Origin of the sequence: Streptomyces sp. NPDC085944, from assembly GCF_040686295.1 — a bacterium.
In the GTDB taxonomy this organism is placed as follows: Bacteria; Actinomycetota; Actinomycetes; order Streptomycetales; family Streptomycetaceae; genus Streptomyces; species Streptomyces salinarius.
Genome location: NZ_JBFBJX010000005.1, coordinates 207,160 through 258,666, shown reverse-complemented (window position 1 = coordinate 258,666; position 51,507 = coordinate 207,160). Strand labels below are relative to the sequence as shown.

The following is a 51,507-nucleotide window of genomic DNA, read 5'->3' as shown; positions in this document are numbered from 1 at the left end:
AAAGTGGGAACACCCCCAGGCGGTCCGTCATCGGGCAACTGGTCGTACGGCCCCGGTCAGGGCCAGGGCGACGGCTCGGCGAACGGGTACGGCTACCCCTCCGTGCCGAACCACCGGCAGCCGTACGCGCCGCAGGGCCCCGGCCCTTCGCCGTACGACCAGCCGCAGTCTCCGCGCATCCAGCCCGTGCAGCCGCAGCGCCGCACCCCTGAGCCGGCGCCCACCGGGGCGTCGAACAATCCCCTGGTGCGCCCGTACGCCATGACGGGCGGCCGCACCAGGCCCCGGTACCAGCTCGCCATCGAGGCGCTGGTGCACACCACCGCGCAGCCGCACCAGATGCAGGGCCAGCTGCCCGAGCATCAGCGGATCTGCAACCTCTGCCGGGAGATCAAGTCGGTGGCCGAGGTCTCGGCCCTCCTGACGATCCCTCTCGGCGTGGCCAGGATCCTCGTCGCCGACTTGGCGGAGGCAGGACTGGTCGCCATCCATCAGCCCGGCGGCGACGAGAGCGCCGGCGGCCAGCCAGACGTGACACTGCTCGAAAGGGTGCTCAGTGGACTTCGCAAGCTCTAGCGGCGGTCCTTCCCGCTCCACCACTTCCGCGAAGATCGTGGTGGCGGGCGGCTTCGGCGTGGGCAAGACCACGTTCGTCGGCGCTGTCTCGGAGATCAATCCGCTGCGCACCGAGGCCGTGATGACATCCGCTTCGGCGGGCATCGACGACCTCACCCACACGGGGGACAAGACGACCACGACGGTCGCCATGGACTTCGGACGCATCACGCTCGACCAGGACCTGATCCTGTACCTCTTCGGTACGCCGGGCCAGGACCGGTTCTGGTTCATGTGGGACGACCTGGTGCGCGGTGCCATCGGGGCGATCGTCCTGGTCGACACGAGGCGTCTGGCCGACTGCTTCCCGGCCGTCGACTACTTCGAGAACAGCGGCCTGCCGTTCGTGATCGCGCTCAACGGCTTCGACGGGCAGCAGCCGTACCAGCCGGACGAGGTCCGCGAGGCCCTGCAGATCGGCCCGGACACGCCGATCATCACGACGGACGCGCGGCATCGGGCCGACGCGAAGTCGGCCCTGATCACGCTCGTGGAGCACGCGCTGATGGCCCGGTTGCGTTAAGTCAGCACGCCGCTAGCCTGCGGGCAGTCGTGCCGCTGGGGCGGCACGGGTGGGCGCAGGCGGCACCCCGCTGCGCCGGGCTGCGACATGTCCCCTGCGGCCACCGGGCTGCCGGGGGCGGTTCGTTGCCGGGTGCGCGTAGTACGTGGCTGGTCGCGCAGTTCCCCGCGCCCCTGGGTGAGCTGCCCAGCCCCCTGTCACAACCAGAGGCCCCTCTCCAAGCAGGAGAGGGGCCTCTGATGGTGCTGAGGTCAGCGCCAGCTGTGCGGCGCCCTGAAGCCCGGCTCGCGTTCCAGGCGGCGCCAGCCCGCGCGGGCGCGGCCGCCGCCGTGGGTCGGGGCGATCTCGGCGGGGCGGGCGGCGGCGCGGGCCAGGAGGAGGGCCGTGATGGCGGCGACTTCCTCGGGTTCGGCGTGGCCCTTCTCAACGCGGATGTCGGAAGTGGACATGGAAGTGGCTCCTCGGGTCACTGCGGCGGGTTGCCGTGCTTGCGGGAGGGCAGGTCGGCGTGCTTGGTGTGGAGCATCGCCAGGGACTTGATCAGCACCTCACGGGTCTCCGCGGGGTCGATGACGTCGTCGACCAGCCCGCGTTCGGCCGCGTAGTAGGGGTGCATCAGCTCGGACTTGTACTCCTTGACCATGTGCGCCCGCATGGCCTCGGGGTCCTCGGCGTCGGCGATCTGCCGGCGGAAGATGACGCCCGCGGCACCCTCCGCGCCCATGACGGCGATCTCGTTGGTCGGCCAGGCGTAGGTGAGGTCGGCGCCGATGGACTGGCTGTCCATGACGATGTAAGCACCTCCGTACGCCTTGCGCAGGATGAGCGAGATCCGGGGCACGGTCGCGTTGCAGTACGCGTAGAGGAGCTTGGCGCCGTGACGGATGATGCCGCCGTGCTCCTGGTCGACGCCGGGCAGGAAGCCGGGTACGTCCAGAAGGGTGACGATCGGGATGTTGAAGGCGTCGCACATCTGGACGAAGCGCGCGGCCTTCTCCGACGCCTCGATGTCCAGGACACCGGCCAGCGCCTGCGGCTGGTTGGCGACGATGCCGACGACCTGACCGTCGAGGCGGGCCAGGGCGCAGATGATGTTGCGGGCCCAGCGCTCGTGGACCTCGAGGTACTCGCCCTCGTCGACGATCTCCTCGATCACCTTGGCCATGTCGTACGGGCGGTTGCCGTCCGCGGGGACCATGTCGAGGAGCACGTCCGAGCGCCGGTCCACGGGGTCCGAGGACTCGTGGCGGGGCGGGTTCTCCCGGTTGTTCTGCGGCAGCAGGGAGAGGAGGTAGCGGACCTCGGCGAGGCAGGTCTCCTCGTCGTCGTAGGCGAAGTGGCACACGCCGGACGTCTCGGCGTGCACGTCGGCGCCGCCCAGGCCGTTCTGCGTGATCTCCTCGCCGGTGACGGCCTTGACCACGTCCGGGCCCGTGATGAACATCTGCGAGGTGTCGCGGACCATGAAGACGAAGTCGGTGAGGGCGGGGCTGTAGGCCGCGCCGCCCGCGCACGGGCCGAGCATCACGCTGATCTGCGGGATCACGCCGGACGCCTTGGTGTTGCGCTGGAAGATGCCGCCGTAACCGGCGAGGGCGCTGACGCCCTCCTGGATGCGGGCGCCGGCACCGTCGTTGAGCGAGACCAACGGGGCACCGGCCGCGATGGCCATGTCCATGATCTTGTGGATCTTCGTGGCGTGTGCCTCGCCCAGCGCGCCGCCGAAGATCCGGAAGTCGTGGGCGTAGACGAAGACCGTGCGGCCCTCGACCGTGCCCCAACCGGTGATGACACCGTCGGTGTACGGCTTCTTGGCCTCCAGGCCGAACCCGGTCGCCCGGTGCCGGCGCAGCTGCTCGACCTCGCGGAAGGAGTCCGGGTCCAGGAGCAGCTCGATCCGCTCGCGCGCCGTCAGCTTGCCCTTGGCGTGCTGCGCCGCCGTCGCCTTCTCGCTCGGTCCGGCCAGCGCCTGCGCACGAATCTCGTGCAGCTCGGCCACTCGCCCGCGCGCGTCCGTCGGCTCACCCGGCGCCTCATCCAAAACGGTCATGTAGCGACTCTACGAAGCCGACCAAGGATTGCGAGCCGTCGACTCCGTACAGTCTCCGGCCCGTTTTCCTGGTAGCACTGAACAGAACCCCCACCCCGTGCAGCCTTTCCGACTGTTCAGAGGCCCCTTGGCTTGTAGGGGTCTCACAAACCTGTCAGCTGAGAGTCACCTCACATTCATGGGTGGTACATGCCATCCCTGGAGTGACGCGGAGGTGCAGTCGGCGGCCCGTCGCGAGGATCTCGACCGTCTCGTCGGCCCGCAGCACCGCTCCCACCGGGTGGTCCCAGACGATCTCCAGGGGCTGTCCGGTGCGCGGCGGTTCGCTCACGCAGAGAGTAGCGGTACGGCCGCTGCGGCGGACCAGCACGCTCGCCCCGGCGGACGCGGTGAGCGGGCCCGCCGTGCCGGCCTGCCAGAAGCTGGCGGCGGTGAGGCCGAGGGAGGGGACGGTGACCGCTTGGCGGCGGGCGTCGTTGGCGAGGACCGTGAGCCAGTGGCGGTCCGCGGCGCGGCGGGCGAGGGCCGCTCGGGAGGCGCCCGGCATGACGGTGTAGACGTAGTCGGCGTCGGCCGGGTCGGTGCCGTGGTCGAGCCAGAGGGTCTGCCAGCGCCGGGTGCGGCGCTCGGTCGTGCTGGTGGTGTTGATGTCGGACCAGGCGCCGGTGCGGTCCTCGCGCAGGGTCCGCAGGTCGCCCTCGGGCACGATCCAGCCGCCGTGGCCCTCCAGGTGGGCCCAGTGCCGGCCGCGTACGAGGGCCTGGGTGCCGCCCTCGCCCAGGTTGCGGTTGTCCACGACCGTCTCGACCGGGACGCCGTCCGCGCACGTGATGCCGGCGCCCAGGCAGACCACCGCGTCGTCGAGGAAGAACCAGGACTTGCGCGCCTGAAGGGTGGAGCCGAGGCCCTTGAGATGCTGGCCGACGGCCGCGTACTCGCCGTCGGTCGTGCCGCCGACCCAGCGCACGTCGGGTTTGGGCTCGCCCCATTCGCCGCCCGCGCGGTCGGGCAGGCACTTGGTGGAGACGGTGGTGCCGGGCAGCCGGTACCAGTCGACGGTGGGCCAGAACCAGTCCGTGTACTGATCGGACCGAGCGGGCCGGTCCGCACCGCTCCCGTTCGCCCACCAGGTGAGCATGCCCGCGCCGGTGTGCCAGCCACGCGGGTTCTCGCCGTTGCCGCACTCGTAGTGGGCGATGCGGTCACTGGCCATGGCGAGGCCGGCGGTGAAGGCGGGGCGGCGGTGGACTGCGCGGTCCATGGCCGCGAAGAGGTGGTGCCCGACGGGCTCGGGGGCGGCCGTGCCGGGGGCGTCGGCGATCGCGTGCAGCCGGGCCAGGTCGGCGACCGGGAACTGGGGCGCGCTCAGGACAGGGGTGACGGTGTCCCGTTCGATCCAGCCCTTGATCCGGGCGTGCCAGCGCTCGCGCTCGGCGTCGCTCGCCCCGCCCGCGAGGACCGCCGTGGCGGCGATGATCTGCTGGCCGTGGAAGTGGTCGCTGCGCATGACGTGCAGGTCGTCGCTCTTGAGGTAACCCCGGCTGATGGCCCGCCCGTTGACGATGTCCATGACGAGGCCGTCGTGGATCAGCGGTGCGTAGGCGCGCTCGACGCCGTCGAGGACGATCTGCTTGCCCGGATCGGTCACCTCCCACTCCGAGCCGGCCAGCAGGGTGAACAGCCGGCCGAGGCCGTCCAGCATGACCTGGCCGTACGTCCCCGAGTAGGCGACCCAGGTGTGCTGGACGAACGAGCCGTCGGCGTAGAGCCCGTCGCCCTTCGTGACGTACGGGAAGACGGGCGAGAGGGCGTCGCGGGCCAGGGCGAGCTTGGCGGGGGCCCGGCCCAGGACGCCGCGCAGGGCGACGGAGCGGCACAGGTCGACGCGGTTGGCCCCGGTGGAGGTGCCGGAGTAGTCGCCGAGCATCGCGTCGGGGACGAAGTGGTCGACGGCGGCACAGGCGGCGGCCACGCGGTCGGTGCCGAGGTGGTCGTACAGGGCGGCCGTGATGTCCATCAGGAGGCGGGGGCTGCCGATCTGCCACTCCCACCAGTTGCCGTAGCGGGTGGTGGCCGGGTTGTAGACGGTGGCCGACAGGTGGTCGAGGCCGCGCAGGATGTCGGCGAGGAGGGCGGGATCGCCGGTGGAGCCGGTGCCCTCCTGGACGTACGCCTCGGTCATCGTCCACAGGCGGCCGTAGGCGAAGGTGATGCCGGCGGGCGGGTCGAAGGGGTGGCCGGGCCACAGGGAGGTGGGGGCGGGGGCCATGGTGGCGCGGTACTCGCGGGCGCGCTCGCCGGTCTCGGCGAGGCGGGAGGCGTACGGCTCGGCGGCCGGGTCGTAGCCGGCGCCGAGGACGATCTCGAGCCAGCGCCGGCGGAGGGTGTCGTAGGGGTCGGCCGCCGCTGCCACGGGGCGGGGGACGGCCGCGAGGGCGGCGGTCGCGGCCGCCGTGAGCAGGATCGCGCGGCGGGTGGGTGCGGTGGGGCGCTGTGGGGTCATGCTCATGCCGTCTATCACGCCGGGGACGGGAGGGGAACGGCGCCGCGACACGTCCTGCGAAGCGGTTGAAGGCGGCGTGGAATAGGTCTAGAGTCGACTTCGTTGAACTGGTTGAACATTCAACTTCAAGCCTGGAGGACACCATGACCACCACCCCCGACCTCTCCACGCTCACCGGCGACTACACCGTCGACCCCGCCCACACGACGATCGGCTTCACGGCGCGGCACGCCATGGTCACCAACGTCAAGGGCAAGTTCCTCGACTTCACCGGCACGCTGCACCTGGACGGCACCGACCCGTCCCGGTCCACGGCGTCGCTCGACATCACCATGGACAGCATCGACACGGGCTCCCCCGACCGGGACGGCCACCTGAAGAGCTCCGACTTCTTCAACACGGACGAGTACCCGACGATGACCTTCCGCTCCACCAAGGCGGAGTCCCTGGGCGGCGACGACTACCGCATCACCGGCGACCTGTCGATCCTCGGCACGACCAAGCCGCTCACCATCGACCTGGAGTTCAACGGCGCCGCCAAGGACCCGTTCGGCAACGAGCGCGTCGGCTTCGAGGGCAAGGCGGAGATCAAGCGCTCGGAGTGGGGGCTCACCTGGAACGCGGCCCTGGAGACGGGTGGCGTACTGGTCTCCGACAAGATCAAGCTGAACTTCGACGTCTCGGCGATCAGGCAGGCCTGACGCCCGGCGCCCCCTCGGGGGCGGCGAAGTCCACGTCGGCGGCGGCCCGGACCCGGATACGGCGGCCGGGCCAGCCGATCATGCGGTAGACGGCGTTGCTCTGCGCGATCGAGCGGCCCGCCGGGACGAGGTCGACGTCCTCCTCGGTCCGCACCGACGTGGTGTGCCCGTCGGCGACGACGACCAGGTCGTAGCCCCGGCTCAGCGCCTGCCGCGCCGTGGTGTCCACGCAGACCTCCGTGGCGAACCCGGTGACGATCACCTCGGTGACGCCCAGCGCCCGCAGGGTCTCGTCGAGGCCGGTGCCGAGGAAGCTGTCCGGGGTCGTCTTGTCGACGACCGGTTCACCCTCCCGCGGGGCCAGCTCGGGCACGACCTGCCGGCCCTCGGTGCCGGGCACCATGCCCTCGTCCCGCTGCCGCACGGTCACCACCGGCACTCCGGCCGCGCGGGCCCGCTCGCTCAGCCCCGCGATCGCGGCGACCGTCTCGGCGGCCCGGTGCGCCATGGCGACCGTGGTGTTCTGCATGTCGATGACGAGTAGCGCGGCAGTCGGCGGCATGCCCTCACTTCAGGGGTGCGCCCCGCCCGGGCGCCGCCGCGTTCTCCAGCAACTCCCACGCCTGACCGAGGGCCTGGCCGAACGGGTCGGGCAGGACCCCCACTCCGTACGAGACCAGGGCACCCTCGTGCAGCAGCATCAGCGAGCGCCCGAGGCGCTCCGCGCCGGCCGCGTCGACCTCCCCGGCCAGACCGGTGAACAGGCCGAGCATCCACCGCTTCTGCCCCGTGATGACCGGGTACGCCGGGTGGGCCGGGTCGCTGATCTCGGCGTGCGCGTTGATCATGCTGCATCCCTTCCGCCCGTACTCCCCGGCCCACGTGCGCGAGGCCTGGAACACCTCCAGGATCCGGGCGGCCGGCCCCTGCTCCGCGACCGCCTCCAGCCGGCCGGCGAGCAGTTCGCGCCAGCGCTCGTCGCGTCCGGCCAGGTACTCCACGACGATCTGCTCCTTGGAGCCGAACCGGTCGTACAGCGTCTTCTTCGTCACCCCCGCCTCGGCCGCGACGAGGTCGACACCCACGGCGTGGATGCCGTGCTCGTAGAACAGCCGCTCGGCGGCCTCCAGCACACGCCGGGCGCCGGGCGTCATCCGGACGCGGTGCGGTTTGTCTTCTGGACCCATGCCGCAAGTATACCGGTCTGTATAGTGGGCACCCAAGACGAGTAAACCGATCTGTCTACTACGGACTCTGGATGTGGTCCACGTGAACGCCCTGCTCTCGGTCGCCTTCGTCCTGTGCTGGAGCTCCGGCTTCATCGGCGCCAAGCTCGGCGCGGGAACCGCCGACGCGAGCACGCTCCTGATGTGGCGCTTCCTGCCGCTCGCCGTACTCCTGCTGGCCGCCGCGGCCTTCTCCCGCCCGGCGTGGCGCGGCCTGACGCTCCGCGACACCGGCCGCCAGATCGCCGTCGGCGCCCTCTCCCAGAGCGGCTACATGCTCGGCGTGTTCTACGCCGTCCAGCTCGGCGTCTCCAGCGGCACCACCGCCCTGATCGACGGCGTCCAGCCGCTCGTGGCCGGCGCGCTCGCGGGGCCTCTGCTGCGGCAGTACGTCTCGCGCCGGCAGTGGCTCGGCCTCTGGCTGGGCCTGGCCGGCGTCGCCACGGTCACCCTGGCCGACGCCGGGGCTGCGGGGGCGGACGTGCCGTGGTGGGCGTACTTCGTACCCTTCCTCGGCATGCTGTCGCTGGTGGCGGCCACCTTCCTGGAGCGCCGCTCGTGCGCGCCGGTGCCGCCCCGGGTGTCGATGACGATCCACTGCACGACCAGCGCCGTCCTCTTCGCGGTCCTGGCGGCCTCGCTCGGGACCGCGGTCCCGCCCGCCGACTCCTCGTTCTGGCTGGCGACCGGCTGGCTCGTGGTGCTGCCCACCTTCGGCGGCTACGGCCTCTACTGGCTGATCCTGCGCCGGTCCGGCATCACCGAGGTCAACACCCTCATGTTCCTCATGGCCCCGGTCACGGCCGTGTGGGGTGCCCTCATGTTCGGCGAGCCCTTCGGGGTGCAGACCGCCCTCGGCCTGGCGGTCGGCCTCGCCGCCGTGGTCGTCGTCCGGCGCGGGAACGGCGCGGACCGTACGCGGCGGCCTTCGCGGCTCGCGCGGTCCCGCACGGACCGTCCGACGGTCGCGAGGCCGCCGGCGGACAGGCGCTGACGCCCACCGGGCGCCTCAGAAGCCGCCGCCGAAGTCCCCGCCTCCCCCGCCGAAGCCGCCGCCGCCGAAGTCGCCGCCGCCGAAACCGCCCCCGAAGTCACCGGGGTCGAAGTCGCCGCCCGAGACGTCACCGCCCTCGTAGCCGCCGAAGTCGCCGTACCCGGTGCCGTAGCCGGCTCCGTAGGCCGGACCGGCCATCATGCCGCCCAGCATGGTGCCGACGAGCAGGCCGGGCAGGATGCCGGCGCCGAAGTAGCCGCCCGCCCAGGGGCCGTAGGCCGGGCCCGCGTCCCAGTAGGGGCGGCGGCCGTACTCGGTGTCCACCTCGCGGATCATCGGGTCCCGTCCGTCGGTCAGCCGCGCCTGGTCGGCCGCGCAGACCGGGACCTGGCGGGCGGCGCCGCCCGGCGGGGTCCAGGTGGCGTCGGCGACCGACGGGCCGTGGCGCGGGTCGAAGAAGCAGGGCGGACGGCGTTCGGGCAGCGGCCTGCCCTCGCGGCGGGCGGCGAGCTGTGCGAGCGAGAAGCGGCCGTCCTCCACCGCCTGGGTGACGGCCCGCACGTCCTCCGGTTTGCGGGCGTCCGCCATGTACGCCTTCGCCTGTTCGTAGGCGTCGAGGGCGCGTTCGTAGTCCGCCCGCATCGCGTCGTCGGCGCCCGGTTCCGCCGGGTGGAAGTCCAGCCGGTCCAGCTCCTCGCCGAACGCCGTGATGTCCTCGTCGACCACCACCCGCAGCCGTTCCAGCGACTCCCGCTGCTCGGCCTCGCGGCGCCGGCGGTTGCGCCGGGACAGCGCGTAGACGCCCGCGCCGCCGATGACCACCACCGCGCCCGCGGTGATGAGGGCGCCCGTGGGCGCGGACGTACCGCCGGAGTCCCAGGAGGAGGGGGCGGAGCCGCGCACGCTGCGCACCGCGTCGTCGACGAAGTCGTTCAGCTGGGCCTTGGGGTCGCCCGCGCCCTGGACCGCGGTGACCAGATTGCGCACGCCCTGGCGGCTCAGCACGCTGCTGTCGGCGCGCGCGTCGAAGCGGTCGCCGAGACGGATGCCGTACAGACCGGTGATGCCGGTCTCGGTGCGGAGGTTCCGGAAGAGGTTCGCGGTCGGGTAGTCGGCCGGGAGGACCGCGACGAAGACGGGTTCGCCCGCGTCCTCGATCTTGTTGGCGAGGGCGTCCGCGTCCGACTCGGACAGCAGGTCGGAGGCGGCCGGGTCCACGTACACGGGGCTCTCGCGCAGGGCGGCGCCGATCTCGGAGACGTCGGTCTGCGCCTGCGCGCCGGGCGCACCGGACGCGCCGGCCAACAGCAGGGCCAGTGCGGCGACGACCGGCGCGACCAGGAGGCGTATGAGGAGATGCATACGAACGCCACTCATACGATCGGCATACCCGAATGCGCCTCAATCAGACATAAGACGCGTTCGATGTCGAACGCTCCGCTCACTCGGCGGGCGCGACCCCCGCCCTCAGCAGCCCGTACGTGTAGGCGTCCTCCAGGGCCTGCCAGGAGGCGGCGATAACGTTCTCCGCGACGCCCACCGTGGCCCACTCCCCCGTGCCGTCCGACGTGGAGATCAGGACCCTGGTGGTGGACTGGGTGCCGTGCACGCCCTCCAGGATGCGGACCTTGTAGTCGACCAGGTCGAGCTTGGCCAGCTCGGGATAGATCTTCTCCAGGGCGACGCGCAGGGAGCGGTCCAGGGCGTTGACCGGGCCGTTGCCCTCGGCGGTGGCGACGATGCGCTCGCCCTTGGCCCAGAGCTTGACGGTGGCCTCGTTGGCGTGGCTGCCGTCGGGGCGGTCCTCGGTGATCGCGCGCCAGGACTCGACCTCGAAGTACTTCAGCGGCCTGCCCTCGGCCTCGGCGCGCAGCAGCAGTTCGAAGCTGGCGTCGGCGGCCTCGTAGGTGTAGCCGGCCAGCTCGCGCTCCTTGACCCGCTCGACGACCCGGCCGACCAGCTCGCGGTCGCCGCCGAGGTCGATGCCGAGCTCCTTGCCCTTGAGCTCGATGGAGGCGCGGCCGGCCATGTCGGAGACGAGCATCCGCATGGTGTTGCCGACCAGCTCGGGGTCGATGTGCTGGTAGAGGTCCGGGTCGACCTTGATCGCGGAGGCGTGCAGGCCGGCCTTGTGGGCGAAGGCGGAGACGCCCACGTAGGGCTGGTGGGTGGAGGGGGTGAGGTTGACGACCTCGGCGACGGCGTGGGAGATGCGGGTCATCTCGCGCAGCCGGCCCTCGGGCAGCACCTGCTTGCCGTACTTCAGCTCCAGCGCGGCCACGACGGGGAACAGGTTGGCGTTGCCGACCCGCTCGCCGTAGCCGTTGGCCGTGCACTGGACGTGGGTGGCACCGGCGTCGACCGCGGCGAGGGTGTTGGCGACGGCGCAGCCGGTGTCGTCCTGGGCATGGATGCCGAGCCGGGCGCCGGTGTCGGCCAGCACCGTGGCGACCACGGCCTGGATCTGCGCCGGGAGCATGCCGCCGTTGGTGTCGCACAGGATGACGACGTCAGCGCCGGCCTCCGAGGCGGCGCGTACGACCGCCTTGGCGTACTCGGGGTTGGCGCGGTAGCCGTCGAAGAAGTGCTCGCAGTCGACGAAGACCCGGCGGCCCTGCGCCTTGAGGTGGGAGACCGTGTCCGCGACCATGGCGAGGTTCTCGTCGAGTGTGGTGCGCAGCGCCAGTTCGACGTGCCGGTCGTGGGACTTGGCGACCAGGGTGATCACCTCGGCGCCGGACTCCAGCAGCGCCTTGACCTGGTGGTCCTCGGCGGCGGTGGCGCCCGCGCGACGGGTGGAGCCGAAGGCCACCAGCTGGGCGTGCTTGAAGTCGATCTCCTGGCGGGCCCGGGCGAAGAACTCGGTGTCCCGCGGGTTGGCGCCGGGCCAGCCGCCCTCGATGAAGCCCACACCGAAGTCGTCCAGGTGCCGTGCGATGGCCAGCTTGTCCGCGACCGTGAGGTTGATGCCCTCGCGCTGCGCGCCGTCGCGCAGGGTGGTGTCGAAGACGTGGAACGAATCGTCGAGTTCGCTGGTTGCGGTCATGATCTGAAGGCTCCTGTATGGGATCTCGGTCTACCGGAATGACCGGTTCCACCGTTCCTCTATGATCCCTCGCGCTCCCTTCCCGGCTCGGGGTGGGCCAGGAAAGCGAAAAACCTCTCGCGGGTGCGAGAGGTCTGCGCGCGGGTCGAGGACGACGGTGTCCACCCGTACCTGGTCGTACGTGGTGGTCACTGCGGACCGGCGCGCCTGCTGCCAATAATCATGGCGAACGAGAGCACGGGGGAAGTCTGGCACATTCCGCCCCCGGTCCACCGCGCGTCTCAGAATGCGAACGCCGGGCGTCCGGATCAGGACGGTGCCAGGAGTCCGTCGGCGAGGAACTCGCGTACGTGGCCGAGCACCTGCTCCCGGTCCGTGCCCCGCAGGCCGATCGCCACGTGGATGGCGAAGCCGTCCAGGAGGGCTCGCAGCCGGGAGGCGAACCGGTCCGGGTCGACGGCGCGGAACTCGCCGCGCGAGATGCCCTCGGCGAGCAGCGCGACCAGGTCGCGGTGCCAGGCGCCCTCGATGGCGGCCTGCCGGTCGCGGGCCTCGTCGGGGGCGTTCTGCGAGCGGTTCCACACCTCCAGCCACAGCGTCCAGTGCGGGTCGCGGTGGCCGTCGGGGACGTACAGGTCGACGTAGGCGTCGAGGCGTTCCCGGGCGGTGCCGGGCCGGGTGAGCAGGCGGCCGCGCTCGGCACCGAGGCGGCCCTCGCTCCACTCCAGGGTGCGCAGCAGCAGTTCGTCCTTGGAGCCGAAGTAGTACAGGAGGTGGCCGCTGCTCATGCCGACCTCGCGGCCGAGGGCGGCCATGGTGAGCTTCTCCAGGCCGCGCTCGGCGATCATCTCCATGGCGGCGGCGAGGACGTCCTCGCGCGGCGGGGCCTGCCTGCGCCCACCACCGGCCATGTCCACTCCCGGGTCTTTCTAGATCTTCGGCTGCTGCTGCGTGATGCAGTGGATGCCCCAAGCTCCCGGCCCACCAGCCGCCTGACCTGGGAACTCCCGCAGTCTCCCACACCACGTGGGAGACGAATGGGAGATAGCCTCAGTCAGCCCTGCTCGAAGCGCTTCTGCAGCACCGCAATGATCTGCCGTTCCATCTTCGGTGTCACGTCCCGGTACACGCCACGCACCCCCTGGATGACGTGGCCCAGCCGCTCCTCGATGGCGATGTCCGGCACCCCGTCTTCCTCGAGGTGCGGACCGTGGGCGTGCCGGACCAGGTGGATGCGCTTGCGTTCGAACGAGGCCACCGCGGGCAGCTTCGCCCGGGCGTAGCGGCCGGTGCGTTCGTCGTGCCCGTCACGCACCGGCTTCCAGTAGTACGTGTGGAAGTCGGTGGTCAGCAGGTTGCCGCCGTCCATGGCGGGGAACGCCCACTCGCTGTCGTGCGAGGCCAGCAGTTCCTCGTGCAGCTCGGCGAGGAAGGGCGGGATCACCAGGGTCCGGACGCTGCCGTACTTCGGGAGGGCCAGCGTGGGCGTCCCCTTCTCCTCCGGCCTGTCCGGGTCCTTCACGTACTTGTACTGCCAGGCCACCCGCATCACGGGCATCGGCGTCTTGCCGCAGTACCGCTCGGTCGCGGACTCGCGCAGCTCCTCGTCCTCCTCGGACGCCGGCCAGTTGCCGCCGAAGAACTCGCGGCGCAGGCCGAACATCTCTCCGAGCCGCATGCCCGTGTAGGCCTTGGTCATCTGGAAGACGTAGCCGGTGAACCCCCACACCTCCCGGGCGTTCTCGGCGAGCTGGTGAAGATCGCCGGTCGGCACCTGCACCTTCTTCTCCCGGACCGGCCGCACGTAGCGTCCCCGCCGGCGGTTCTCCTTCGGCACTGGGGAGGCGTGGATGAGCGGCGGCCGGTGGGCGACGGCGTCGTCCATCAGCATCCCGAAGAGGATGCGGATGTCCCTCACGTAGTTCGCCGAGTACTTCCGCTTGAGCCGCAGCATCCAGGCCTGGTACGCGAGCGTCGTGATCTCGTTGACCGCGGTGTCCCCCCACTCCGGGAGGATCTGCGCCCGCAGCCTTTTGCGGTAGTCGTAGATGGAGGTCGGGTCCAGGTCCTGCGTCTGGATCCAGAGGTCGGCCCACTCCCTCAGGAGGAGGCGCCCGTCCGACCGCGCGACGAGCCTGCCGTTGCGTGCGTCCGACTCCCGGTCAAGGCCGTACGTGTAGGCCTCGGCCTCGGTCCACTCGGTGCTCGACTTGCCGTCGAAGATCTTCTGGCCCGTCTCCGGGTTGATGCGGCCGGTGTCCCAGCGCACGCGGATGCTGTTCCCGCGCTGCTCGGTGTACGGCATGAGTCCCCCACGGTGGTGAGTTGGAAGCGATGGCGGGTACCCCTGCCGCCGACCGCCTCCTTCGCGACCGTGCTGTCTACGCCGGCTTCCCGATCGGGCAGCCGGCGCAGGCTACGCAGTCGCGGCCCTGTGCCTGCATGTAGCGCCTCACGCGCTCGCCGCTCTCGCGGTCGGCGCCGAGCCTGGAGGACAGGACACACACCCTCTCTCCGGCGACCTCGGTCGCGTATCCATCGATGCGCGGTCCAAGGTCCAGATAGATGGCATTACTCACCGGTCCCCCTTATGTGTCGCTTGGGACCTCCCCGGGTGGGTGCTCAGAGTTACATGTCGAACACGCTGTCGGCCACAGTTTGTTGACGCTTCACCGGCTAACGGAAGTAACGATTCGGTTAACGCGGAAAGGTTGTACGCGGAAGCGTCGCAGTTCAGGTGCCGTCCGCCACAGTCCCGCTCCTCCGCAAGATCTCCACAAGCTCGTCACTGAACTCGTCGAGGTCGCCAATGGAGGCGCTGGGCAGCTTGGCCCTGGCCGCCTCGAACGCCGCACGCCTCACCTGCTCGGCGCTGAGCGCAACGGCCGGCCCCGACAGCGAGGCGGCCGGAGCGCCGGCCACCTCACTGGCAAGGGCGGGCGCCCCTCCGTCGGCGATGGCGACGCAGCTACCGACGACCCACCCCAGGGCTTTATCGATCTTGGGATAGGTGGAGTCGCGGACGACTTCGCCGTCCTCAACTCGCTGCCAGGTGTCCTTCGAGATCCCTGCCGCGCGAGCTGCAGCAAGGCGCGAGGGATGCAGCTCGAGGCGGTGCGCCTTGACGCGTGCGCCAAGGCGTCTGAGATCGCGAGTAGCCATGTCGACATCTTCGCAGTTCCAACCAGGTCCAGCCAGTTCCAACTAGGTAAACGGCCGGTTCTCATGCAGGTCAAGCTAACTGCGGCTAACTGGCGCGAGCGCGGCGAGCGATGCTGCGCGAGCCACGGCTAACTAGAGCTAGACATCTGAGGCTAACTACGGCTAGCTTGTCCGCATGCACCAACCCCTGACCTTCGAGGTCGACGGGGACGCGATCCGCGAGGAGCGCATGCAAGCGGGGCTCACCCAGACGGAGTTGGCGAGACAGGCGGGAATCAGCCCTCGCTACGTCAGCCACCTGGAGAACCACACCCGCAGACACATGGGCCCCAGGGCGTACCGCCGTCTCCGCGAGGCCCTCCAAGCGCCCGACTCACGCCTTCGGCGCACGCCTCCTCGCCCCACAGAGGACCCACCCGAAAGGACATGACCGATGGCCACCAGGGCCTACGAGCAGTACGGAATCCCGATCCCCCCGCAGGACCCGGACCAGGAGTACATGACCGTCCAGGAGACCGCGTACGTCCTGAAGTGCAGCGTCTCCTGGCTCCGCCGCTTCCTCCGGGAGCACCGGCACCTGCACAGCTTCAGCGGCCGCCGCATCATCACCAACCGCGACGACCGCCGCTCGATCTACGAGGCGCTCCGCGCCGGCGACCCGCGCAAGGGCCGCTCCCTCCCGCGGCAGCGCCGCCGGCCGGCGGCCGTACGCACGCCGGCACTCGCCAACTCCTGACCTTCCCCCGAGAACGCCGAAGGGGCCGCCCGCTTGCAGGCCCGGCGACCCCACGACCGGCGCCTCAGCACAACACAGAAAGCCGAGGTCACCGTGACCACGAAGACTACCCAGCAGGACGCCGCCCGCGCCTCCTACCTCCGGGCCCGCACGCTCGTCGACCGGCTCGTCGACCAGGTGCCGACCCTCCCGAACGCCGCCGAGGCCCACCGCAGCTTCGCTCTCGACAGCTACGAGGCCCGCCTCCACTTCGGCGTCGGCCTCGACGCCGGCCGCGGCGTCCTCGAGACCGCCACCCTTGTCGACACCGAGCCCGTCCGCGAGGCCAAGCACAACGGCAAGGGCGCCCTCATCGCGTACTGGATCGGCCTGCGCACCGTCGTCGACGGCGTCCCGCTGTCCGCCTGGGCGCTGACGAACGCGGCCGACGCCGACACCCTCCTGCCCCCGGCCGAGGACACCAACGCGGCCGAGAGCCCGGAGACCACGGCGACGCAGCCCATCCCCACCGTGTCCGCCGACCCCGCCGCCGTCGTCGCCCCGGCCATCACCCCCGTGCCGCTCGCCGCGATGACGACCGCCGCGTCGGAGACCCGCGCGTGAGCCGGGACGTGCAGCACCGGCTGCGCTTCCGCCTCGAGCTCGCCACCCAGATGCTGGACCTGCCGCTGAACGGCGAGCACCTCGAGCGCCTGGCCGTCGAGCTCGCCCCCGCCGTCAAGGCGATCGTCGCCGAGGAGATGGAGGCGCACGCGGAGACGGTGCCCGTCGCCTACGGCGTCGTCCGCACCGACCTCGACGCACAGGCCGGCGTGCACACCACCACCTATGCCGGGTGCACCGCCCGCATCGGTACCGAGGTCGACCTGGAGTCTCCGGCTGCGTTACTCGCTGCCGAGCTCCGCGGGCAGCAGCCCGACGTCATCGCGACCGACGTCCCCTGCGCCACGTATCTGGGCCTGACCGTACGGCCGCAGTCCCTGCACGCCTGGCGGTGGTGGATCGACAAGCTCAACGTCCACCCCGACGCGATCACCCGCCAGGACGACGCGGCCTTCGCCATGGGCGTGGTCGGCGACGTCGCCGTCGCGCTGTGCGGCGACGGCGTGCCGACCCTCATGGTCGACGAGCCCGCGGCCCGGCTCATGGGCCTGCTCGCCGAGACCGACGAGGCCCCGGTATGAGCGGCAGCACCGCCTTCGCCGTCGAGTGGCTGCGCGTCGGCGGGATGACGGCCAGCGCCTGGGCGGTGCTCGCGGTCCTCGTCAAGGTCGCCGCCGACCGCACCGACCCGGGCCCCGCGGCCCGCCCGTCGGCCGAGCCCACCCCCCGCCCGGCCGCGCCGCCCCGCCCCTCGTTCCCGCCGTCCACCGCCCGGCACGCCGGACCGCCCGCCCTGGACGAGGTCCGCCTCCTCACCGCCGCGTCTGTCTCCCTCACCAAGAGGCCCACATGGAACTGATCACCGAGACCTACTTCGGATGGGACTCCCTCTCCCACGCCGCCGACTGCCCCAACCCCGTCTGGGACGAGGCGCAGATGCGGCACACCGAGGGCATCCGCCCCCAGTCCACCGGCCCCGACCACCACGCCTGCGAGCACCCCGACTGCGGCCACGGCGACACGTTCCGCCGGATGCAGCTGCGGCTGGCGTGCCGGGACTGCGGCACCGTCCACACCATCGGCGCCGAGGGCCCCGTCGGTAACCGCCTCACCATCGGCGAGACCGGGTGGGGCCAGGCCCCGACCCAGCACGGCGGCGTGTGGCTGTGGCCCGGCCGCCCCGCCGCCCCCGGCCGGGAGCCGTACGAGTACCTCGTCACCCTGCAGGGCGCGGCCATCACCCGCGCCACCCTGTACGGGATCATCACCGGCTACCGCGACACCCTCGGCACCCCGGTGTGGATCGCCGGGTGCGAGCCGACCGACGACGGCGCCCACCAGATCTCCGCCATCCGCTGGCGCCACGCCTCCGACGCGCTCGGCTCCGTCAAGGCCTGCGCCGAGTTCATCGACATCACCGCCCACCACCCCCAGCGCCCCGTGGTGGTGAACGTCTGATGCCGAACCTGCCCACCACCCGGGTGACGATCACCATCGACGTCGACCTCGCCAGCCTGCCCCGTGTGTCGGACGACCGCCTCGCGATGCTGTGGCACGCCGCTCAGTTCAACCCGGCGCCGTTCGGTGACGAGATGGCAGGCGAGCTGGTCACGAAGATCGGATGGGAGATCATCCGCCGCTGGCTCCGCCACACCCCGCCGGCGATGTACCACCACCAGCAGCACCACCACCACTGGCACCACCTCACGCGCTTCGCTGTCCACCGCAACGGCGAGTGGCAGCTGGACCCGGACAAGGTGGCCACCGAGCAGACCGCGGTCGCCGAGGACGGTGACCGCTGATGCCGAAGACCCGCAAGCCGCGCAAGAGCTCTCCGCGCTTCGAGTTCAACGGGGGTCTCGTCGGCCAGTCGCGACCGGCCGCGAACACCGCGGCGGTCGAGCCGTGCACGGTCGACGGCTGCGGCACCACCGCCGATCAGCCCCGCCCGGCCCCGGCCATGATCCGCGTCGAGGTGGCCGGTACCGGGGAGCCCGCCCGCTGGTACTGCCCCGGCCGCTGCGCCGCCATCGGCCGCGCCCTCGCCGACGTCCGCGGCATCGACCGCCCGGGCGGTGAGGCCGCGTGACCTCCCGTACGGACACGATCGCCGCGGTGCTCCGCCGCCCGCGCCTGACCCGCCCGGTCGTCGCGCACGAGCTGCGCGAGCGCCTGGTCCAGGGCCTCGAACCGGGCGGCACCGCGACGGAGTGGACGGCGACCGTGCCGCAGCTCGCCGAGGCCATCAACACCAAGCTCGAGGAGCGCGAGGCGCGCGAGCAGAAGGACACCCGAGGCCGCGCCCAGCGGCCGGCGGGCGGCGCCACTGCTCGCGAGGAGATCCTCGCGGTCCTTGAGTCGGCCGGCTACAACACGGCGGCCGCCGCCGAGCTGCTGGCTCGCGCGCACCGCGAGCCCCGCACCAACCCGCCGGACCTTGCGTCCCGGGAGACGTTGGCGGGCGGTCACGCCCTGGTCGTCGAGTACGGCGACTGCGAGTTCCACGGCTCGTGCCAGTGCGGCCGCCGCCTCGGCACCGTCCGGCCCAGCACCCCGGTCGACGTGCTCGCCGCGAAGTGGGAGCGCCACACCTGCACCGAAGTCCATGCCCTCTCTGCCTCGAACGGAGCGTCATGACCACCCCGCGCACCCTGCCCCACGACGACTACATCACCGCCGTCAGCGAGGCGCTCGACAAGGCCGGCCTCGAGGTGAAGGACGGCCGCACCGACGACAGCGAGAGCCGCGGCACGTACTGCTACCTCAGCGCGGTCATCGAGCTGGACATGATGAGCGTGGGCCTGCAGGACGAGCAGCCCGGGCTGCTGCTGATCTGGGAGTGGCACACCGGCCGCGAGGCCGAGCACGGCGAGCCGGACCGGGGCCCCGTCTGGCAGTTCGCCGCGCTCAAGGACGACGGCTCCACCGAGTACCCCACCGACCTCCCGGTCTACGGCTACGCCGCCCCGGCCGCCGTCGTCGAGGCCGCCCGCAAGGTCATCAGCAGCGAGATCAAGCCGGGCAACTTCTTCAACTCCGGCCAGTGGCAGGGCTGGACCGGCGGGCTCATCGGCGGCTCCTGGCAGAAGGCCGACCAGCTCGAGGCGGCCTGCGCCGAGTGGGACGCCCGCGAATGACCGACGACCAGCCGCGGATCCCTGGCGTCGCGGGGGTGTGCGGGGTCCGGGCCGACGAGCACGACCCCGACGCCCGCCTCTACCCCTGCGGCTGGCGGTGCGCCCTGCACACCCCGAACGCCATGGCCGGTCGGCCTGAGCCCCCGCCGGGGCCGGGCTGGCCCGCCCACCGCCAACCCCCACACGGCACCGACCCCGAGGCTGCTGCCCCCACCAGCACCGAGCACAGGCAGGACGAGACCCGATGACCGCACCGGCCCAGCCCCGCAGCTTCCCGACCCCCGGCGACCTCTTCCCCCGCCCCGCCGCCGCGGCGAAGCCCGCCCCCGCTCCCACCCCCGCGCCGGAACCGGAGCCGCAACCGGCGCCGGAACCGGAGCGGGAGCCGGCCACGGCGGCGGAGTCCATCGCGCCGGGCACGCTGAGGCCGAGCGAGGTCATGCGCCAGCTGTACCAGCAGGCCATGCGCAGCAGCCGCCTGCAGCCGCACGGCCGCCTCCTCGCCCTCACCCTCCTCGGCTACGCCGACCACAAGACCGGCGTCCTCACCTACGAGCCGACCGTGGCGCAGCTGTCCTACGCCACGGGCCTCACCAACGGCCAGGTCAAGGTCCAGCTGCGGGTCCTCGCCCAACGCGGCTGGTTCACCAGGCGCAAGGCCCGCGGCGGCCCCCGCTCCGACCGCGTCGTCGGCCAGGTCTGCATCCCGGCGCTGGTCCTCACCCGGCTCCGCACCCGCAAAGCCCACGCCGACGACTGACCCACCCCACGATCCGCCGGGCGGGCGCTGACCACGCCGCGCCCGCCCGGCACCCAACCCGCAACCCACGACTGGAGATACGCGTGTCCCTGTTCCGCAGGAAGCCGGCCCCCACCCCGCCGCCCGCACCCGCCGTCGCACCCGCGCCGCTGGCGCACGTCCCCCTCGGCCAGCCCATCGCGGCCGGCACCAACCTGACCAAGGGCGGCTCGGCCAGCATCAGCCTGACCAAGGGCGACCCCACCGCGCAGATCACCGCCCACCTCGACTGGGACGGCGGCTCCGACAACCGTCGCGCCCGCGGCGCCGACCTCGAGCTGTACGTCCTCCACGTCCCCGCCGCCGATGTCGTCGCCGGAGGCAAGCGCAGCATGCCCACCCAGGGCGGCGCGATCTACTACCGCAACCTCGGCAGCCTCGACCAGCCCCCGTACATCCGCCACCACGGCGACAGCCTCACCCCCGGCCGCGAGACCGCGACCATCGCCCGCCCCGACCAACAGGGCTACGCCCTCATCTGCGCCTACAGCGCCGTCGGCAACGGCGTCGGCTCCTTCAAGGAGTACGGGGCCCGCGCCATCGTCACCGACGGCCGCGACCAGACCGTCACCGTCCCGCTGTACGACGACAACCGGTACGCGTACTGGGTGGCGATCGCCCTCGTCGACTTCACCCACGGCAGCGCCCTCATCTCCCAGGTGGAGCTGTACTCCCGGGCAGGCTCCGAGGCCCGCCCCGCCCTCTACTCCAACGGCCGCATCGGTATGGACGAGGGGCCGGTGGAATTCAAGTGAGGCGCCCCCTCGCCGCGTTCGGCGCGGCCCTCTGCGCCACGGCGCTGCTGCTGACCGTCTCCTGTTCGGCCGACCAGGAGCAGGGTCCGGCCGGGCGGGTCGTCGCCAAGGAGCGGGAGCAGGAGTGCCGCACCGTCACGACCGGCACCGGCGCGAAGAAGAAGTCCAGCCGCGACTGCCACTGGGAGTACGAGCTCACCACCCGCGACAAGGCCGGTGACGAGCACGAGTTCGAGGTCCCGGCCGACGTCTACGACAACTGCCGCCGCGGCTCCGCCTACCCCTCCTGCATCAACCGCTGACCCACCACTGAAGGAACCTGATGTCCGCCGTCGCGTTCGCAGCCGCCGAGGCTGCACCGCACACCCAGCCGCAGTCCGCGGCTCCGGGTGCGCGGCCGCGCGCCGGCGGACTCACCGTCCGCGTGCCTCTGCGCCTGGTCGCGGGCAGCCAGTACAGCGACGCTGCCCTGGCTGCCTACGTCAAGATCGCAGCGCTGGCCCTCCGCCCGGAGGGCTGCACCGCCCGCGTCACCACCCTCGCCACCTACCTCGGCATGTCCAAGTCCGCGGTCGAACGCGGCCTCAAGCAGCTGCGCAACCCCGACCCCGTCGACGGCATCGTCGAGGTGCCCACCACCCGCCGTACCGCGTCGGGCGGCACCGGCGAGAGCGCGCACCGCACCGTCCGCCCGCTCGCCGAGGACGAGCTGTGGGTCCGTATCCCGGTCCGCGCGGCCGAGGCCCTCACGCCGCGGCTGCTCCGCGTGTACGCGCTCCTCACCTACGCCACCGCCCGCCAGATCCCGATCACGACGACCGAGCTCGGCGAGATGCTCTACCACCACAGCGGGGCGAAGGCGGGCCAGCACCTCACGGAGATGTCCGCGCGGCGCCTGGTCGACGAGCTCGAGGGCACGGGCTGGCTGACGGTGCGCCGGCGTCAGGGCGGGCAGGGCCGCCACGCCTACGAGACCAACCGGACCCCGCTCCACCCGGCGCCTGCTCCGGCGCCGGTCGTCGAGGACCAGGAGCCGGAGCAGCTGGCGCTGTGGGATGCCGGGTCACCGGTCATTCATGACGGATCCGGTCCGAGCGATCATGACGGATCCCTCGCGTCTAGGGAAGATCACCTTGGACTGACCGACCTTGAAGAGACGGAGCTGGGTGGGGGTGCCCGCCGTAGGCGAGGTGACCGTAAGTGGGTCGCCGACCCTGTGGACAACTCGGTGCCGGACACGTTCGGGCGGGGCGAGACTCGCGCTCCGCGCGGCAACCGCCCCACCACGACGCCCCACCACGACCACAACCCCGACGGCCCCGGCGCCTACACCGGGCCCGAGCTCCGCTGGACCGAGCGCATCCACATCGCGCTCGCCCCCGTCCGCCACGAACTCGACGACGTCCGCCGCTTCGTACTGCGCCGGGTCGCCCGCGAGATCGGCCGCCAGCTCGACGCCGGCATCACGCCGGAGCGGATGGCCGCCCGCATCCAGGCCCGCTACCGCAGCATCTCGCCCTCCGACATCCGCGACATGGGCGCCTGGCTCCTCGCCGTAGGCATCGTCCGCGGCGGCTGCGACGACCTCCGCTGCGAGGACGGCGTCATCTGGGGAGCCGACCCCGACGACCACGAGGCCGGCGCCGCCTGCCGTACCTGCGCCCGGCAGAAGGAGGCGACCGCCGCCTGGTGGCGGTACGCCCGCGACCTCGAGGCCCGCCTGCAGCAGATGCGCGCGCAGCGCCTGCAGGCCGCGGCCGCCACCCGCCAGCAGCCCGACCACGCGCGGCCGGCGCGGACCTCGGTGCTGCCGCCGAAGAAGACCTACCGCCAACGCGACGCCGCGTCGGACGAGGAGATCCTCGCCGCCGTCGCCACCCACGGCGAGGCCGTCGCGCTCCACCTCTACGGCCACCTCAGGACGCTGCCGCTCCTGCACGGCCGCCCTCGCGGAGAGGACACCTGATGCCCACCACACCGCACCCACGCCGCGGCGTCACCACCTGCAACCGGTGCGGCGCGCAGATCCGCTGGGCCTCCGGCCCGCTGCCCGGGCAGCGCACGCCGCTCAACGCCCTGCCGTCGCCGGTGGGTGGGCTGGCCGCCCACACCAACGGGCTCGGCGGCCTGGTCGTCCGAGAGCTGACGCCGGACCGGCCGGAGCCTGAGCACCTCGAGTGGAAGGCCGTCGCGCACTGGACCAGCTGCACCGGCAACGCGGGCTCGCGGCCGTCGCCGCCGGCTGCCCCCGTGCGCCGGCCCGCCCGACGTCGGCCGACCAGCCAGCCGCCGCTGTGGGGACAGGGCGGGTGGGGACGGTGACCACGTCCGCAGCCCGGGAGGACTGGCGGTCGCAGGCGGCCTGCGCCGGTGACACCAGCACCTTCCACAAGCGCTACCCGGCCCCGGCGAAGGAGGTGTGCGGCCGGTGCCCAGTGCGTGCCGAGTGCCTGTACGACGCGGTCGCCACGAAGGCACCGCACGGCGTCTGGGGTGGCCTCACCCGCGAGGAGCGCAAGCTGCTGCCCGTCCTCCCGACGGACAAGACGAAAGCGATCGGCGTGCTGCGGGACGTCCTGGACACGGCCGACCCCGCCGCCGAGGAGCACGAGGAGCAGCAGCCCACCGCGGCGCCCCGGCCTGCCCGCTCCAACGGCGGCCGGTACACGCCCGAGCAGCGCGCCGTCGTCGAGCGGCGCACCATCGAGCTGCTCCGCGCCAGAGCCTCGTACAGCGAGATCAAAGCGGAGCTCGGGATCAGCGCGCCGACCATCATCCGGATCCGCCGCAGAGCAGGCCTTCCACCGTCCGGCCGCACCGGCTCGCCTCCCTCCCGTACGAAGGCCGCGGCCCTCGCCGAAAACGTCGAGCCGTACGGCGACGGACACGCCCGCTGGACCGGACCCATGTCCGGCCGCATGGCGCAACTTCACGCCGAGCAACGCCGCTTCAACGCCCGCCGCGTGGTCTTCGAGGAGCACCACGGCCGCGCCCCGGTCGGCTACGTCCGCAGCAACTGCGGCGAGCAGGCGTGCTTCGCCGGCGCCCACCTCACCGACGACCTCATGCGCAACGCCGCCCCGTCCTCCGCACCCCAGCGCCCCGCCGGCGCACCGTCTGAAAGGACCCGCCCTGCCGTGACCACCACCCCACACACCACCGAGGCCGTCAGCACCAGCAAGCTCCTGGCGTGGGCGGAGGATCACCCGGACCCCAACGTCCAGGCGCAGGGCGCCCGTATCGAGGCCTCCCTCGTCGGGCTGCGCCAGCGGTACGACGCCGACCAGGAGCTGACCGCCATCACCGCCAAGCGTGCGCGGCTGGAGAAGGAACTCACCGCCCTCGCCGCTCGGGAGGCCGAGCTCGCCCCGGCCAAGAAGAAGCGCAGGTCCGGCGCGTACGTCCGGGACTACGACACCCGCACCGTTCGCGCCTGGGCCGTCGAGAACGACATCGCCTGTCCGACGGTGGGCCAGATCCCCAAGCGCGTCCTCGACGCCTGGCGAGCGGCCAACGCCCAGACCGGCGGCGGCACGTCGTGACCGAGACCGACACCGAGTGCGCGCTGTGCCACAAGCCGATCCGGTCCGCGGCCGCCCGGGCACGCCGGATCGGGGCCGGGTGCTGGCGCAAGCTCGCTCCCGCCCAACGCGCCGCGATCCGCGCCAGCCCCCGCAACATCCGGGCCGCCCTCGCCCAGCCCGTGCCCACCACCGACGGCCAACTCCCGCTCGAGGAACAGGACCCCACCAGTGAGTGACGCCCCTCGCACCGACGCCGAGCTGCTCGCCGAGCTTGGCCCGCTCGCCGCGGCCATCGGCGACAAGGTGCACACCGTGCCCGTGCGCCTCGGCCCCGGCGGCGCCGACCAGCTCATCAGCGAGATCACCCTCGCCGTAGCCGTGTACGTCGGCCGGCACGTCCTCCCCAGGGAAGCGCTCGAACTTCGGCAGCCGCCGAAGCCGACCATCCGCCAGTGGCAGGTGGAGACCCGCTCGGGCGACGGGCCCTGGCGGGCGTACGGCGCGCCGTGGCCCGACCACACCGCCGCACGCGAGGACTTCGAGGAGGCCGTCCGCACGGCCAGCACCCGACGCCATACGCCACGGCGGGAGTTCCGCCTCATCCGCACCACCGCCTCCTACGCCGTCGAGGCGCAGCACACCCCGGAGCACACCTCGTGATCATGTCCCTGGCGCTCGCTGCTGTCGGAGCGCTCCTCATCGGCACGGCCGTCATCGCCTTCGCCACCGGCCGGATCCAGCGGCGCCAGCTGTGGGCCGGCCTTGCGCTCGGCAACGTGTCCTACCTCATCGCGAACGTCCTCGACGGCCACACGATCACCGCGGGGTTCTCCGCAGGCGGCGTCGCTCTCTGCGTATGGATGTGGTGGATCAGCGGCGACGGCACACGCCGGCGCCTGCGAGACCTGGCACGCCGCTTCCAGGGTGTGCGCCGTACGGCTCCGGCGGGAGGCACGGCGTGATCATCCGCGAGGCCATCGACACGATCTTCACCCTCGGCTGGGCGCTCCTCGCCTGGGTCGCCGTGCTCGCCGCCCTCACCACGGCGGTGCTCTTCGGCATCGCGGCCGCCGTGTGCGTGACCGCCCGGGCGCTGTGGCGGCGTATCCGCCGGCAGCACCGCCCCTCGCGCGACGAGTACGAGGAAGCCGCGTGACCAGCGCCCCGTCCGCCCGTGCTGCCCTGCCCGGCTACGGCCGGGCAGGGCGCCCTCCCCACCGCCAGGAGCAGCCTGTGCCCAGTACCCGCCGATACCTGTATGCCGCGGCCGCCGGCGCCGTCCTCCTCACCGCCGCCACCATCAACGCCCTCGCCCACGGCCTGCACATACCCGCCATGCTGTTCGCGTTCGGCGTCCTGGTCCTCACCGAGGCCGCCCTCCGCGAACACCGCCGGCTGCGCCGCCGCCGGCTCGAGGCCGAGTGGGCCAGACGCTGCGCCCGCGGCGACAACCCCCCGCCCCTGAACCCGTGCTGCGCCCTCGGCCACGCCTCCCACGACCAGGCCCACGGCGAGGACTGCACCCAACACTCCCTCACCAAGTTCCTCGACCACATCGAGCAGCAGCACCGGGAGGCAGCGTGACCTTCCCCAAGCTCACCCCCACCGAGCGCATCGCCGATCCCCGCTGCGGCTGGAAACCCGACGCCGACTCCCCGGCCCACGGTGCGCCCGCCACCTGGCACATCGCATGGCACCTCGTGTACCCCGCCGACTTCTCCCTGGTCTGCGACGAGCACATGGCCGTCATCCAGCGGGACATGGTCTACGCCGACCGGCACCCGGCAGAGCTGGCCTGCGACATGCCGGGCACCGGCTGGCTCACCACCGATCCGTCCCGCTGCGTCATGGCGACGACCGACGACCGACAGGCCCACCGCCAGGCGGACGCCTCATGACGGCCCACCCCATCTCCGAGAACGCCGGCCACTGGTGGCTGGTGTCCGGGAAGTGGCGCCGCCTCCACGCCATCCCCGGCCAGGTCATCACCCGCCAGCAGATGAGGGACTCCATCGACGAGAACCGGCCGCTCCTGGCCCGCGCGGCGTGCGGGATGCGCCGCCGCTGGTGGATGCCCGGCCTCTTCTCCCGCCTCGGCCGCCGCCGCTGCACCCCCTGCTGCACCGCGCTCGGCATCCCACCCGGCTACGGCACCCCCGCCAACGAAGCCGACCTCAACCGAAAGGACCAGACCCAGTGAACGACCAGCCGGCCGACCCGGCCACCGAGGACGACACCCACCCCGAGCCCCCCTCCGACGAGGAACTGCAGACGTCCCTGCCCGTCCGCCCCGATCCACGACAGCCCGCCTACGACGCCGTCTACGGATACATCCGAGGCCTCGACACCTACCTGCCGCCCGACCCCGTCCACCGCAACGCCGTCATCTGGCGCGCCGTCCAGGCCGCGCTCGACGCAACGCACCTCGGCCGCTGCGTCTCCTCACACTGCGTCGAGGCCGACCACATGGTGGCCACAGCCGAAGAGTCCAACCCGGCAACGACCGAGCCGGAACTGACTGCAGAGGAGGACGAGGCCGAGCGCTTCAAAGCCGACTACCTCAGCGCGTGCAAGACGATCGCCGACATGCACGCCGCCGCCACCGGCCGCACCGGCGAAGGCCCCGAACGGGGCGTAGTCGAGGACGTCGCCGACGTGCGCGCCCGCATGCTCGCCGCCGAGGAGCGCGCCGAGAACTTCGAAGGCCGCGCCCAGGCGTACGAGCAGCGTGCCCAGTACCAGGCCGACCGCACCGCCCGGCTCACCACGGACCGGGACCGGCTCCGGACCCGGCTGGCCGAGCAGGAGACCGAGACGATGCGGCAACTGCAGCGCGCCGAACAAGCCGAAGCTGCCATCGCCCGCGTGCGCGCACTCCACCGCCCCGCCGACCACCGCGGCCTCCTCATCTGTGTCGAGTGCTCCTGCTACGACGGATCGTCCACGGACAACAGCCCCTGCGGGTACGAGCACTGCCCCACGAACGCCGCACTGGAAGGACTGCCCTCGTCGGCGACGGCCGCCGTCGTCGACGAGGGCAGGCAGGAGATGGTCGCTGAACTCGGTGACGATCACCGCAACGTGCAGCCGGAGGAGGCCCTCGCCTACCACGCCATGGGTCTGTCCCACCGTGTGGAGCGGGCCGAGGCCGAGCGGGACGGTGCGTATCGGGAGCGGGCGTACCTCGTCGCGCTCCTGGCCGCGATGACCGACGGCGCCGTCATCGCCCCCGCCGTCGACGTCGAGGAGCCGGGCTGGCAGATCGTCTACCTCACCATCGGCGGCCGCCAGGCCAGCTGGCACATCAGCCCTCGCGACGCCGACCTGTTCGCGTGCGTCCCCCACGTGGACACCGACCATCCCCGGGCGCAGTGGGACGGCCACACCACCGAGGACAAGTACGCCGACATCCGTCAGCACACCCGCGACCTGTTCCACCAGTGCGGGCCGGCCTGCGCCGAGGGCCACACCTACACCGACCGCTGCGAGGGCGCCCACCAGGCGGACGACTCCGACACCACCACGCCCGACGTCGTCCACCCCGCCACGGAACCGCAGGCCAGCAGCCCGCACGGGGTGGACGAGTGACCGGCCACGAGGAGACGCCGCCGGACTGGGCACGCGCGGCCATGGAGGCGTACCGCGAGGCCCTCGAGACCCTGTACTACGAGGTCTCCTCGTACCGGTACCCGGCTGCCCCGTTGTCCGACGACGTACGGCCGGTGTTCTTCCTGCCCGACGGCGCCACGGAGTGGAAGTCCCTCGGCTACACCAACGACCCGATCGCCGACACCGTCTACGAACTCGTCGTCCGCGGCAAGGTGCCCGGCGTCACCATGCCGTGCCAGCACGGCACGACGTCCTTCTCCGCCACCGTCCAGGCCTCGATCGACGACGGCCTGCGCACACTGACCAACGCGATCGCCGCGGTCTGCGAGCGGGACCTGGACCGACGGCTGCTGCGCCTGGCCGACGACCTCGGCCGGTGGGAACCCCACGTCCGCCTCGAATGGCACCAGGTGCAGCAGGTCCTCGAGGACGCCGGCATCGCCGACGGCTACGGCCGCCTCACCATCCCCCAGCCCGTACGCCCACCCATCGAACCCCCAGCCCGGAACGGACAGCCGTGAAGCTGATGATCACCCGCGGCGTGCACCGCGTCCTCACCGCGATCCACGACGCCCCCGCCCCGCCGACCGGCCTGGAGATCTGCCGGGCCACGGGCAAGGGATCCGGCACCGTCTACCCGATCCTCGACCGGCTCGGGCGCGCGGGCTGGATCGGCAGCCGCCCCCACCCCACCCGCGACGGCGCCTGGGTCTACCACCTCACCTACCTCGGCCAGCTCCGCGCCGGCCTCGCACCCACGACCCGCCGCGAGTAGCAGCCGACGACCACCACCTGGTGCTGCCGGGCCGCGCCCAACACGGCGCGGCCCGGCCACCCACCCCGTACCACCAGCACAGCAAGGAGACACCCGGTGACCACCCACACAGCCCAGCCCTGCGCCGCGGCCACCTGCACCCGCAGTCTCCGAGACCACGAGCAGACCACAGGCCAACGCCTCTGCGACCCCTGCGTCCACCTCATTGGCGTCTGGCTGCAGGTCGAACTCCCCCGGCAGATCATCGTCCTCGAGGCGTCCCGCCAGCGGGAGACCACCGGCTCCTCCACCGGCGGCCGCACCGCCTACCGCACCGCGCCCCTCCCCGGCCGCGACGACATCCTCAACCTCCTCGGCCCCGCCGCCTGGTCCGACGCCACCCACGACCCCTACGGCCAGGCCGCCGCCGACCAGCACGGCACCGTCCCCATCCTCGGCGTCCTCATCCCCTGGGCCCGCACCATCTGCGACACCCGCCGCCTCAACCCACCCGCCCTCACCCCCACCGCCATCGCCACCTGGCTCGCCCACCCCCACGTCCTCGACTGGGCCGCCCACCAACCCTGGGCCGGCGACCTCCGTGACGAGCTCCACCAGCTGATGCGCACCATCCGCGCCGTCACCCGCCTCCGCCCCCAACGCCGCCCCGTCCCCCAGCCGTGCCCGCGCTGCGACGGCCTGACCCTCGTCGCCACCGACCACCAGCTGTACATCGAGTGCACCGACGACCAGTGCCGCGCCATGTACACCCGGGAGGAACTCGCCCTCGCCGCACGCCTCGACGTCGGCCAACACGGCGCCGTCTGCCTCACCAAGAACTGCACCGGCCAGACCCACGAACTCCCGGCCGGCCGCCACACCCACCGCGTCCACTACTGCGCACCCGCCGTCCTCGAAGGAGCCCAGCCGTGAACCGCCTGCGCTCACTCTGGAACCGGCTCGTCCCCTCCCGGCGACGCCCGGCACCCGCGCCGCCGCGCCCGGACTACGTGCGCATCCACCGCCTCGAGCGGGAGCTCGGCCTCATCGAGGAGCGTCCCCTCCGCTCGAACCTCACCGTGTGCCTGACGAAGAACTGCGAGGGCGACACCGAAGACCTGCGCACCTGGTCCGGCCAGATCATCCGCCGTGTCCACTCCTGCAGACCCGGCTGATACTCGGATGCTGGCGCTGCTCGCACCGGCTACCGTGGCTCGTGTCCAGGTGCGCAGGCTGCGGTTACTTCCTTGGAACGGACTCTGTACCGCCGCCGACCTTGATCTCTGGACCACATAGCTCGAGCCGCCCGCCACGGGGGATACAAGGCGGGCGGCTCGCTCACGCTCAGTGCGTCCACACCTCGGGCCCACCGCCACGCCACTCGATCAGGCCGGACCGTACGACGTCGAGGTCGTCCCAGCCCTGAAGGCCGGCCTCCTGCAGGAACGCGGCCACGTCCTGCGTGCTGTAGGCGAGGCCGAGGATCGTCCCGTCCACCCGGACCCGGCGGCCGTCGGACTCGTCGGGCGGGTACACGATCACAGGCGGCGGGCTCATACCCTCATCGTCCGCTCGCCGAGCGGCGGCGGCACGGTGAGCGGGTCATCCTGGTGACGTGTACCCGGAGCGCTACCACCTGGTCCTCCTCCTCGACGGCCGACCGACGATGCACGGCTGGTGGGCGGACGAGGCTGTGGCCCGCCGGAAGGTCGCCTCGTGGATCGGCGCCTACGGGCAGGCCGGCGCCCGCGTCACCCTCACTGACGAGGAGACGGGCACCGTGTTGACGGAGTGGCCGGACCAGGGGTGATCGTCTGCCATCCTGTCGGCCATGGCCCACCGCCCGTACCCCGTCGCCGCCCGCGCGCTGCGACAGATCATGCGCCGCCACCGCAATGAGATCCCGGCCGTCAGGCTGCCCAGCGGCCAAGAGGCCGTCGAGCGGCTGCAGGCTGGGTTCGCCGCGTCGCCCAGCTCGGGCGACTACGTGCTGTCCACCCGCCGCCGGTAGCCCGGGCACGACGAAGCCCCCGACTCGTTGGAAGTCGGGGGCCTCGATGCATGCGGGCTACGGCCGCCAGTGCTCGCGGTAGCCGGGCCGGTCCGCGTAAGGCAGGGCGAACAGGCGCAGGGTCGGGCACGGGTACTGCGTGATGCAACAGGTGCAGGATCGTCCGTCGACGCCGGGCCGGTCCCAATCCGGGTTCGGCTCTGACCGGTGGATCGCGAACAGCTGCCGCTTGGCGTTGATCTCGCGCAGTACCCGCGCCGGATCATGTCGGGCCGCGTGCTCGAAGGCATGCGTGGGCGAGTCCGCGTCGGGATCAGCCTCGTCCTGGCGGTGCGAGACGACGGCGCCCCAGAGCCCGCTCATCACGTCCGGCGGTCGCGGGAGGCCCGGGCGCAGGGCAACCAGCAGTTCCTCGTCCTCGCCGCTGGAGACTTCCCACTCGTCACCGAGCGGTGCCGCCTCCCAGGCCCCCGGCTCGCCGACTACCGTTGCGCCGCTCGCCGCGCGCGCGATTCGCTCGTCGTCGTCGAGCTGTGCGCGCAGCCAATGCACCAGGTCATCCATCGGCCTGCTCTCTCTTCTTCCGCGATGCGCCGCTGAGGCCGGCGCCGATCTGCTGCGCCCGGGCCGGGGTCACTCCGCCGAGGAGCTGACCGATCTCGGCCCAGGTCTTGCCCTGTTCCTTGAGCGCCTGGACGCGGCGCTGTCGCAGTTCCCGGAGGCGCGAGTGATGGGCAGGCCATTGGGCCAGCGCCTGCGACACGGCGACGGCGCATGCCTCGTCGTCCTCGATGGCCTCGAACGCCTCGATGGTTTCCACCAGGCGCTGCACCTCCTCCAACTCGTCAGCCACCCGCGCTCCTTCCTGCGGTGAGAGCGCGACAACGCCACCAAGCTAAACCCTAGGGTTGCGTTCATCAACCCTAGGGTTTAGCTTGTGCTGGCGAGGCCGCTCCTCGGTCTCGTGTCCAACAACAAAGCCCCGGCCCGGAGTTGCCGCTCCATGTGGGCCGGGGTGGACCCACCCCGAAGCGATCGAAGGAGCAGGCCCATGGCTGACCCTACCCAGCCTCCCGACACCGGCGAAGCCCTGCGCACGCTGGTCGAACAGCCGTCCTACGCCGCGCGCCTCCTGGTCTTCACGGCCCGGCTGCTCGAGCGGGACCCGGCCGAGCCGATGACCAACCGCGCCGGCGGCCTCGCGATGACCATGGCCATCGACGCCGTCCTCGGCAAGCTCCCCCAGGCCGTACGCGACGACAGCGTCGCCCGCGCCACCCGCGCCATGCCCGACCTGAGCGACGGCATCACCCGCGGCGAGGCCGCCCTCCGCCTCCGCGCCACCGCCAAGAACCTCGGGATGAACACCCCGCGGTGCGCCCGGCCGAAGGCCCAGACCGCCACGGCGATCGCGCTGCAGCTGCTCGGTGAGATGGCCGGCCGCCTCGAGACCCACCGCCCGAACGCGACGATCACCACCATCGGACGTCACGCCCTGCTGCAGGCCACCACCATGGACCCGCCCGTCCTCCGCGCCCTGCGCCAGCACGCGCCGGAGATCGACGTCGCTCTGACCCGCCGCCAGTACGCCGCCCGGCTCCGCACCGCCGCCGCGGCCCTCGCCCACGAGGTGACCGAGTGAGCGCGGCCCCGGTGTGCTGCGGCCGGCCGATGCGCGCGAGCGGCTCCCAGCTCGTGTGCGGGAAGTGCGGTGCCTGGGTCGACCCCGGCACCGGGCCCCGCCCGCTCCTGGCGGTCGCCGCCGAGCCCGACCCCGACCACGGGCGCGCGCCGGACCCGCTGCCCATCCGGCCGCCCCGCCCGCACCCGCGGCAGCCCTCCGCCCTGGCGGCCTGACCACCACCAGACCGGCCGGGCCGCGAACCTCCCCCCGCGGCCCGGCCACCCACCCACCCAAGATCCAGAAGGACGTTCCTCGTGTCTGACCACGCCCGTCTCGCCTCCACCGGAGCCCTCGGCGCGATCGCCATCGGCGGCGCCGTCATCACCGGCTGGTGGCTCCTCTCCGCGGCCGCCAGCATCGTCGCCGTCGGCGCCCTCGCGATCCGCTTCGGCTTCCGCCGCGGCAAGAACGCGGGGCAGCAGTGACCACCCAGCACACCCGCCATACGCCGCTCGCCGCGCGGGTCCACCGCTCCGGCACCGTCCTCGCCGCCGCGATCACCCTCGTCGCCGCCGCCCTCTGGGCCAGCCACCACGGCATCACCGCCGCCTCCTACAGCGACGAGACCAGCAGCAGGCTCGCCGCGGTGTGGGCCGTCACCTTCCTGCTGCTGCTCTCCCAGACCCTCATGTACCACTTCGAGCGGCCCCGCCGGGTCAGCCCGCGCGCCCACCGCCAGCTCGACGCACTGCACACCGCGGTCCTCCTGCCCGTCTACAACGAGGACCCCGGCTACCTCCGGCTCGGCCTGCAGTCGTTCCTCACCCAGACCCGACGGCCGGACAGCGTCCACGTCGTCGACGACGGATCCACCAGCAGCGACTACGCCACCGTCCGCGCCTGGTGGACCCGCGCCGCCGCCGCGGCCGGCATCACCACCACCTGGCACCGCACGCCCAACCAGGGCAAGCGCCACGCCCAGGCCACCGGCGTCCAGGCCAGCCCGTACGCGGACGTCTACATCACCGTCGACTCGGACTCCTGCCTCGCCCCGAACGCCGTCGAGGAGATCCTCGCCCCCCTCGCCCGGGCACGGGTGCAGTCGGTGGCCGGCATCGTCCTCGCCACCAACCACCGCGCCAACCTGCTGACCCGCATCACGGACCTGTGGTTCACGACCGGGCAGCTCACCGACCGCAGCGCCCTGTCCGCCATGGGCGCCGTCCTCGTGAACTCCGGCCCCCTCGCCGCCTACCGCGCCGACGTCGTCCGCGACAACCTCGACTCCTACCTGAACGAGACCTTCCTCGGCCGGCCCGTCCGCTTCTCCGACGACAGCCTGCTCACCCTGTACGCCCTGCTGCGCGGCCGCACCGTCCAGCAGCCCAGCGCCGTGGTGTTCACCGCCCTCCCGGAGAAGGCCTCCCACTTCGCCCGCATGTACATGCGGTGGATGCGCGGCTCCACCATCCGCTCCGTGTGGCGCATGCGCTACCTCCCCGTCACCGGATACGCCTACTGGGCCCACCTCCTCAGGTGGTTCCAGGTCGCCCTGTCCACCGTCGTCCTCGCCTGGCTCCTGGTCGTCGAGCCCCTCCGCTACGGCAACCTGCCGCCCGCCTCCTTCCTGGTCGTGCCGTTCCTGATCGGCTGGGCGCAGGCCCTGCGCTACCTCGGCGTCATCCGCTCCGACGAACGCATGCGCCACCGCGCCGTCACCTGGCTCCTCATGCCGCTCGCAGTCGTCGGCTCCTGGACGGTGCTCCGCGTGATGCGCTGGTGGGGCGTGGCCACCTGCGCCCGCACCGGATGGGGCACCCGCCAGAACGGCGCCGAGGTCTCCCTCGCCGGGGCCACGCCGGCGCTCGAGGCCGCGGCCGTCCCCCTCGCGCTGCCTGCGGCCCGGTCGGACAGCGACACGGTGGAGATCCCCCTCGTCAAACTGTTGGACCCGGACACGGAGAACACCCTCGAGCTCGCCTGGCCCGCCCGATGAGCCGCCACCTCGCGAGCCCCCTCGCCCGCTACGGCTTCACCGTCTGCGCCGTCGTCGCCCTGCTCACGGCGCAGCCCGGCCCGTTCCTCGTCACCACCGTCCTCGCCCTGGGCGCGTGGCGCTGCAGCCGCCGCCCGCGAAGGAGCACGCAGTGGAGTACGCCGTCGCGTTCCTCGTCGTCCTGGCGCTCGCCGCGCTGGCGGCCTCGGCGCTGAACGCCCTGATCACCCGCCCCCGCCGTCGCCGTCGCCGCTGACCCCGTACCGGAGATGCCACCGTGAAGACCCTGCCCGCCACCGGCCGCAGACTCTCCCAGCCCATCCGCCTCGCCTGGGCCCTCGTCCTCGGCATGCTCCTCGTCGCCGCCGCCTGGTCCCTCTCCGGCCAGCTCATGCGGTGGGGCATGCGGCCCAGCCTCGCCTGGCCCCTGTCCGTCATGTTCGACGCCGCCGGCCTCATCTGCGCCACGTACGCCCGCCGCGCCGTCGAGCGCGGTACCCCGGCCGGCCTCGCCCGCCTCGCCCTCATCGCCTTCGTCGGCGTCGCCGGCATCCTCAACTGGAACCACGGCCACGACATCGGCGGCCTCCCCGCCGCCGCCGGGTTCGCCTCCCTCTCCGTCGGCGTCGAGCTCCTCTTCGAACTCCACCGCCGCGACATCCGCGACGAACAGCGCGCCGCCCGCGGCCTCGTCGCCGAGCGCCTCCCGCACATCCCGCTCCTCGGCTGGGTCATGTACCCGGGCCGGTCCTGGCAGACGCTGCGCCGCGCCGTCGGTGTCCGCCTCGACCTCCTCGACCCCGTCCAGACCGGACACCAGCTCACCGCCCCGGACACGGACACCCGGCCGGACAACCGCCGCAGTGGCACTGTCCGCTCCGCTGTCCGAGCGGCAGCCGACACCTTCCCCGAGGCGGACGCCGAAGAGATCGTCCGCCACCTGTCCGCCGCCGGAATCGACACGGACACGGACACGGTCCGCACCATCCTCGACGAGGACACGGACACCCGTCCGGACACGAAGGACAGCAGGTCAACGCGTCCGCCCGTCCGGCCCGTCCGCCCGATCGCCCCGCCCGGACAGACCATCGCCGACACCGTGCGGACAGCCCTCGCGTCCGGCCTCACGGACAAGGACGCCGTCCTGTCCTACGTCCGCCAGATCCACGGACAGGACGTCCCCGCGGACACCGTCGCCCGGACACGCCGCCGCATCGAGCGCACCGCCTCATGACCGTCCAGGGCGCGGACGAGAACCGTGTCCGCGTGTACCTCCGCGCCCTGTCCGTCCGCCCCTTCGGCCACCAGGACCCCGCCATGCACGAGCCCACCCCGCGCCCTGTCACCCCGACCCGGGTCATCCCGGCCGGCGCCCCGCTGCCCGCCCGGCCGCCCGAGCCCGACGAGCTCCCGCCCTGGCGCACACCCCCACCCCCACCGCCCCCGCCGGTCGCCCCGCCCGCCGCGCCCGTCCCGGCCGCCCCCCAGCCCGTACCGCCGCAGGTCGTCCACCACGTCCACGAGGTTCTCCTCGCCACCCCGGAGCCGGAGCCCGAGCCCCGCCTGTGGGAACGCCTCTGGGAGCGCCTGTTCACCTGGCGGATGGTCGTCGCGATCCTCGCCGCCCTCACCCCCTGGCTCGCCGGACACAGCCCCGTCGGCCTCTGGTCCGGAACCGTCCACCAGCTCCGCACCGACGCCGGCGTCCTCGCCGCCTACGTCGTCGCCGGCGGCACCCTCACCGCGACCTGGGTCCTCGACCGCCGCACCCGCCGCGCCGTGCCCCGCTTCCTGTTCGTCACCGCCGTCCTGGGCGCCGCCGGCGTCCTCGACTGGTGGGACCCCATCCTCATGCTGACCGGAGTCACCCGATGACCGGCACCACCACCGCCAGCCTCGGCGGCCTCCTCGCCGCCCTCCTCGTCCTCTACGCCAACCTCCGCCCCTGGTGGACCGGCAACCGGGAGATGAAGCTCCTCGCCCCGTTCGGCAAGGGCCTCGCCGCCGCGCTCGCCGCCGCCACCTGCCCGGGCGGCATCCTCGGCTGGGCCCGACAGCGCACCGGCGCCGTCGCCAACAGCGCGGGCGAAGCCGTCGGCCGCTCGGCAACCGGCACCACCCAGACCGACACGATCAGCGGCGGACAGATGGCCGGCCTCATCGGCGTCGGCGCCCTGGTCGTCGCCCTCGTCGTCTACGCCGTCGGTCTCGCCTGGAAGAACGCCGGTAAGAAGGACCGCAGGAGGATCCTCGGCGGCGCGTTCGTCGGCACCGTCGCCACCCTCACCGCCGGCGGCGCCGGAGCCTTCGACTGGCTCCCCGGCGCCCTCAACGGCATCGGCGACGCCATCGTCGCCCTGGCCGAGGGAGCGAAGGACATCCTGTGACCCGCCTCCACACGGCCGCCGACCGCCTCGCCACCGGCTCCACCACCCTCACCCGCCGCCTCGCCACACGCACCGCCGCCTGGGTACGCCGCGGCCGCCGCGACGACCTCACCGGCATGAAGGCCGCCCTCGGCTGCTGGGCACGCCTCGCCCTCCTCGCCCTCGGCGGCTACCTCCTGTGGCGCCTCATCCGCGCCTTCCCCAACCTGCTCTGGCTCCTCACCGGCACATGGATCATCGCCGCCTGGCGCACCGGGAAGCAGGCCCCCGCCGACACCCCCGACGAGGAGGGCCCCACCGGGGCCGACGTGGACGCCCTGCGCACCCTCCTCCTGGACCTCATGGGCACGGGCTCCGGTGTGCACCTGCGCACCGTCCTCGCCCACCTCCAGGAGCACGGCCAGTGGGAGGGCCGCACGGTCACCGATCTCCGCCTCCGTCTGGAGCACCTGGGAGTGGCCGTACACCGCGGCGTGAAGGTGGGCCGGGTGCCCACCTGGGGCGTCCGCCGCCGCGACCTCGACGCCCCTTCCCAGGCCCCGACCGAGGAAGCGTCTACCGCCCCGTCTACCGCCGCCTGACCTGCACGTCTACCGCCCCGTCTACCGCGATCTACCGCCGGTCTACGGGCCCATCTACCCCGGGACGGCCGCCCGCCTGCCAGCTAGCCGGCCGCCCCGGTCCCATCCCAACGAAGAGACAGGAGCACCATCATGGGCATCTTCAGCCGCAGGAACCAGACCGAGCCCAAGTCCCTGGACCAGGTCGTCGACCGCCTCCCGCGTCAGGTCGCCAGCTGGACGCCCGAGCAGCGCGCCGCCTACACCGCGGCGTCCGACCGGGCCATGCGCCAGCAGAGCAAGCGGAAGACCAAGCGCAAGTAGCACTGCCACACTGAGCTGGGCCTCGCCGTGCAAACCCCCGTCGCGGCGGGGCTCAGCCGTAGCAGACTGGCCCCATGACCAAGCCCACCACCGCCCTCACCGCCGAGCAGATCGCCCAGTTCCACGACGAGCTCGAAGAACAACAGGACGACATCCTCGCCAGTGGCGGCAGCAGCTCATGGAAAGACCTGACTCATCGCCTGCCCCAGTGCTTCCGGTGCCCCACTACCCCGAGTGAGATCGTGATCAGCGCCCCCGAGGTCGAAGACGCAACGACCACGCTGACCTTCAACCCCTGCGGCCACGTGTTCCACGCCACCCCCGACGTGCTGGCTGCAGGTCTGCGCCTGCACAACAGCCGTCCGTAGTCCCGCCCCCGCCGCCCCAGAACTGCGCAGCGAGAGCCGTAGGAGAATCACCTGATGACCGACGAGTCCTTCAACGTCTTGCGGTTCCACGCAGACCTCTCACGCATGCAGACCGAACTCGAAGACGCCTCCAACCCGTACCTGCCCATCGAGCATCAGGACGCCTCTGCAGCCGGCTTCCTCACCGTGATTCGAGAACTCACCACCGGCACTGAAGCAACCGCGGCCGTAGCGCGAGCGATGGACGTCTACAACGACATCGCGAAGCGCCAGAAGGAACACGAAGAGGCTGCCGAGAATCGCCGTCGCCAAGATGAGCAGGACCTCGAGGCGGAGGAGCAGGTCACCAGGAAGGTCGAGTGCCCCTTCTGCGGTGTAGCGCCGGGCCTGAAGTGCCGGGGGACCGGCGCCTCCGGAGGACTCAAGAAGAAGAGCCACGCGGACCGCTACCGCCTGGCCCGGAGCCTCACCGACACCTCAGGCTGAACGGGATACCGTCACTGGGTTCTGCGGACGGTCCTTCACTCGGCCTGCTGGCCCGGCGGAACCTCCTCCAACTTCCCCTGCCAGTCGAGAGACCAACGAACGCCGCCGTCGTCCGTGAAGAACAGAGTCGGCCGGTGGTTGTGGGCGACCGCACGAGGCCACTCCTGCGAATCGAACCGAACAGCTCGCCTCGGCCCGAGGAGTTCCACCGGCCTCGCCCGGCGTGTGCCGTGGTTGGGACCGCGCACAGCCGTGGGCGGAATGTCGTACACCTCGGCAGCCAGATATGTCTCACCGAATCGCACATCGAGCGCGTGCACCGGTGCATCACTGTCATTCCGGACAGACACCAGCCAGCAGTCGGACGTCGCGTCGTCGTCTCCCCACTCGCTGTTCCCCGTCCGGTGGTACATGTAGACCTGCTTCGCCTGCGCCTCCCGACGGGCAAGCGCCGCGGCACGCAATTCCGCGCGCTCCAAGGCCAGGTTCTCCGACTGCTCGGCGATGAACTGCCGCTGCTCACCGATCTGGTCCCGCTGGCTCTTCAAAGTCCAGAGCGTCGCGCCGGCCGCGACGGCCGCGAACGACGAACCCACCCACGTCGCGAGATCCCCGCTGTCCATCCGCCCCTCCTCAGCCGTAGTACCGGTCGGTATAGACCGGGCCACCCGGCTCGTCCTCACACCCCTGGTCCCGGTCCGGGCTGCCTCCGTGCGTAACTACGAACAGGTACCCCTGCCGCAGGTTGCAGCCCTTCTCCGTCCACGAGTTCGCGACCGCGGTCCACACGATGAGTAGCAGGAGGACGGCGACGATCTTCTGAGTGCGGCTGGGTCTCCAGCCCTTGCTCTGAGCAGTGTCCGACATGCGCGCGATTCTCACCGCTACGCCCACTGCCGGGTGGCTAAGTGACAACTCCGTGACACCACGAGGCCACGTCGCTGGACACGTAGTCGATCAGCACTGCATAATCCGGTGCCAGCAGCACACTTGTGCCCATACGCCACACGACCCCCGCCACTGAGCGGGGGTTTCGCCGTTCCAGGGGGTGATCACATGCCCCACCCCACCGACCGCACCACGGCCCAAGGCCGCGAAGACGCCGACGGCGGGATCTGGTTCACCATCGCCGAGGCCGCCCAGTTCATCGGCGGCAGCCCCCAGACGATCTACTCCTGGGAACGCCGCGGCCACCTCACCAACCCCCGACGGGACGAGCGAGGCCGGCGCATCTACAGCCAGCAACAGATCGCCACCGCCCACCGCACCACCCGCCAGAACACCGCCGCGACACGCCGCGTCGCGGCCTGACCAAGGAGGCCGCCGTGGCCCGCACCGCCGTACCCCTGACCGCCGTCACCCGCGCCGGCGTCGCCCCGCCCGCCGAGACCAACGGCGACGCCGTCAACAACCACACCGTCTCGAACAACGGCCGCGTGATCCTCCTCGTACGGAACGCCGGCACCACCGTCGCCCGCACCATCACCCTCCACGTACGCGGCCTCATCGACGGCCAGGCCGTCACCCCCCGCACCGTCAGCATCCCCACCGAGGCCTCCCGCTACATCGGCCCCTTCCCCACCGACGCCTACGGCGCCCAGCTCGAGGTCGACGTCGACAACGCCGAGCTGAAACTCACCGCCCTCGCCATCTGACCCACTCGATCGGGCACAACCTTCGTCACAGGAACGTCACACCGCCCTCTCGTCATCACCACACTCTCTAAGCTCTCCGCGTCAACACGCTGGAGAGGGGACCGAGATGGCGAAGATCAAGACCAGGCGCAAGATGGGATGGGTGGCCATCGCCTTCCACTGGACGATGATCCTGATCACCATCGGCTTCTGGACCCCCGTCTACCTCGCCGCGCGCCGACGCCGTGTCACCGTCACCCACCTCCCCGACGGCTACACCGGCCCCGTACCACCCACCCACTAGCCACACCCAGGACAGGAGGCGACCAGTGCCCAGGCGCGCCCTGTCCATCTGCACCACACCAGGCTGCCCCGAGTACACCCAGGGCGGCCGATGCCCAGGCTGCCGCGCCGAGGCAGAGCAGCGCCGCGGTACGGCAGCCCAGCGTGGGTACGGCACCCGCCACCGCCGGCGCTTCCGTGCCGCCGTCCTGGCACGCGACCCGTCCTGTGTGTGTACCGAGACCGGCCACGGCCACGGCGACCCATGCGGCGAGCCGTCCCTCCACGCCGACCACCATCCCCGCAGCAGGCGGGAGTTGGCCGCTGCCGGCGAGGACCCCGACGACCCACGCCATGGCCGAGGGCTGTGCGGTCCGTGCCACAGCAGTGAGACAGCGCGGCATCAGCCCGGCGGCTGGGCCGCCGACCACGCCTGACCCCCCTCACCCCCTCCCCTCCCCCTGCCTGGCCCCTGCTGGGCAGGGCACAGGGCACAGGGCAGCCCGACCACAGGCCAGCTCAGGCTCAGCCGAGCCTCGCAGCGTCACGAGCTGATCAACTCGCTCGCCGACAGCGCTCCGAGTCGACCTCGCCGGCCGTCCGCGGCCTCCGATGATCAAGATCAAGACGCAACGTCAAAGTTCAAGATCATTTCGCCTCGCGGATGCGCGCGCGCACGTGGGGGCGCACCCGCGAGCGGGCGCCCGTAGGAGACCGCGGGGGAGGGCAACTTCTGGCTGTACGGGTCTGGGGACCCCCGCTCGACGCGTCGAGCCCCACCGAGCACCACTGACCACCGCCGGCCGCGGCGCAACGCCGCGGCCTCTTCCCGCCGCAACGGCTCCGGAAGGACACCACATGGGTGGAATGGGACCGGCCCCGAAGCCGGCCGAACAGCGACGCCGGCGCAACGCCACCGTCGCCATGACACCGCTGCCCGCCGAAGGCCGGAAGGGCCGCACACCGAAGTGGCCCCTCCTCGACGACGTCGTCCTCACCGCCCGCCGCGACCAGGCGCTACGCAAAGCCGACGAGCTCGAGCTGGCTCTCCTCGAACCGGACCTCAAGGGCCGGGCCAAGGCGGCCGCCGAGAAGAAGGCGGACACCGCACGCGAAGCCGCGCTCATCCTGACCAAGCAACTCGAGGCGCAGCAGCAGCTGGAGGGCGAGCTGTGGCGCGAGCTGTGGCGGACTCCGCAGGCCGTGATGTGGGAGCAGCTGAAGTGGTCGCGTGAGGTGGCGCAGTACGTGCGGTGGAAGTCCCGTGCGGAGGCCGGCGACCTGGACGCGGCCAAGGAAGCACGCCAGCTGGGTGACCGGCTGGGGCTGACGCCGCTCGCGATGCTGCGTCTGCGGTGGAAGATCGCCGAGCCGGACGATGTGAAGGCGGCGCCGAAGACTCGGCGGCGTCCGACGACCCGGCGGCCGAGGCCGGATGATCCGCGTGCCGCTCTGCACGTGGTGGAGTAGCCGTGGCCGTGCTGATGGTGCCCGGGGCGGACAAGGAGCAGTGGCCGACCCTGGGCCCTCAGGTCTGCGACCTCATCGAGGAGCGGGCCATCCACGGCCCGGGGGCACTCCGCGGCCGGCCGTACGTGCTGGACCCGGAGAAGCGGGCCCTGATCTACCGCTGGTACGAGGTGTATCCGCAGGGGCACCCTCGTGCTGGCAAGCGGCGGTTCAAGCGGGTCGGGCTGTCGATCCGCAAGGGCACCGCCAAGACGGAGCTCGCCGCCGCGGTGGCGTTCGCCGAGCTGCATCCCGACGGGCCGGTCCGTTGCGATGGATTCGACGCCGACGGTGAGCCGGTCGGGGTGCCGGTGTCCGACCCGTACATCCCGATGGTGGCGTACACCGAGGAGCAGACCGAGGAGCTCGCGTACGCGGCGCTGCTGGTGATGGTGTCGGAGGGACCGGACGCTGATCTGTTCGATCCGGGCCTGGACCGGATCATGCGGTGGGACGGGCTGGGCCGTGCGGTGCCGCTGGCGTCGTCGCCGGATGCTCGTGACGGTGCGAGGACGACCTTCCAGCATTTCGACGAGACGCACCGGTTCACGCTGCCCCGGCACCGGGACGCGCACCAGACGATGCTGGCGAACATCCCGAAGATCATGCTGTTCGACCCGTGGTCGCTGGAGACGACCACGACGTACACGCCCGGCGAGGGCAGCGTGGCGCAGGGCACGCACGAGTTCGCCGAGCTGGTCGCGACGGGAAAGTCCAAGGACCGCACGCTGTTCTTCTTCCACCGGGAGGCGGCGCCGCGGCCGGACGAGGATCTGTCGGACGATGACACGATCCGGGCTGCGGTGCGTGAGGCTTCGGGGCCGTCGATCGCGGCGTGGCCGGACTTCGAGGGCCAGGTCGACGCGATCGTCGCGCTGTACAACGCGCCGGACACGGACCGCGCCTACTGGGAGCGGGTCTGGCTGAACCGGCGGGTGCAGGCCGGCCGCCAGGCGTTCTCGGTGGAGCGGTGGGTGGATCTGGCCCGGCCGGATCAGCCGCTGCCGGAGAAGGGCGAGCGGATCACGATCGGGTTCGACGGCGCCCAGTTCCGTGACGCCACGGCGCTCGTCGCCACGCACCTGGCGACGGGGTTCCAGTGGCCGCTCGGGATCTGGGAGGCCCCGCCCGGGGCCAACGAGGGCGACGACCCGGATCAGCAGTGGGAGTGCCCGGCCGACGAGGTCGACGCCGTGATGGTGGAGGCCTTCGACACCTGGGACGTGGTGCGGTCCTACGTCGACCCTCCGTACTGGGAGGGCCTGGTCACCACGTGGCAGGGCCGGTGGGGCGAGAAGCGGATCACGAAGTGGTGGACCAACCGCCTCAAGGCCATGGCGTACTCGCTGCGCGCTTACGACGGGGCGATGAAGTCCGGGGCGCTGACCCACTCCGGGCACGAGGTGTACGCCCAGCACGTCGCCAACGCCCGTAAGAAGCCGCTGAAGATGCTCGACGAGCAGGGCCGGCCGCTGTGGGTGATCGAGAAGGAACGGCACCAGTCGCCGCTGTCCATGGACGGCGCGATGGCCGGCTGCCTGTCGTGGGAGGCGTACCGCGACGCCATCGCGGCCGGCATGAACAAGCCGAAGAAGAGCGGCCGGATGATCGTCATGCGGCGATAGAGGGTGAGGTGAGCTGTGGAGCGCACCGAGCTGGAGTGGCTGGAGCATCTGATCGCGTGCCACGACAAGGAGAAGGCCGACCTCAAGCGGCTGGACTCCTACTACGAGGGCACCCAGCCCCTGTCGTACATGGCGCCGGAGCTGCAGCGTGAGCTCGAGGAGACGGTGCGGCAGGTCGTCATCAACTGGCCGCGCCTGGTGGTCGATGCCATCGAGGAGCGCCTGGACGTCGAGGGCTTCCGGTTCCCGGGGCACGCCGAGGCCGACCAGGAGCTGTGGCGGATCTGGCAGGCCAACGACCTCGACGAGCAGTCCCAGCAGGGCCACCTGGACGCGCTCACGATGAAGCGGGCGTACGTGGTGGTCGGGTCGAACGAGGCCGACGAGACGACGCCGCTGGTGTCGGTGGAGTCGGCTCTCGACATGTTCGCCGAGCACGACCCGCGGACCCGGAAGATCGCGGCCGCGGTGAAGCGGTGGTGTGAGGGGGAGGGTAAGGACGAGGTCGAGCACGCCACGCTGTACCTGCCGGACGTGACGATCTGGTGGCTGCAGCAGGACGGCATCTGGGTGGAGGACCCGGATTTCCCTCGTGACGAGCACGACATGGGCGAGGTGCCGGTGGAGGTCCTCGCGAACCGGCCGCGGCTGAAGTACCGCAACGGCATCAGCGAGCTGGCGGACGTGATCCCTCTGTCGGATGCCGCGTGCAAGATCGCCACCGACATGATGGTGTCCGCGGAGTACCACGCCACCCCGAGAAGGGTCGCGTTCGGTTTCGGTGAGGAAGACTTCGTCGACGAGCAGGGCAACAAGCTGTCCGCGTTCTCGCGGATCATCGGCCGGATGTGGGCGACGTCCAAGAGCAGCCAGGACGGTGCGGACGTCAAGCAGTTCCCCGAGGCGGACCTGAAGAACTTCCACTCCACCCTCGGCCAGCTCGCCCAGCTGGTCGCCTCCCTGACGGGCATGCCGCCGCACTTCCTCGGCCAGAGCACCGCCAACCCCGCCAGCGCAGACGCGATCCGCAGCTCCGAGGCCCGGCTCGTGAAGCGCGCCGAGCGCAAGCAGCGGGCGTGGGGCGGAACATGGGAGCGCGTCATGCGCCTCGTCATGCGCGTGCGTGACGGCGAGTGGACCGACGAAGCCCGTTCCCTCGAGACGATCTGGCGGGACGCGTCCACGCCGACCGTGGCGCAGGCGGCCGACGCCGCGGTGAAGCTGTACACGGCGAAGATCGTGCCGCTGCGTACGACGCGTGAACGCCTGCAGTTCTCCCAGGCGGAGATCGCCCGCATGGAGGAGCAGGACGAGGAGGCAGCGCAGCAGCTGATGCAGCGGATCGCGGACGGTGACGTCACACCGCTGTTCGGCAGGAAGCCGGGCGATCCACCGGACGACCCGGAGGGCCTGGACGACGAGGAGCCGCCGGAGGCGCAGCGTGGAAACGCCGCCTGAGCTCGCGCGGGGCCGGTACAACCTGGTCACCGCGACGATCCGGGCGATCATCGAGCAGATCCAGGCGATCTGGCGGACCCTGACGGCCGACACGGTCGAGGAGGCGATGTCCGGGGAGGCCGGGGCGCTCATCGCCGCGGCCGCCGTGGCCGGGCAGCTCAGCGTCGCCGAGGCCGCCTCCGCCTACATCGCCGCGCAGATGGAAGCCCAGGACGCCAGCCCGGTGCCCGAAGCCGCGCTGATCGCCCGGGCCTTCGCCGGGATCGGCCCGGACGGCGGGCCGCTGGAAACCCTGCTGTACCTGCCGGCCATCGGGGTGCGGCGCCGGGTCGCTGCGGGGATGCCTCCGGATGAGGCGATGATCGGCGGCCTCGTCGATATGACGATGTACACGGCCACGGCGATCGCCGACGCGGCACGCAGCGCGGACCAGGTGGCGATGGCCACGACCAGGTCGTGCGTGGCGTACGTGAGGGTGGTGCAGCTGCCGGCGTGCTCGAGGTGCATCGTGCTGGCCGGGCAGATCTATCCCCACTCCGAGGGGTTTCTGCGGCATCCGCGGTGCGACTGCCAGACCCTGCCGCTGGCGGAGAAGGACTGGCCCGGCGTCCCGACGCCGGAGCAGCTGTTCGCCCGGCTCGACCGGAAGCAGCAGGCGCGGGTGTTCACGGTGGACGGGGCCAAGGCGATCCGGGCCGGCGCCGACCTCGGTCAGGTCGTCAACGCCCGCCGTGGGATGGACACCGTGCACATCTACCGGCGGACCCTGCAGGTCACCCACGAGGGCGCCACCCGGCGCAGCGTGTACGGCCGGTCCCGTGCGAGGGCCGGTGACCCGACGCGGCGGTTTGCCGGGCAGCGGTTCGGCCAGGCCACGTCGATGCGCTACTACCGCTCGGACCGGTCACCCCGGCTGATGCCCGAAGAGATCTTCCGACTCGCGGATGGGAACCGCGACGAGGAGCTGCGGCTGCTACGCCGCTACGGCTACATCGTGTAGCCGCCTACCCGCCAACCCGCCAGGCCCGGCGCAACGCCGGCGTCTCCGATCCCGCAACGGGAGAACCCCACCATGCAGAACACCCGTAGGAGCTGGCTGCCCGCCGCGCACCGCGCAGGCGACTGGTTCCGGCTGACCCGTCACGACGACCCCGAGCCGACGCCGCCGGCCGACCCGCCCGCGGACCCCCCGGCCGACCCGGCCCAGCCGCCCGCCGATCCGCCGGCGGACCCGGACCCTGCAGACCCGGAGGGCTCCGACCAGCTCGGCGACGCCGGCAAGCGGGCCCTGGACGCGATGAAGGCCGAGCGGGCCGAAGCCAAGAAGGCGGCGGCCGCGGAGAAGAAGCGGGCCGACGCCCTGGCGGCGAAGGTCGCCGAGTTCGAGGACCGCGACAAGTCCGAGCTGGAGAGGGCCCAGGACGCCGCGACCAAGGCGGCAGCCCGGGCCGAGGCCGCCACGAAGCGGGCTGTCACCGCAGAGGTCCGGGCGGCCGCCTCCGACTTCGCCGACGCCGACGACGCGATCGCCTTCCTGGACGTGGCGTCGTACGCCGACGACTCCGGGGAGATCGACATCGAGCAGATCCGTACGGACCTCGCCTCGCTGCTCGAACGCAAGCCGCACCTTCGCCGCCAGGCGGCCGAGCCGGCCAAGCCGAAGGGGCCGCGCCCCGACCCGGGCCAGGGGGCTCGTCCGTCCGCCCCGCCGGCCGACTTCCGTAGCGCCTCGAAGGAGGACTACGAGGCGGCCATGGCCAAGCTCGGCATCACCACCCGCCGTTGATCCGTATCAAGGCTCGGCTCTCCGACGGCGTCACACGCCTGGAGGTCGAGGGCCACGAGGGTCACCTCGAGGGCGGGCGGGTCTGCGCGGCGGTCAGCGCCATCGTCCAAACCGCGCTGCTCGGCCTCGAGCAGGTCGCGCACATGCATCCGGACCTCGTGTCCATCGACATCCAAGAGGAGTAGCCATGTCGCTTGCGACGCTCCCCACGCGCGGGGCCTGGTTCAACCTGGCCCGGCACGACATCCGTTCCACCCTCCCCCCGGCGATCCGGGAGATCATGCAGAACGGTCTCCTGTACCGGGCCTTCGAGGAGGCCCTGCTGCCGGAGTTCCTGTTCCCGGCGATCGCCAGCCCGCGGCCCTGGTCGCAGAACATCGGTGACACCGGCACGTTCACGCGGACCGGTCTGCTCACCCCGACCACCACGCCGCTCGGCGGGTCGGACCCGTCCCCGCAGACGTACAGCGTCGAGCAGTACTCGGTCACGATGGACCAGTACGGCATCACGATGGACACCAACATGCTGCAGTCCCGCATGTCGCTGGCGTCCAAGTTCATCGAGGACGCGCAGAAGCTGGCGATCTCCGCCGGGCAGTCCCTCAACCGGCTGGCCCGGGACAAGCTGTACAACGCGTACTCCGGCGGCCGGACCTGGGTGACCACGGCCGGCACCTCGGACACCAGCGTGATCGTGGACTCGGTGAAGGGCTTCGAGTACGTCCTCGTCAACGGCAAGCCCACGCCGGTCTCCGGGGCGAACCCGCTGACGGTGTCCATCGACGGCACCCCGAACACGGTGACCGGCGTCAACGTCGGCACCAAGACGCTGACCCTGGGCACCGCCCGCGCAGACGTCGAGGGCGAGGCCATCGTCGCCGCGAACGCGCCGTTCTCGGTGCGGCCGTCGAACACCCTCGACACCGCCTTCGACATCGGCACGTCCAACGTCGCGACCTTCAAGATGTTCCGGGCCGCGGTCGCACGGCTGCGGAAGATGAACGTGCCGACGATGAACGGCTACTACACCGCGCACATCGACCCGGACACCGAGACCCAGCTCTTCGACGACGCCGACTTCAAGCAGGCCCTGCAGGGACGCGTCGACTCGCCGATCTACGAAGGCCTGTCCATCGGCCGGTTCGGCGGCATCGACTGGGTCCGCAACAACGAGCTGCCCACCGTCGCCGGCGGATCCTCCGGTGACGTGACCGTGCACCGGCCGATCGTCTTCGGCGGCGAGGCCCTGCTGTCCGCACCGTTCGACGGGATGGGCAACCTCCTCGCCGAGTCCGACGTCTCCGACGTCCCGTCGATCCAGATGATCGGCCCGGCCAACGGCGTCCAGGTCGCCTACATCGTCCGCCCGCCGCAGGACCGCCTGCAGCAGGTCCTCGCCCACACCTGGAGCTGGGTCGGCGACTTCGGTGTCCCCTCCGACGCGACCACCGGCGACGCCGCCCTCTTCAAGCGGGCCGTCGTCCTCGAGCACGCCTGACACGCGAGGGCCCACCCCTTACCGGGTGGGCCCGGCGTCCAACCCCCAGAGAGGAGCCGGACGATGCGCGTGGTCGTACGGGAGGCCTTCCGGGCCTACATCAACATGCAGCCCGAGGACTTCACCGCCGGGCAGAAGATCAAGGGCGACACCGCCGTCCGCCTGCTGCGCTCCGGTGCAGCGGTCGACCCCGACGACGATGCCGCCCACGAACTCGCCGAGCAGCTGCACGGCGACGAGGACGACGGCCAGGAGCAGGACGACGGAGGGCAGCAGGAGCCCGATCCGCCGCACCAGCCGCCGGCCACCGGCGGCGACCCGGACGGAGGCCCAGCCCACCCGGACCCGTCCACCCCGCCGGCGCCGCCCCTCGACGCTCCGGTCAAGGACCTCCTCGCCTGGGTCGGCGAAGACCCGGACCGCGCCCGCGAGGTCCTCGAGGCCGAGGAGGCCAAGGACAGCCCGCGGTCGACGCTGGTCAAGCAGCTCCAGAAGATCGCGGACGCGTAGCGGAGGGAGCGCACCATGGCTCTCCCCCTACTCGCCTCCGTCGACGAGCTGCAGGACTACCTGCAGCAGACCGTGCCGCTGGCACCGGGCCCGGCCCAGCTGGCGCTCCGGCTCGCTTCGGCGGCGATCCGCCGGCACACCCGGCAGACGATCAGCTTCGTCGCCGGGGAGACCATCACCACGATGGGCGGGGAGCGGGTACTGAAGCTGCCGCAGCGGCCCGTCGTGGTCGACGCGGACAACCCGCTCACCGTGATCGAGCTCGTCGACGCCAGCGGCCTGGAGATCCCGGCCATCGAGGAGCGGGACTTCCTCAGGTATGGGTCCGAGCTCCACCGCGGCGAGGCCTGGCCCCGGTCCCGGCTCATGGGCTTCCCCCGCCGCCACCCGGCGGGGATCTGGGCCGACCGGGTCAAGGTCACGTACTCGCACGGCTATCAGGAGATCCCGGACGAGATCGTCGGGATCGCGCTGGACCTGGCGGCCGCGTCCATGTCCAACCCCCGCCGGCTGCGCTCGGAGACCTCCGGCGCCGTGTCGGTCACGTACACCGTGGAAACGTTCGGCACTGGATCCCTCACCTCCGACCACCGCGCGATCCTGCGGGACTTCAAGCGGTCGACGCTGTCGGTGAGGCTGTCGTGAGCGTCCTCTACGAGCAGTCCGCCGTCCTCGTCCGGCCGGCCGTCACGACCGACCGGTACGGCAACAAGAAGTACGACTACGGCCCGGCCGCTACCCGGACTGCCGTCGACCAGCTGAACATCCAGCCGGACGGGGACAGCGAGGAAGAGACCAGCGGCAAGCAGATCGCGGTCACCACCTGGCTGCTGATCTCCGCGCCGGGCACCATGCCCGACTTCCGCGCCACCGACCGCCTTGAGTACGACGGCATGGAGCTCGAGGTCATCGGCCGGGTCGGCCGCTGGCCCGTCCCCACGTCGATCCGCCACATCCAGGCCCAGCTGAAGGAGGTCGACTGATGCCGGCAGGCCGCTTCCGGTACGTGCCGAACCCCCGCATGTTCGACGAGCTGGCCCGGTCCCCGGAGATGCGCGATCTTCTCCTGGACAAGGCCCAGCAAGGCGCTGGCTTCGCTCGCGGCTTCGCACCCTCGTACTCGGGGCCGACGTGGAAGCCGGGTGTCAGCAGGCACGGGGAGTACAAGGACTCGATCTACAGCGGCGTCCACCTCAATCCGAACGGCTGGCGTGCCGAGTACGGGGCGAACGCCGCGTGGTCGCTGCAGGTGGAGTTCGGTACGGGCGCCGACATGACCCGGCGGCGCGACAGCCGCGGCCGTTTCCGGTCCGTACGGGGCCGGCCGCAGGGCGGCTACAGCCCGAAAGCGCGGCCGCTCGGCCGCTCACTCGACTCCCTGAGGGGGACTGCCTGATGCCCACGATCCAACTCGCCCACTGGCACGACGGCAAGCCGCCGGGCAGCAAGGCCGTCGTCAGCGCCGAGGAGCTGGCACTGCTGCAGCGCGACGGCCGCGTCGCCGAGGTCCTCCCCGACAGCCCGGAGCCGGAGGCCGCGACCGAGCCGGCCGCCCCGGCCGAGGAGGCGGCGCCGGAGCCTGCGGCCGACGAGGCTGAGGCGCCGGCGAAGAGCAGCCGCCGACGGCGATGACCTCGCCGCCGGTCGTCGTCTTCCCGGACGCCGAGCTCGTCACGGTCACCGTGCTGCGGGCCGCCCTCGACAAGGCGACCACGGTCGGCACCGAGTGGCCCGACGACCTCCTGCAGGCCGTGCAGGGCGGCGTCGTGTCCGTGACCCGAGGCGGCGGCGCCATCGTGCAGCGCGACGTCCTGGAGGACGTGACGCTGGACATCGACATCCTTGCCGCCGACAAGGGCCAGGCGCACGACCTCGCCCAGCTCGTCCGTGCACACCTTCGTGCGGTGCGGGGCACCACGGTCGACGGCGCGCAGATCTACGGCGTGGCCGATGTGTCCCTGATCTGGCTGCCGTACGAGCCGGACACCGACACCGCGGTGATCCCCCGGTACGTGCTGGTGATGCAGATGCGTCTGCGAGGCCGGCCAGCCCTCACCTAACCCGCAGCCCCATCCATCCCGCCCGTCGGTCGTCGGCCGCACGGGTCTCTCGCATGCCTGGAGGCATCCGTGGCGAACACCGCCGACAACGTAAGGGCCGCACTCGACGGCTCCATCTACCTCGCCCCCAAGGGCACCACCGCCCCGGCCGATCTGACCACGCCGTGGGGCGCTTCGTGGGTCGACCTCGGCTACATGTCCGACGACGGGGTGTCCATGGAGTACTCGACGGACGTCGAGGACATCAACGCCTGGCAGTCCCTGTCCCCGGTCCGTCGCATCCTGACCAGCGTCAACATGACGCTCGGGTTCACCGCGATCGAGTTGAAGGCCAGCACGGTGACGGCGTACTTCCCGGACTCCACGATCTCCGAGGTGACCGCCGGCACCGTGTACCGGCTCGACATCCCGGCAGCGCCCGGGCCCGCCGAGTGGGCGATCGGTCTGGAGTGGCGCGACGGCGACATCACCAACCGCCTCGTGATCCCGCGCGGTGAGATCACCGACCGCGGCGCCATCAGCCTCGGCCGGTCCGCGGCGGTCGGCCTGGAGATGACCGTCTCCGCGTACGCCTCGTCGGCGCCGGAGATCGCGACCTGGCTGTCCAACGACCCGGCCTGGGCCCTGGCCGCCTGATCCCGTCCCTGACTCC

Annotated in this window: 78 protein-coding genes; 63 read left to right on the top strand and 15 right to left on the bottom strand. The window is 71.9% G+C overall.

Annotated features, from left to right (window positions below; genetic code table 11):
• Positions 1–3 precede the first annotated feature (3 nt).
• Both AB0P07_RS12140 and AB0P07_RS12135 read left to right on the top strand, forming a co-directional pair.
• Positions 4–576 carry a DUF742 domain-containing protein gene (locus AB0P07_RS12140; protein WP_365548802.1) on the top strand — a complete coding sequence of 191 codons (573 nt, stop codon included), beginning with the start codon at positions 4–6 and terminating at the stop codon, positions 574–576.
• Complete coding sequence (locus AB0P07_RS12135; protein WP_030216560.1) at positions 557–1,138, top strand: ATP/GTP-binding protein; 582 nt, start codon at positions 557–559, stop codon at positions 1,136–1,138. Before AB0P07_RS12140 ends, AB0P07_RS12135 begins: the two co-directional genes overlap by 20 nt.
• Before the next feature lie 251 nt (positions 1,139–1,389).
• Here the strand turns inward: AB0P07_RS12135 and AB0P07_RS12130 are convergent, their stop codons facing one another.
• The 3 genes from AB0P07_RS12130 to AB0P07_RS12120 all read right to left on the bottom strand — a co-directional run bounded on the left by AB0P07_RS12130 (position 1,390) and on the right by AB0P07_RS12120 (position 5,691).
• A complete protein-coding gene (locus AB0P07_RS12130) occupies positions 1,390–1,587 on the bottom strand; it encodes an acyl-CoA carboxylase epsilon subunit (protein WP_356862550.1) in 198 nt (65 codons plus the stop codon).
• 17 nt (positions 1,588–1,604) lie between these two features.
• Positions 1,605–3,188 carry an acyl-CoA carboxylase subunit beta gene (locus AB0P07_RS12125; RefSeq protein ID WP_365548799.1) on the bottom strand — a complete coding sequence of 528 codons (1,584 nt, stop codon included), beginning with the start codon at positions 3,186–3,188 and terminating at the stop codon, positions 1,605–1,607.
• Positions 3,189–3,342: 154 nt separating this feature from the next.
• Positions 3,343–5,691 carry a polysaccharide lyase 8 family protein gene (locus tag AB0P07_RS12120; RefSeq protein WP_365549271.1) on the bottom strand — a complete coding sequence of 783 codons (2,349 nt, stop codon included), beginning with the start codon at positions 5,689–5,691 and terminating at the stop codon, positions 3,343–3,345.
• Between the two features lie 143 nt (positions 5,692–5,834).
• Between AB0P07_RS12120 and AB0P07_RS12115 the strand changes: the two genes are divergently transcribed.
• Positions 5,835–6,392, top strand: a complete 558-nt coding sequence (locus tag AB0P07_RS12115; RefSeq protein ID WP_365548797.1) for a YceI family protein — start codon at positions 5,835–5,837, stop codon at positions 6,390–6,392.
• Here the strand turns inward: AB0P07_RS12115 and AB0P07_RS12110 are convergent.
• Complete coding sequence (locus AB0P07_RS12110; RefSeq protein WP_365548794.1) at positions 6,379–6,954, bottom strand: cysteine hydrolase family protein; 576 nt, start codon at positions 6,952–6,954, stop codon at positions 6,379–6,381. The two genes, AB0P07_RS12115 and AB0P07_RS12110, sit on opposite strands and share 14 nt — an antisense overlap.
• Positions 6,955–6,958: 4 nt before the next feature.
• Positions 6,959–7,579, bottom strand: coding sequence for a helix-turn-helix domain-containing protein (locus tag AB0P07_RS12105; RefSeq protein ID WP_365548792.1), 621 nt, complete (start codon positions 7,577–7,579; stop codon positions 6,959–6,961).
• An 82-nt stretch (positions 7,580–7,661) separates the two neighbouring features.
• On the opposite strand from AB0P07_RS12105, the gene AB0P07_RS12100 reads away from it, so the two are divergent.
• Positions 7,662–8,612: a DMT family transporter gene (locus tag AB0P07_RS12100; RefSeq protein WP_365548789.1), complete on the top strand. Its 951-nt coding sequence runs from the start codon at positions 7,662–7,664 to the stop codon at positions 8,610–8,612.
• 15 nt (positions 8,613–8,627) lie between these two features.
• Here the strand turns inward: AB0P07_RS12100 and AB0P07_RS12095 are convergent, their stop codons facing one another.
• From AB0P07_RS12095 to AB0P07_RS12075, 5 genes are all read right to left on the bottom strand, one after another.
• The gene (locus AB0P07_RS12095) at positions 8,628–9,989 is read right to left on the bottom strand and encodes a hypothetical protein (RefSeq protein WP_365548787.1); all 1,362 of its coding nucleotides are present in this window, start codon (positions 9,987–9,989) and stop codon (positions 8,628–8,630) included.
• 64 nt (positions 9,990–10,053) lie between these two features.
• On the bottom strand, positions 10,054–11,658 hold the full coding sequence (cimA, locus tag AB0P07_RS12090) for a citramalate synthase (RefSeq protein WP_365548784.1): 1,605 nt from the start codon (positions 11,656–11,658) through the stop codon (positions 10,054–10,056).
• 308 nt (positions 11,659–11,966) lie between these two features.
• Positions 11,967–12,569 (bottom strand): TetR/AcrR family transcriptional regulator, encoded by a 603-nt coding sequence (locus AB0P07_RS12085; protein WP_102929845.1) that lies wholly within the window; start codon positions 12,567–12,569, stop codon positions 11,967–11,969.
• 143 nt (positions 12,570–12,712) lie between these two features.
• A complete protein-coding gene (locus AB0P07_RS12080) occupies positions 12,713–13,963 on the bottom strand; it encodes an integrase (protein WP_365548781.1) in 1,251 nt (416 codons plus the stop codon).
• A gap of 428 nt (positions 13,964–14,391) precedes the next feature.
• A complete protein-coding gene (locus tag AB0P07_RS12075; protein ID WP_365548779.1) occupies positions 14,392–14,820 on the bottom strand; it encodes a helix-turn-helix transcriptional regulator in 429 nt (142 codons plus the stop codon).
• A gap of 175 nt (positions 14,821–14,995) precedes the next feature.
• On the opposite strand from AB0P07_RS12075, the gene AB0P07_RS12070 reads away from it, so the two are divergent.
• The 29 genes from AB0P07_RS12070 to AB0P07_RS11930 all read left to right on the top strand — a co-directional run bounded on the left by AB0P07_RS12070 (position 14,996) and on the right by AB0P07_RS11930 (position 29,912).
• On the top strand, positions 14,996–15,250 hold the full coding sequence (locus AB0P07_RS12070; protein ID WP_361670085.1) for a helix-turn-helix transcriptional regulator: 255 nt from the start codon (positions 14,996–14,998) through the stop codon (positions 15,248–15,250).
• A 3-nt stretch (positions 15,251–15,253) separates the two neighbouring features.
• Positions 15,254–15,556 (top strand): DNA-binding protein, encoded by a 303-nt coding sequence (locus AB0P07_RS12065; protein WP_361670088.1) that lies wholly within the window; start codon positions 15,254–15,256, stop codon positions 15,554–15,556.
• Positions 15,557–15,649: 93 nt separating this feature from the next.
• Positions 15,650–16,159 carry a hypothetical protein gene (locus tag AB0P07_RS12060; protein ID WP_365548776.1) on the top strand — a complete coding sequence of 170 codons (510 nt, stop codon included), beginning with the start codon at positions 15,650–15,652 and terminating at the stop codon, positions 16,157–16,159.
• Entirely contained in the window at positions 16,156–16,740 is a 585-nt protein-coding gene (locus AB0P07_RS12055; protein ID WP_365548774.1) for a hypothetical protein, read from the top strand. The genes AB0P07_RS12060 and AB0P07_RS12055 overlap by 4 nt, the downstream gene beginning before the upstream one ends.
• Entirely contained in the window at positions 16,737–17,018 is a 282-nt protein-coding gene (locus tag AB0P07_RS12050; protein WP_365548771.1) for a hypothetical protein, read from the top strand. Before AB0P07_RS12055 ends, AB0P07_RS12050 begins: the two co-directional genes overlap by 4 nt.
• Positions 17,009–17,617, top strand: coding sequence for a hypothetical protein (locus tag AB0P07_RS12045; RefSeq protein WP_365548768.1), 609 nt, complete (start codon positions 17,009–17,011; stop codon positions 17,615–17,617). Before AB0P07_RS12050 ends, AB0P07_RS12045 begins: the two co-directional genes overlap by 10 nt.
• Positions 17,617–17,961 (top strand): hypothetical protein, encoded by a 345-nt coding sequence (locus AB0P07_RS12040; protein ID WP_365548765.1) that lies wholly within the window; start codon positions 17,617–17,619, stop codon positions 17,959–17,961. Before AB0P07_RS12045 ends, AB0P07_RS12040 begins: the two co-directional genes overlap by 1 nt.
• Positions 17,961–18,248: a hypothetical protein gene (locus AB0P07_RS12035; protein WP_365548762.1), complete on the top strand. Its 288-nt coding sequence runs from the start codon at positions 17,961–17,963 to the stop codon at positions 18,246–18,248. Before AB0P07_RS12040 ends, AB0P07_RS12035 begins: the two co-directional genes overlap by 1 nt.
• Positions 18,245–18,796, top strand: a complete 552-nt coding sequence (locus AB0P07_RS12030) for a hypothetical protein (protein WP_365548759.1) — start codon at positions 18,245–18,247, stop codon at positions 18,794–18,796. Before AB0P07_RS12035 ends, AB0P07_RS12030 begins: the two co-directional genes overlap by 4 nt.
• Positions 18,793–19,296, top strand: a complete 504-nt coding sequence (locus AB0P07_RS12025) for a hypothetical protein (protein ID WP_365548756.1) — start codon at positions 18,793–18,795, stop codon at positions 19,294–19,296. Before AB0P07_RS12030 ends, AB0P07_RS12025 begins: the two co-directional genes overlap by 4 nt.
• Positions 19,293–19,544, top strand: a complete 252-nt coding sequence (locus AB0P07_RS12020) for a hypothetical protein (RefSeq protein WP_361670120.1) — start codon at positions 19,293–19,295, stop codon at positions 19,542–19,544. Before AB0P07_RS12025 ends, AB0P07_RS12020 begins: the two co-directional genes overlap by 4 nt.
• On the top strand, positions 19,541–20,056 hold the full coding sequence (locus AB0P07_RS12015; RefSeq protein WP_365548753.1) for a hypothetical protein: 516 nt from the start codon (positions 19,541–19,543) through the stop codon (positions 20,054–20,056). Before AB0P07_RS12020 ends, AB0P07_RS12015 begins: the two co-directional genes overlap by 4 nt.
• A gap of 83 nt (positions 20,057–20,139) precedes the next feature.
• The gene (locus AB0P07_RS12010; RefSeq protein ID WP_365548750.1) at positions 20,140–20,850 is read left to right on the top strand and encodes a hypothetical protein; all 711 of its coding nucleotides are present in this window, start codon (positions 20,140–20,142) and stop codon (positions 20,848–20,850) included.
• Positions 20,847–21,152, top strand: coding sequence for a hypothetical protein (locus AB0P07_RS12005; RefSeq protein WP_365548748.1), 306 nt, complete (start codon positions 20,847–20,849; stop codon positions 21,150–21,152). The genes AB0P07_RS12010 and AB0P07_RS12005 overlap by 4 nt, the downstream gene beginning before the upstream one ends.
• Positions 21,153–21,172: 20 nt before the next feature.
• Positions 21,173–22,816 carry a hypothetical protein gene (locus AB0P07_RS12000; RefSeq protein WP_365548745.1) on the top strand — a complete coding sequence of 548 codons (1,644 nt, stop codon included), beginning with the start codon at positions 21,173–21,175 and terminating at the stop codon, positions 22,814–22,816.
• The gene (locus tag AB0P07_RS11995) at positions 22,816–23,172 is read left to right on the top strand and encodes a hypothetical protein (protein ID WP_365548742.1); all 357 of its coding nucleotides are present in this window, start codon (positions 22,816–22,818) and stop codon (positions 23,170–23,172) included. Before AB0P07_RS12000 ends, AB0P07_RS11995 begins: the two co-directional genes overlap by 1 nt.
• Positions 23,169–24,392, top strand: coding sequence for a WhiB family transcriptional regulator (locus AB0P07_RS11990; RefSeq protein ID WP_365548740.1), 1,224 nt, complete (start codon positions 23,169–23,171; stop codon positions 24,390–24,392). Before AB0P07_RS11995 ends, AB0P07_RS11990 begins: the two co-directional genes overlap by 4 nt.
• Positions 24,389–24,610 (top strand): hypothetical protein, encoded by a 222-nt coding sequence (locus AB0P07_RS11985; protein ID WP_365548737.1) that lies wholly within the window; start codon positions 24,389–24,391, stop codon positions 24,608–24,610. Before AB0P07_RS11990 ends, AB0P07_RS11985 begins: the two co-directional genes overlap by 4 nt.
• The gene (locus AB0P07_RS11980) at positions 24,603–25,034 is read left to right on the top strand and encodes a hypothetical protein (protein ID WP_365548734.1); all 432 of its coding nucleotides are present in this window, start codon (positions 24,603–24,605) and stop codon (positions 25,032–25,034) included. Before AB0P07_RS11985 ends, AB0P07_RS11980 begins: the two co-directional genes overlap by 8 nt.
• On the top strand, positions 25,031–25,336 hold the full coding sequence (locus AB0P07_RS11975; RefSeq protein WP_365548731.1) for a hypothetical protein: 306 nt from the start codon (positions 25,031–25,033) through the stop codon (positions 25,334–25,336). Before AB0P07_RS11980 ends, AB0P07_RS11975 begins: the two co-directional genes overlap by 4 nt.
• Entirely contained in the window at positions 25,333–25,530 is a 198-nt protein-coding gene (locus tag AB0P07_RS11970) for a hypothetical protein (protein WP_365548729.1), read from the top strand. Before AB0P07_RS11975 ends, AB0P07_RS11970 begins: the two co-directional genes overlap by 4 nt.
• 77 nt (positions 25,531–25,607) lie before the next feature.
• Positions 25,608–25,958, top strand: coding sequence for a hypothetical protein (locus tag AB0P07_RS11965; protein ID WP_365548726.1), 351 nt, complete (start codon positions 25,608–25,610; stop codon positions 25,956–25,958).
• Positions 25,955–26,272: a hypothetical protein gene (locus tag AB0P07_RS11960; RefSeq protein WP_365548723.1), complete on the top strand. Its 318-nt coding sequence runs from the start codon at positions 25,955–25,957 to the stop codon at positions 26,270–26,272. The genes AB0P07_RS11965 and AB0P07_RS11960 overlap by 4 nt, the downstream gene beginning before the upstream one ends.
• Complete coding sequence (locus AB0P07_RS11955; RefSeq protein WP_365548720.1) at positions 26,269–26,574, top strand: hypothetical protein; 306 nt, start codon at positions 26,269–26,271, stop codon at positions 26,572–26,574. The genes AB0P07_RS11960 and AB0P07_RS11955 overlap by 4 nt, the downstream gene beginning before the upstream one ends.
• Positions 26,571–27,962, top strand: a complete 1,392-nt coding sequence (locus AB0P07_RS11950) for a hypothetical protein (RefSeq protein ID WP_365548717.1) — start codon at positions 26,571–26,573, stop codon at positions 27,960–27,962. Before AB0P07_RS11955 ends, AB0P07_RS11950 begins: the two co-directional genes overlap by 4 nt.
• Positions 27,959–28,504: a hypothetical protein gene (locus tag AB0P07_RS11945; protein WP_365548714.1), complete on the top strand. Its 546-nt coding sequence runs from the start codon at positions 27,959–27,961 to the stop codon at positions 28,502–28,504. The genes AB0P07_RS11950 and AB0P07_RS11945 overlap by 4 nt, the downstream gene beginning before the upstream one ends.
• A gap of 5 nt (positions 28,505–28,509) precedes the next feature.
• Positions 28,510–28,758 (top strand): MarR family winged helix-turn-helix transcriptional regulator, encoded by a 249-nt coding sequence (locus tag AB0P07_RS11940; RefSeq protein WP_365549268.1) that lies wholly within the window; start codon positions 28,510–28,512, stop codon positions 28,756–28,758.
• Between the two features lie 96 nt (positions 28,759–28,854).
• Positions 28,855–29,670 (top strand): hypothetical protein, encoded by an 816-nt coding sequence (locus AB0P07_RS11935; protein ID WP_365548711.1) that lies wholly within the window; start codon positions 28,855–28,857, stop codon positions 29,668–29,670.
• Positions 29,667–29,912 (top strand): hypothetical protein, encoded by a 246-nt coding sequence (locus AB0P07_RS11930; RefSeq protein ID WP_365548708.1) that lies wholly within the window; start codon positions 29,667–29,669, stop codon positions 29,910–29,912. Before AB0P07_RS11935 ends, AB0P07_RS11930 begins: the two co-directional genes overlap by 4 nt.
• Positions 29,913–30,081: 169 nt before the next feature.
• On the opposite strand, the gene AB0P07_RS11925 is transcribed toward AB0P07_RS11930, so the two are convergent.
• Positions 30,082–30,294, bottom strand: a complete 213-nt coding sequence (locus AB0P07_RS11925; RefSeq protein ID WP_365548706.1) for a hypothetical protein — start codon at positions 30,292–30,294, stop codon at positions 30,082–30,084.
• Positions 30,295–30,352: 58 nt separating this feature from the next.
• Here AB0P07_RS11925 and AB0P07_RS11920 point away from each other — a divergent pair, with 58 nt between their 5' ends.
• Both AB0P07_RS11920 and AB0P07_RS11915 read left to right on the top strand, forming a co-directional pair.
• Positions 30,353–30,547: a hypothetical protein gene (locus AB0P07_RS11920; protein WP_365548704.1), complete on the top strand. Its 195-nt coding sequence runs from the start codon at positions 30,353–30,355 to the stop codon at positions 30,545–30,547.
• Positions 30,548–30,568: 21 nt separating this feature from the next.
• Complete coding sequence (locus tag AB0P07_RS11915; RefSeq protein WP_361670185.1) at positions 30,569–30,748, top strand: hypothetical protein; 180 nt, start codon at positions 30,569–30,571, stop codon at positions 30,746–30,748.
• Between the two features lie 57 nt (positions 30,749–30,805).
• On the opposite strand, the gene AB0P07_RS11910 is transcribed toward AB0P07_RS11915, so the two are convergent.
• A complete protein-coding gene (locus AB0P07_RS11910; RefSeq protein WP_365548700.1) occupies positions 30,806–31,312 on the bottom strand; it encodes a DUF6221 family protein in 507 nt (168 codons plus the stop codon).
• Positions 31,305–31,601 (bottom strand): hypothetical protein, encoded by a 297-nt coding sequence (locus tag AB0P07_RS11905; protein ID WP_361670193.1) that lies wholly within the window; start codon positions 31,599–31,601, stop codon positions 31,305–31,307. Before AB0P07_RS11905 ends, AB0P07_RS11910 begins: the two co-directional genes overlap by 8 nt.
• A 198-nt stretch (positions 31,602–31,799) precedes the next feature.
• Here AB0P07_RS11905 and AB0P07_RS11900 point away from each other — a divergent pair, with 198 nt between their 5' ends.
• The 11 genes from AB0P07_RS11900 (at position 31,800) to AB0P07_RS11850 (ending at position 38,493) form a co-directional block, all read left to right on the top strand.
• The gene (locus AB0P07_RS11900) at positions 31,800–32,390 is read left to right on the top strand and encodes a hypothetical protein (RefSeq protein ID WP_365548697.1); all 591 of its coding nucleotides are present in this window, start codon (positions 31,800–31,802) and stop codon (positions 32,388–32,390) included.
• On the top strand, positions 32,387–32,605 hold the full coding sequence (locus tag AB0P07_RS11895) for a hypothetical protein (protein ID WP_365548694.1): 219 nt from the start codon (positions 32,387–32,389) through the stop codon (positions 32,603–32,605). Before AB0P07_RS11900 ends, AB0P07_RS11895 begins: the two co-directional genes overlap by 4 nt.
• An 81-nt stretch (positions 32,606–32,686) precedes the next feature.
• On the top strand, positions 32,687–32,857 hold the full coding sequence (locus AB0P07_RS11890; RefSeq protein ID WP_365548691.1) for a hypothetical protein: 171 nt from the start codon (positions 32,687–32,689) through the stop codon (positions 32,855–32,857).
• Positions 32,854–34,368, top strand: coding sequence for a glycosyltransferase (locus AB0P07_RS11885; RefSeq protein WP_365548688.1), 1,515 nt, complete (start codon positions 32,854–32,856; stop codon positions 34,366–34,368). Before AB0P07_RS11890 ends, AB0P07_RS11885 begins: the two co-directional genes overlap by 4 nt.
• A 277-nt stretch (positions 34,369–34,645) precedes the next feature.
• A complete protein-coding gene (locus AB0P07_RS11880) occupies positions 34,646–35,602 on the top strand; it encodes a DUF2637 domain-containing protein (protein ID WP_361670208.1) in 957 nt (318 codons plus the stop codon).
• Complete coding sequence (locus AB0P07_RS11875; protein WP_365548685.1) at positions 35,599–36,243, top strand: hypothetical protein; 645 nt, start codon at positions 35,599–35,601, stop codon at positions 36,241–36,243. The genes AB0P07_RS11880 and AB0P07_RS11875 overlap by 4 nt, the downstream gene beginning before the upstream one ends.
• A complete protein-coding gene (locus AB0P07_RS11870) occupies positions 36,240–36,755 on the top strand; it encodes a hypothetical protein (RefSeq protein WP_365548683.1) in 516 nt (171 codons plus the stop codon). The genes AB0P07_RS11875 and AB0P07_RS11870 overlap by 4 nt, the downstream gene beginning before the upstream one ends.
• Complete coding sequence (locus AB0P07_RS11865; protein ID WP_365548680.1) at positions 36,752–37,336, top strand: hypothetical protein; 585 nt, start codon at positions 36,752–36,754, stop codon at positions 37,334–37,336. The genes AB0P07_RS11870 and AB0P07_RS11865 overlap by 4 nt, the downstream gene beginning before the upstream one ends.
• A gap of 132 nt (positions 37,337–37,468) precedes the next feature.
• The gene (locus tag AB0P07_RS11860; RefSeq protein WP_361670220.1) at positions 37,469–37,639 is read left to right on the top strand and encodes a hypothetical protein; all 171 of its coding nucleotides are present in this window, start codon (positions 37,469–37,471) and stop codon (positions 37,637–37,639) included.
• Between the two features lie 74 nt (positions 37,640–37,713).
• The gene (locus AB0P07_RS11855; protein WP_365548677.1) at positions 37,714–38,007 is read left to right on the top strand and encodes a hypothetical protein; all 294 of its coding nucleotides are present in this window, start codon (positions 37,714–37,716) and stop codon (positions 38,005–38,007) included.
• A 54-nt stretch (positions 38,008–38,061) separates the two neighbouring features.
• Positions 38,062–38,493: a hypothetical protein gene (locus AB0P07_RS11850; protein WP_365548674.1), complete on the top strand. Its 432-nt coding sequence runs from the start codon at positions 38,062–38,064 to the stop codon at positions 38,491–38,493.
• Between the two features lie 35 nt (positions 38,494–38,528).
• Here AB0P07_RS11850 and AB0P07_RS11845 read toward each other — a convergent pair whose 3' ends face one another.
• Both AB0P07_RS11845 and AB0P07_RS11840 read right to left on the bottom strand, forming a co-directional pair.
• A complete protein-coding gene (locus AB0P07_RS11845) occupies positions 38,529–39,116 on the bottom strand; it encodes a hypothetical protein (RefSeq protein ID WP_365548671.1) in 588 nt (195 codons plus the stop codon).
• A gap of 10 nt (positions 39,117–39,126) precedes the next feature.
• Positions 39,127–39,360, bottom strand: a complete 234-nt coding sequence (locus AB0P07_RS11840; RefSeq protein ID WP_365548668.1) for a hypothetical protein — start codon at positions 39,358–39,360, stop codon at positions 39,127–39,129.
• A 189-nt stretch (positions 39,361–39,549) separates the two neighbouring features.
• Between AB0P07_RS11840 and AB0P07_RS11835 the strand changes: the two genes are divergently transcribed.
• From AB0P07_RS11835 to AB0P07_RS11755, 17 genes are all read left to right on the top strand, one after another.
• Positions 39,550–39,804 carry a MerR family DNA-binding transcriptional regulator gene (locus AB0P07_RS11835; protein WP_365548665.1) on the top strand — a complete coding sequence of 85 codons (255 nt, stop codon included), beginning with the start codon at positions 39,550–39,552 and terminating at the stop codon, positions 39,802–39,804.
• A gap of 14 nt (positions 39,805–39,818) precedes the next feature.
• A complete protein-coding gene (locus tag AB0P07_RS11830; RefSeq protein ID WP_365548663.1) occupies positions 39,819–40,148 on the top strand; it encodes a hypothetical protein in 330 nt (109 codons plus the stop codon).
• A 106-nt stretch (positions 40,149–40,254) separates the two neighbouring features.
• Positions 40,255–40,431, top strand: a complete 177-nt coding sequence (locus tag AB0P07_RS11825) for a hypothetical protein (protein ID WP_365548660.1) — start codon at positions 40,255–40,257, stop codon at positions 40,429–40,431.
• 836 nt (positions 40,432–41,267) lie between these two features.
• A complete protein-coding gene (locus tag AB0P07_RS11820) occupies positions 41,268–41,879 on the top strand; it encodes a hypothetical protein (RefSeq protein ID WP_365548657.1) in 612 nt (203 codons plus the stop codon).
• Positions 41,880–41,881: 2 nt separating this feature from the next.
• Positions 41,882–43,543: a terminase gene (locus AB0P07_RS11815; RefSeq protein WP_361670247.1), complete on the top strand. Its 1,662-nt coding sequence runs from the start codon at positions 41,882–41,884 to the stop codon at positions 43,541–43,543.
• Positions 43,544–43,558: 15 nt separating this feature from the next.
• On the top strand, positions 43,559–45,001 hold the full coding sequence (locus tag AB0P07_RS11810; protein WP_365548654.1) for a phage portal protein: 1,443 nt from the start codon (positions 43,559–43,561) through the stop codon (positions 44,999–45,001).
• On the top strand, positions 44,985–46,001 hold the full coding sequence (locus tag AB0P07_RS11805) for a hypothetical protein (protein ID WP_365548651.1): 1,017 nt from the start codon (positions 44,985–44,987) through the stop codon (positions 45,999–46,001). Before AB0P07_RS11810 ends, AB0P07_RS11805 begins: the two co-directional genes overlap by 17 nt.
• Before the next feature lie 72 nt (positions 46,002–46,073).
• Positions 46,074–46,787 carry a hypothetical protein gene (locus AB0P07_RS11800; RefSeq protein ID WP_365548648.1) on the top strand — a complete coding sequence of 238 codons (714 nt, stop codon included), beginning with the start codon at positions 46,074–46,076 and terminating at the stop codon, positions 46,785–46,787.
• Entirely contained in the window at positions 46,784–46,972 is a 189-nt protein-coding gene (locus tag AB0P07_RS11795; RefSeq protein ID WP_361670259.1) for a ribosomal-processing cysteine protease Prp, read from the top strand. The genes AB0P07_RS11800 and AB0P07_RS11795 overlap by 4 nt, the downstream gene beginning before the upstream one ends.
• Before the next feature lie 2 nt (positions 46,973–46,974).
• Entirely contained in the window at positions 46,975–48,285 is a 1,311-nt protein-coding gene (locus AB0P07_RS11790; RefSeq protein ID WP_361670262.1) for a hypothetical protein, read from the top strand.
• 63 nt (positions 48,286–48,348) lie between these two features.
• On the top strand, positions 48,349–48,795 hold the full coding sequence (locus AB0P07_RS11785) for a hypothetical protein (RefSeq protein WP_361670265.1): 447 nt from the start codon (positions 48,349–48,351) through the stop codon (positions 48,793–48,795).
• Between the two features lie 15 nt (positions 48,796–48,810).
• A complete protein-coding gene (locus tag AB0P07_RS11780) occupies positions 48,811–49,440 on the top strand; it encodes a hypothetical protein (protein ID WP_361670268.1) in 630 nt (209 codons plus the stop codon).
• On the top strand, positions 49,437–49,778 hold the full coding sequence (locus tag AB0P07_RS11775; protein ID WP_365548644.1) for a hypothetical protein: 342 nt from the start codon (positions 49,437–49,439) through the stop codon (positions 49,776–49,778). Before AB0P07_RS11780 ends, AB0P07_RS11775 begins: the two co-directional genes overlap by 4 nt.
• Positions 49,778–50,191 (top strand): hypothetical protein, encoded by a 414-nt coding sequence (locus AB0P07_RS11770; RefSeq protein ID WP_361670274.1) that lies wholly within the window; start codon positions 49,778–49,780, stop codon positions 50,189–50,191. Before AB0P07_RS11775 ends, AB0P07_RS11770 begins: the two co-directional genes overlap by 1 nt.
• Complete coding sequence (locus tag AB0P07_RS11765; RefSeq protein ID WP_361670277.1) at positions 50,191–50,427, top strand: hypothetical protein; 237 nt, start codon at positions 50,191–50,193, stop codon at positions 50,425–50,427. Before AB0P07_RS11770 ends, AB0P07_RS11765 begins: the two co-directional genes overlap by 1 nt.
• On the top strand, positions 50,424–50,855 hold the full coding sequence (locus AB0P07_RS11760; RefSeq protein ID WP_365548639.1) for a hypothetical protein: 432 nt from the start codon (positions 50,424–50,426) through the stop codon (positions 50,853–50,855). The genes AB0P07_RS11765 and AB0P07_RS11760 overlap by 4 nt, the downstream gene beginning before the upstream one ends.
• Positions 50,856–50,924: 69 nt before the next feature.
• Complete coding sequence (locus AB0P07_RS11755; RefSeq protein WP_361670283.1) at positions 50,925–51,491, top strand: hypothetical protein; 567 nt, start codon at positions 50,925–50,927, stop codon at positions 51,489–51,491.
• The last annotated feature ends 16 nt before the right edge of the window (positions 51,492–51,507 follow it).

What these genes read in the sequence shown, in the direction of transcription:
- AB0P07_RS12130 (WP_356862550.1), bottom strand. Translation starts at nt 1,587, where the DNA reads ATGTCCACTTCCGACATCCGCGTTGAGAAGGGCCACGCCGAACCCGAG.
- AB0P07_RS12125 (WP_365548799.1), bottom strand. Translation starts at nt 3,188, where the DNA reads ATGACCGTTTTGGATGAGGCGCCGGGTGAGCCGACGGACGCGCGCGGG.
- AB0P07_RS12120 (WP_365549271.1), bottom strand. Translation starts at nt 5,691, where the DNA reads ATGACCCCACAGCGCCCCACCGCACCCACCCGCCGCGCGATCCTGCTC.
- AB0P07_RS12115 (WP_365548797.1), top strand. Translation starts at nt 5,835, where the DNA reads ATGACCACCACCCCCGACCTCTCCACGCTCACCGGCGACTACACCGTC.
- AB0P07_RS12110 (WP_365548794.1), bottom strand. Translation starts at nt 6,954, where the DNA reads ATGCCGCCGACTGCCGCGCTACTCGTCATCGACATGCAGAACACCACG.
- AB0P07_RS12105 (WP_365548792.1), bottom strand. Translation starts at nt 7,579, where the DNA reads ATGGGTCCAGAAGACAAACCGCACCGCGTCCGGATGACGCCCGGCGCC.
- AB0P07_RS12095 (WP_365548787.1), bottom strand. Translation starts at nt 9,989, where the DNA reads ATGAGTGGCGTTCGTATGCATCTCCTCATACGCCTCCTGGTCGCGCCG.
- cimA (WP_365548784.1), bottom strand. Translation starts at nt 11,658, where the DNA reads ATGACCGCAACCAGCGAACTCGACGATTCGTTCCACGTCTTCGACACC.
- AB0P07_RS12085 (WP_102929845.1), bottom strand. Translation starts at nt 12,569, where the DNA reads ATGGCCGGTGGTGGGCGCAGGCAGGCCCCGCCGCGCGAGGACGTCCTC.
- AB0P07_RS12080 (WP_365548781.1), bottom strand. Translation starts at nt 13,963, where the DNA reads ATGCCGTACACCGAGCAGCGCGGGAACAGCATCCGCGTGCGCTGGGAC.
- AB0P07_RS12075 (WP_365548779.1), bottom strand. Translation starts at nt 14,820, where the DNA reads ATGGCTACTCGCGATCTCAGACGCCTTGGCGCACGCGTCAAGGCGCAC.
- AB0P07_RS12070 (WP_361670085.1), top strand. Translation starts at nt 14,996, where the DNA reads ATGCACCAACCCCTGACCTTCGAGGTCGACGGGGACGCGATCCGCGAG.
- AB0P07_RS12065 (WP_361670088.1), top strand. Translation starts at nt 15,254, where the DNA reads ATGGCCACCAGGGCCTACGAGCAGTACGGAATCCCGATCCCCCCGCAG.
- AB0P07_RS12050 (WP_365548771.1), top strand. Translation starts at nt 16,737, where the DNA reads ATGAGCGGCAGCACCGCCTTCGCCGTCGAGTGGCTGCGCGTCGGCGGG.
- AB0P07_RS12045 (WP_365548768.1), top strand. Translation starts at nt 17,009, where the DNA reads ATGGAACTGATCACCGAGACCTACTTCGGATGGGACTCCCTCTCCCAC.
- AB0P07_RS12040 (WP_365548765.1), top strand. Translation starts at nt 17,617, where the DNA reads ATGCCGAACCTGCCCACCACCCGGGTGACGATCACCATCGACGTCGAC.
- AB0P07_RS12035 (WP_365548762.1), top strand. Translation starts at nt 17,961, where the DNA reads ATGCCGAAGACCCGCAAGCCGCGCAAGAGCTCTCCGCGCTTCGAGTTC.
- AB0P07_RS12025 (WP_365548756.1), top strand. Translation starts at nt 18,793, where the DNA reads ATGACCACCCCGCGCACCCTGCCCCACGACGACTACATCACCGCCGTC.
- AB0P07_RS12020 (WP_361670120.1), top strand. Translation starts at nt 19,293, where the DNA reads ATGACCGACGACCAGCCGCGGATCCCTGGCGTCGCGGGGGTGTGCGGG.
- AB0P07_RS12015 (WP_365548753.1), top strand. Translation starts at nt 19,541, where the DNA reads ATGACCGCACCGGCCCAGCCCCGCAGCTTCCCGACCCCCGGCGACCTC.
- AB0P07_RS12000 (WP_365548745.1), top strand. Translation starts at nt 21,173, where the DNA reads ATGTCCGCCGTCGCGTTCGCAGCCGCCGAGGCTGCACCGCACACCCAG.
- AB0P07_RS11995 (WP_365548742.1), top strand. Translation starts at nt 22,816, where the DNA reads ATGCCCACCACACCGCACCCACGCCGCGGCGTCACCACCTGCAACCGG.
- AB0P07_RS11955 (WP_365548720.1), top strand. Translation starts at nt 26,269, where the DNA reads ATGACGGCCCACCCCATCTCCGAGAACGCCGGCCACTGGTGGCTGGTG.
- AB0P07_RS11940 (WP_365549268.1), top strand. Translation starts at nt 28,510, where the DNA reads ATGATCACCCGCGGCGTGCACCGCGTCCTCACCGCGATCCACGACGCC.
- AB0P07_RS11925 (WP_365548706.1), bottom strand. Translation starts at nt 30,294, where the DNA reads ATGAGCCCGCCGCCTGTGATCGTGTACCCGCCCGACGAGTCCGACGGC.
- AB0P07_RS11915 (WP_361670185.1), top strand. Translation starts at nt 30,569, where the DNA reads ATGGCCCACCGCCCGTACCCCGTCGCCGCCCGCGCGCTGCGACAGATC.
- AB0P07_RS11910 (WP_365548700.1), bottom strand. Translation starts at nt 31,312, where the DNA reads ATGGATGACCTGGTGCATTGGCTGCGCGCACAGCTCGACGACGACGAG.
- AB0P07_RS11900 (WP_365548697.1), top strand. Translation starts at nt 31,800, where the DNA reads ATGGCTGACCCTACCCAGCCTCCCGACACCGGCGAAGCCCTGCGCACG.
- AB0P07_RS11875 (WP_365548685.1), top strand. Translation starts at nt 35,599, where the DNA reads ATGACCGTCCAGGGCGCGGACGAGAACCGTGTCCGCGTGTACCTCCGC.
- AB0P07_RS11870 (WP_365548683.1), top strand. Translation starts at nt 36,240, where the DNA reads ATGACCGGCACCACCACCGCCAGCCTCGGCGGCCTCCTCGCCGCCCTC.
- AB0P07_RS11860 (WP_361670220.1), top strand. Translation starts at nt 37,469, where the DNA reads ATGGGCATCTTCAGCCGCAGGAACCAGACCGAGCCCAAGTCCCTGGAC.
- AB0P07_RS11855 (WP_365548677.1), top strand. Translation starts at nt 37,714, where the DNA reads ATGACCAAGCCCACCACCGCCCTCACCGCCGAGCAGATCGCCCAGTTC.
- AB0P07_RS11850 (WP_365548674.1), top strand. Translation starts at nt 38,062, where the DNA reads ATGACCGACGAGTCCTTCAACGTCTTGCGGTTCCACGCAGACCTCTCA.
- AB0P07_RS11845 (WP_365548671.1), bottom strand. Translation starts at nt 39,116, where the DNA reads ATGGACAGCGGGGATCTCGCGACGTGGGTGGGTTCGTCGTTCGCGGCC.
- AB0P07_RS11840 (WP_365548668.1), bottom strand. Translation starts at nt 39,360, where the DNA reads ATGTCGGACACTGCTCAGAGCAAGGGCTGGAGACCCAGCCGCACTCAG.
- AB0P07_RS11835 (WP_365548665.1), top strand. Translation starts at nt 39,550, where the DNA reads ATGCCCCACCCCACCGACCGCACCACGGCCCAAGGCCGCGAAGACGCC.
- AB0P07_RS11825 (WP_365548660.1), top strand. Translation starts at nt 40,255, where the DNA reads ATGGCGAAGATCAAGACCAGGCGCAAGATGGGATGGGTGGCCATCGCC.
- AB0P07_RS11820 (WP_365548657.1), top strand. Translation starts at nt 41,268, where the DNA reads ATGGGTGGAATGGGACCGGCCCCGAAGCCGGCCGAACAGCGACGCCGG.
- AB0P07_RS11800 (WP_365548648.1), top strand. Translation starts at nt 46,074, where the DNA reads ATGCAGAACACCCGTAGGAGCTGGCTGCCCGCCGCGCACCGCGCAGGC.
- AB0P07_RS11790 (WP_361670262.1), top strand. Translation starts at nt 46,975, where the DNA reads ATGTCGCTTGCGACGCTCCCCACGCGCGGGGCCTGGTTCAACCTGGCC.
- AB0P07_RS11785 (WP_361670265.1), top strand. Translation starts at nt 48,349, where the DNA reads ATGCGCGTGGTCGTACGGGAGGCCTTCCGGGCCTACATCAACATGCAG.
- AB0P07_RS11780 (WP_361670268.1), top strand. Translation starts at nt 48,811, where the DNA reads ATGGCTCTCCCCCTACTCGCCTCCGTCGACGAGCTGCAGGACTACCTG.
- AB0P07_RS11770 (WP_361670274.1), top strand. Translation starts at nt 49,778, where the DNA reads ATGCCGGCAGGCCGCTTCCGGTACGTGCCGAACCCCCGCATGTTCGAC.
- AB0P07_RS11765 (WP_361670277.1), top strand. Translation starts at nt 50,191, where the DNA reads ATGCCCACGATCCAACTCGCCCACTGGCACGACGGCAAGCCGCCGGGC.
- AB0P07_RS11760 (WP_365548639.1), top strand. Translation starts at nt 50,424, where the DNA reads ATGACCTCGCCGCCGGTCGTCGTCTTCCCGGACGCCGAGCTCGTCACG.